Source organism: Ruminococcus sp. YRD2003 (assembly GCA_900109435.1).
Classification (GTDB): Bacteria; Bacillota; Clostridia; order Oscillospirales; family Ruminococcaceae; genus Ruminococcus; species Ruminococcus flavefaciens_G.
The window spans coordinates 173,015-230,685 of the sequence record FNZT01000003.1 but is presented as its reverse complement, the minus strand read 5'-3'; the positions used below and the strand labels follow the sequence as shown (position 1 = coordinate 230,685).

Annotated in this window: 54 protein-coding genes, 2 tRNA genes and 1 pseudogene (2 of these 57 running past the window's edge); 42 read left to right on the top strand and 15 right to left on the bottom strand. The window is 47.2% G+C overall.

Annotated features, from left to right (window positions below; all coding sequences use genetic code 11):
* Positions 1-992 carry the 3' portion of an ATP-binding protein gene (locus tag BMX22_RS01095; RefSeq protein ID WP_074740085.1) on the top strand. Its footprint begins 1,009 nt before the window's first position, so only the last 992 of its 2,001 coding nucleotides appear in the window; its start codon lies off the left edge, out of view; it ends in the stop codon at positions 990-992.
* A gap of 394 nt (positions 993-1,386) precedes the next feature.
* Here BMX22_RS01095 and BMX22_RS01090 read toward each other — a convergent pair whose 3' ends face one another.
* A complete protein-coding gene (locus BMX22_RS01090; protein WP_177172947.1) occupies positions 1,387-2,673 on the bottom strand; it encodes a recombinase family protein in 1,287 nt (428 codons plus the stop codon).
* A 226-nt stretch (positions 2,674-2,899) separates the two neighbouring features.
* Between BMX22_RS01090 and BMX22_RS01085 the strand changes: the two genes are divergently transcribed.
* The 8 genes and pseudogenes from BMX22_RS01085 (at position 2,900) to BMX22_RS01055 (ending at position 9,454) form a co-directional block, all read left to right on the top strand.
* On the top strand, positions 2,900-3,364 hold the full coding sequence (locus tag BMX22_RS01085) for a DUF3990 domain-containing protein (protein WP_074740083.1): 465 nt from the start codon (positions 2,900-2,902) through the stop codon (positions 3,362-3,364).
* A complete protein-coding gene (locus BMX22_RS01080; RefSeq protein WP_074740082.1) occupies positions 3,361-3,822 on the top strand; it encodes a hypothetical protein in 462 nt (153 codons plus the stop codon). Before BMX22_RS01085 ends, BMX22_RS01080 begins: the two co-directional genes overlap by 4 nt.
* 21 nt (positions 3,823-3,843) lie before the next feature.
* Positions 3,844-4,014, top strand: a complete 171-nt coding sequence (locus BMX22_RS16310) for a hypothetical protein (protein ID WP_177172946.1) — start codon at positions 3,844-3,846, stop codon at positions 4,012-4,014.
* Positions 4,015-4,063: 49 nt separating this feature from the next.
* Positions 4,064-4,816, top strand: coding sequence for a hypothetical protein (locus tag BMX22_RS01075; RefSeq protein ID WP_074740081.1), 753 nt, complete (start codon positions 4,064-4,066; stop codon positions 4,814-4,816).
* Positions 4,817-5,066: 250 nt separating this feature from the next.
* Positions 5,067-5,588 (top strand): annotated as a pseudogene (locus BMX22_RS01070) (nitroreductase family protein); the annotation flags it as partial.
* Between the two features lie 102 nt (positions 5,589-5,690).
* Entirely contained in the window at positions 5,691-6,152 is a 462-nt protein-coding gene (locus BMX22_RS01065) for a hypothetical protein (RefSeq protein ID WP_074740080.1), read from the top strand.
* A gap of 81 nt (positions 6,153-6,233) precedes the next feature.
* On the top strand, positions 6,234-6,863 hold the full coding sequence (locus tag BMX22_RS01060) for a hypothetical protein (RefSeq protein ID WP_074740079.1): 630 nt from the start codon (positions 6,234-6,236) through the stop codon (positions 6,861-6,863).
* A gap of 14 nt (positions 6,864-6,877) precedes the next feature.
* Entirely contained in the window at positions 6,878-9,454 is a 2,577-nt protein-coding gene (locus tag BMX22_RS01055) for a DEAD/DEAH box helicase family protein (protein WP_074740078.1), read from the top strand.
* Positions 9,455-9,906: 452 nt separating this feature from the next.
* Here BMX22_RS01055 and BMX22_RS01050 read toward each other — a convergent pair whose 3' ends face one another.
* Complete coding sequence (locus BMX22_RS01050) at positions 9,907-11,202, bottom strand: GGDEF domain-containing protein (RefSeq protein ID WP_074740077.1); 1,296 nt, start codon at positions 11,200-11,202, stop codon at positions 9,907-9,909.
* A 223-nt stretch (positions 11,203-11,425) separates the two neighbouring features.
* On the opposite strand from BMX22_RS01050, the gene BMX22_RS01045 reads away from it, so the two are divergent.
* Together BMX22_RS01045 and BMX22_RS01040 are read left to right on the top strand one after the other, a co-directional pair.
* Entirely contained in the window at positions 11,426-11,917 is a 492-nt protein-coding gene (locus tag BMX22_RS01045) for an RNA polymerase sigma factor (protein ID WP_074740076.1), read from the top strand.
* Positions 11,914-13,971, top strand: coding sequence for a hypothetical protein (locus BMX22_RS01040; protein WP_074740075.1), 2,058 nt, complete (start codon positions 11,914-11,916; stop codon positions 13,969-13,971). The genes BMX22_RS01045 and BMX22_RS01040 overlap by 4 nt, the downstream gene beginning before the upstream one ends.
* An 85-nt stretch (positions 13,972-14,056) precedes the next feature.
* Here the strand turns inward: BMX22_RS01040 and BMX22_RS01035 are convergent, their stop codons facing one another.
* Positions 14,057-15,436 (bottom strand): MATE family efflux transporter, encoded by a 1,380-nt coding sequence (locus BMX22_RS01035; RefSeq protein ID WP_074740074.1) that lies wholly within the window; start codon positions 15,434-15,436, stop codon positions 14,057-14,059.
* Between the two features lie 163 nt (positions 15,437-15,599).
* On the opposite strand from BMX22_RS01035, the gene BMX22_RS01030 reads away from it, so the two are divergent.
* Both BMX22_RS01030 and pulA read left to right on the top strand, forming a co-directional pair.
* Positions 15,600-16,349 carry a helix-turn-helix transcriptional regulator gene (locus tag BMX22_RS01030; protein ID WP_074740073.1) on the top strand — a complete coding sequence of 250 codons (750 nt, stop codon included), beginning with the start codon at positions 15,600-15,602 and terminating at the stop codon, positions 16,347-16,349.
* Between the two features lie 39 nt (positions 16,350-16,388).
* A complete protein-coding gene (pulA, locus tag BMX22_RS01025) occupies positions 16,389-18,272 on the top strand; it encodes a type I pullulanase (protein ID WP_074740072.1) in 1,884 nt (627 codons plus the stop codon).
* Positions 18,273-18,361: 89 nt separating this feature from the next.
* Here the strand turns inward: pulA and BMX22_RS01020 are convergent.
* Together BMX22_RS01020 and BMX22_RS01015 are read right to left on the bottom strand one after the other, a co-directional pair.
* Positions 18,362-18,451, bottom strand: a tRNA-Ser gene (locus BMX22_RS01020).
* A gap of 135 nt (positions 18,452-18,586) precedes the next feature.
* Positions 18,587-18,675 (bottom strand) — tRNA-Ser (locus BMX22_RS01015).
* A 270-nt stretch (positions 18,676-18,945) separates the two neighbouring features.
* On the opposite strand from BMX22_RS01015, the gene pyrH reads away from it, so the two are divergent.
* The 27 genes from pyrH (at position 18,946) to BMX22_RS00880 (ending at position 41,940) form a co-directional block, all read left to right on the top strand.
* Positions 18,946-19,656, top strand: a complete 711-nt coding sequence (gene pyrH / locus BMX22_RS01010; RefSeq protein ID WP_074740071.1) for a UMP kinase — start codon at positions 18,946-18,948, stop codon at positions 19,654-19,656.
* Positions 19,657-19,696: 40 nt separating this feature from the next.
* Entirely contained in the window at positions 19,697-20,251 is a 555-nt protein-coding gene (gene frr / locus BMX22_RS01005; RefSeq protein WP_074740070.1) for a ribosome recycling factor, read from the top strand.
* 8 nt (positions 20,252-20,259) lie between these two features.
* Complete coding sequence (gene uppS / locus BMX22_RS01000; protein ID WP_074740069.1) at positions 20,260-21,003, top strand: polyprenyl diphosphate synthase; 744 nt, start codon at positions 20,260-20,262, stop codon at positions 21,001-21,003.
* The gene (locus BMX22_RS00995; protein WP_074740068.1) at positions 21,003-21,842 is read left to right on the top strand and encodes a phosphatidate cytidylyltransferase; all 840 of its coding nucleotides are present in this window, start codon (positions 21,003-21,005) and stop codon (positions 21,840-21,842) included. Before uppS ends, BMX22_RS00995 begins: the two co-directional genes overlap by 1 nt.
* 119 nt (positions 21,843-21,961) lie before the next feature.
* Positions 21,962-23,104 carry a 1-deoxy-D-xylulose-5-phosphate reductoisomerase gene (locus BMX22_RS00990; RefSeq protein ID WP_074740067.1) on the top strand — a complete coding sequence of 381 codons (1,143 nt, stop codon included), beginning with the start codon at positions 21,962-21,964 and terminating at the stop codon, positions 23,102-23,104.
* Between the two features lie 23 nt (positions 23,105-23,127).
* The gene (locus BMX22_RS00985) at positions 23,128-24,183 is read left to right on the top strand and encodes a M50 family metallopeptidase (RefSeq protein WP_074740066.1); all 1,056 of its coding nucleotides are present in this window, start codon (positions 23,128-23,130) and stop codon (positions 24,181-24,183) included.
* Entirely contained in the window at positions 24,180-24,650 is a 471-nt protein-coding gene (locus BMX22_RS00980; protein WP_074740065.1) for a hypothetical protein, read from the top strand. Before BMX22_RS00985 ends, BMX22_RS00980 begins: the two co-directional genes overlap by 4 nt.
* 4 nt (positions 24,651-24,654) lie before the next feature.
* Positions 24,655-25,692 (top strand): flavodoxin-dependent (E)-4-hydroxy-3-methylbut-2-enyl-diphosphate synthase, encoded by a 1,038-nt coding sequence (gene ispG, locus BMX22_RS00975; protein ID WP_074740064.1) that lies wholly within the window; start codon positions 24,655-24,657, stop codon positions 25,690-25,692.
* Between the two features lie 55 nt (positions 25,693-25,747).
* Positions 25,748-30,082, top strand: coding sequence for a PolC-type DNA polymerase III (locus BMX22_RS00970; protein WP_074740063.1), 4,335 nt, complete (start codon positions 25,748-25,750; stop codon positions 30,080-30,082).
* Positions 30,083-30,169: 87 nt separating this feature from the next.
* Positions 30,170-31,363: an ATP phosphoribosyltransferase regulatory subunit gene (hisZ, locus tag BMX22_RS00965; protein WP_074740062.1), complete on the top strand. Its 1,194-nt coding sequence runs from the start codon at positions 30,170-30,172 to the stop codon at positions 31,361-31,363.
* On the top strand, positions 31,363-31,992 hold the full coding sequence (hisG, locus tag BMX22_RS00960) for an ATP phosphoribosyltransferase (protein ID WP_031561443.1): 630 nt from the start codon (positions 31,363-31,365) through the stop codon (positions 31,990-31,992). Before hisZ ends, hisG begins: the two co-directional genes overlap by 1 nt.
* A 15-nt stretch (positions 31,993-32,007) precedes the next feature.
* A complete protein-coding gene (gene hisD, locus BMX22_RS00955) occupies positions 32,008-33,291 on the top strand; it encodes a histidinol dehydrogenase (RefSeq protein WP_074740061.1) in 1,284 nt (427 codons plus the stop codon).
* A gap of 114 nt (positions 33,292-33,405) precedes the next feature.
* Positions 33,406-34,467: a pyridoxal phosphate-dependent aminotransferase gene (locus BMX22_RS00950; RefSeq protein ID WP_074740060.1), complete on the top strand. Its 1,062-nt coding sequence runs from the start codon at positions 33,406-33,408 to the stop codon at positions 34,465-34,467.
* Complete coding sequence (hisB, locus tag BMX22_RS00945) at positions 34,460-35,053, top strand: imidazoleglycerol-phosphate dehydratase HisB (RefSeq protein ID WP_074740059.1); 594 nt, start codon at positions 34,460-34,462, stop codon at positions 35,051-35,053. Before BMX22_RS00950 ends, hisB begins: the two co-directional genes overlap by 8 nt.
* Entirely contained in the window at positions 35,053-35,655 is a 603-nt protein-coding gene (hisH, locus tag BMX22_RS00940; RefSeq protein WP_074740058.1) for an imidazole glycerol phosphate synthase subunit HisH, read from the top strand. Before hisB ends, hisH begins: the two co-directional genes overlap by 1 nt.
* Positions 35,652-36,359 carry a tyrosine-protein phosphatase gene (locus tag BMX22_RS00935; RefSeq protein ID WP_074740057.1) on the top strand — a complete coding sequence of 236 codons (708 nt, stop codon included), beginning with the start codon at positions 35,652-35,654 and terminating at the stop codon, positions 36,357-36,359. Before hisH ends, BMX22_RS00935 begins: the two co-directional genes overlap by 4 nt.
* Positions 36,352-37,143: a hypothetical protein gene (locus BMX22_RS00930; RefSeq protein ID WP_074740056.1), complete on the top strand. Its 792-nt coding sequence runs from the start codon at positions 36,352-36,354 to the stop codon at positions 37,141-37,143. Before BMX22_RS00935 ends, BMX22_RS00930 begins: the two co-directional genes overlap by 8 nt.
* On the top strand, positions 37,143-37,679 hold the full coding sequence (locus BMX22_RS00925; RefSeq protein ID WP_074740055.1) for a flavodoxin domain-containing protein: 537 nt from the start codon (positions 37,143-37,145) through the stop codon (positions 37,677-37,679). The genes BMX22_RS00930 and BMX22_RS00925 overlap by 1 nt, the downstream gene beginning before the upstream one ends.
* A complete protein-coding gene (gene hisA / locus BMX22_RS00920) occupies positions 37,676-38,401 on the top strand; it encodes a 1-(5-phosphoribosyl)-5-[(5-phosphoribosylamino)methylideneamino]imidazole-4-carboxamide isomerase (protein ID WP_074740054.1) in 726 nt (241 codons plus the stop codon). Before BMX22_RS00925 ends, hisA begins: the two co-directional genes overlap by 4 nt.
* The gene (locus tag BMX22_RS00915) at positions 38,388-38,909 is read left to right on the top strand and encodes a GNAT family N-acetyltransferase (protein WP_074740053.1); all 522 of its coding nucleotides are present in this window, start codon (positions 38,388-38,390) and stop codon (positions 38,907-38,909) included. Before hisA ends, BMX22_RS00915 begins: the two co-directional genes overlap by 14 nt.
* Positions 38,909-39,664, top strand: coding sequence for an imidazole glycerol phosphate synthase subunit HisF (gene hisF, locus BMX22_RS00910; RefSeq protein WP_074740052.1), 756 nt, complete (start codon positions 38,909-38,911; stop codon positions 39,662-39,664). Before BMX22_RS00915 ends, hisF begins: the two co-directional genes overlap by 1 nt.
* A 3-nt stretch (positions 39,665-39,667) precedes the next feature.
* The gene (locus BMX22_RS00905) at positions 39,668-40,069 is read left to right on the top strand and encodes a cytidine deaminase family protein (RefSeq protein ID WP_074740051.1); all 402 of its coding nucleotides are present in this window, start codon (positions 39,668-39,670) and stop codon (positions 40,067-40,069) included.
* The gene (locus tag BMX22_RS00900) at positions 40,062-40,463 is read left to right on the top strand and encodes a GNAT family N-acetyltransferase (protein WP_074740050.1); all 402 of its coding nucleotides are present in this window, start codon (positions 40,062-40,064) and stop codon (positions 40,461-40,463) included. Before BMX22_RS00905 ends, BMX22_RS00900 begins: the two co-directional genes overlap by 8 nt.
* A 60-nt stretch (positions 40,464-40,523) precedes the next feature.
* Positions 40,524-40,868, top strand: a complete 345-nt coding sequence (gene hisI / locus BMX22_RS00895) for a phosphoribosyl-AMP cyclohydrolase (protein ID WP_074740049.1) — start codon at positions 40,524-40,526, stop codon at positions 40,866-40,868.
* A 3-nt stretch (positions 40,869-40,871) separates the two neighbouring features.
* Complete coding sequence (gene hisE, locus BMX22_RS00890) at positions 40,872-41,210, top strand: phosphoribosyl-ATP diphosphatase (protein WP_031561425.1); 339 nt, start codon at positions 40,872-40,874, stop codon at positions 41,208-41,210.
* Between the two features lie 38 nt (positions 41,211-41,248).
* Entirely contained in the window at positions 41,249-41,530 is a 282-nt protein-coding gene (locus BMX22_RS00885) for a hypothetical protein (RefSeq protein ID WP_074740048.1), read from the top strand.
* 26 nt (positions 41,531-41,556) lie between these two features.
* Positions 41,557-41,940, top strand: coding sequence for a hypothetical protein (locus tag BMX22_RS00880; protein ID WP_177172945.1), 384 nt, complete (start codon positions 41,557-41,559; stop codon positions 41,938-41,940).
* A gap of 30 nt (positions 41,941-41,970) precedes the next feature.
* On the opposite strand, the gene BMX22_RS00875 is transcribed toward BMX22_RS00880, so the two are convergent.
* From BMX22_RS00875 to BMX22_RS00850, 6 genes are all read right to left on the bottom strand, one after another.
* Entirely contained in the window at positions 41,971-43,044 is a 1,074-nt protein-coding gene (locus tag BMX22_RS00875; protein WP_074740046.1) for a radical SAM/SPASM domain-containing protein, read from the bottom strand.
* The gene (locus BMX22_RS00870; RefSeq protein ID WP_074740045.1) at positions 43,044-43,715 is read right to left on the bottom strand and encodes a dockerin type I repeat-containing protein; all 672 of its coding nucleotides are present in this window, start codon (positions 43,713-43,715) and stop codon (positions 43,044-43,046) included. The genes BMX22_RS00875 and BMX22_RS00870 overlap by 1 nt, the downstream gene beginning before the upstream one ends.
* Positions 43,716-43,735: 20 nt before the next feature.
* Positions 43,736-44,098, bottom strand: coding sequence for a hypothetical protein (locus tag BMX22_RS00865; protein ID WP_074740044.1), 363 nt, complete (start codon positions 44,096-44,098; stop codon positions 43,736-43,738).
* 67 nt (positions 44,099-44,165) lie between these two features.
* Positions 44,166-46,994 carry an excinuclease ABC subunit UvrA gene (gene uvrA / locus BMX22_RS00860; RefSeq protein ID WP_074740043.1) on the bottom strand — a complete coding sequence of 943 codons (2,829 nt, stop codon included), beginning with the start codon at positions 46,992-46,994 and terminating at the stop codon, positions 44,166-44,168.
* Positions 46,995-47,013: 19 nt separating this feature from the next.
* Positions 47,014-48,975, bottom strand: a complete 1,962-nt coding sequence (gene uvrB / locus BMX22_RS00855) for an excinuclease ABC subunit UvrB (protein WP_074740042.1) — start codon at positions 48,973-48,975, stop codon at positions 47,014-47,016.
* 114 nt (positions 48,976-49,089) lie between these two features.
* A complete protein-coding gene (locus BMX22_RS00850) occupies positions 49,090-49,905 on the bottom strand; it encodes a TrmH family RNA methyltransferase (protein WP_074740041.1) in 816 nt (271 codons plus the stop codon).
* Between the two features lie 129 nt (positions 49,906-50,034).
* Here BMX22_RS00850 and BMX22_RS00845 point away from each other — a divergent pair, with 129 nt between their 5' ends.
* Positions 50,035-53,040: an ABC transporter ATP-binding protein/permease gene (locus BMX22_RS00845; RefSeq protein ID WP_074740040.1), complete on the top strand. Its 3,006-nt coding sequence runs from the start codon at positions 50,035-50,037 to the stop codon at positions 53,038-53,040.
* An 88-nt stretch (positions 53,041-53,128) separates the two neighbouring features.
* Here BMX22_RS00845 and grcA3 read toward each other — a convergent pair whose 3' ends face one another.
* From grcA3 to BMX22_RS00825, 4 genes are read right to left on the bottom strand one after another with little or no spacing between them, the layout of a single operon-like run.
* A complete protein-coding gene (grcA3, locus tag BMX22_RS00840; RefSeq protein WP_074740039.1) occupies positions 53,129-53,368 on the bottom strand; it encodes an autonomous glycyl radical cofactor GrcA3 in 240 nt (79 codons plus the stop codon).
* 12 nt (positions 53,369-53,380) lie between these two features.
* Positions 53,381-53,593 carry a hypothetical protein gene (locus tag BMX22_RS00835; RefSeq protein WP_074740038.1) on the bottom strand — a complete coding sequence of 71 codons (213 nt, stop codon included), beginning with the start codon at positions 53,591-53,593 and terminating at the stop codon, positions 53,381-53,383.
* Positions 53,586-55,709, bottom strand: coding sequence for a formate C-acetyltransferase (pflB, locus tag BMX22_RS00830; protein ID WP_074740037.1), 2,124 nt, complete (start codon positions 55,707-55,709; stop codon positions 53,586-53,588). Before pflB ends, BMX22_RS00835 begins: the two co-directional genes overlap by 8 nt.
* Positions 55,710-55,713: 4 nt before the next feature.
* Positions 55,714-56,976 (bottom strand): AI-2E family transporter, encoded by a 1,263-nt coding sequence (locus BMX22_RS00825; protein ID WP_074740036.1) that lies wholly within the window; start codon positions 56,974-56,976, stop codon positions 55,714-55,716.
* A gap of 320 nt (positions 56,977-57,296) precedes the next feature.
* Between BMX22_RS00825 and BMX22_RS00820 the strand changes: the two genes are divergently transcribed.
* A protein-coding gene (locus tag BMX22_RS00820) for a GGDEF domain-containing protein (protein WP_074740035.1) crosses the window boundary here: on the top strand, positions 57,297-57,671 show its 5' portion. It continues 1,416 nt past the right edge of the window; only the first 375 of its 1,791 coding nucleotides appear in the window; its start codon is at positions 57,297-57,299; its stop codon lies off the right edge, out of view.

Sequence of the window (57,671 nt, the reverse complement as noted above, 5' to 3'; positions counted from 1 at the left end):
CGTATCCCTGTTTTAATGAATCGAATATTATAGATTCATACAAAAGAGAACAGCTGGACGCAATTGTTGAAGCTTTGTATATAGCTGAACCCAAATTATTTGCATCATTAAACACATCACAGAAGAAAGTGTTCATTAGACTATTAAATACAATAATGAGTAGTGATGATAAAGAGAGTCTATTTAAAATCGTGGATGAAGTTGTTGAATTAGAAGATGATGAACGAAAGAGTTTTGCTGATTTGCTAAGCCATACCACTTTGACAAATATTATCTCTACAATAAAGATTATTGAAGATAGGACTGCGTCGGTGCAAGCATTAAAAGAAATAGTATTTAATAAAACTTGGAATGCATATGAAGTTCAACATATTCAAAGAGTAATGGAACGACATTTTTGGTTGATTGGTGAGCAGTATCATTTGTTAACATCTGCTGAACCTGATTTTAATGAAGCACTAAGAAGGCTTCTTGAATTTAAAAAAGAAAATATACAAGATGCAAGGATTGATCATGAAGATGCAAATAAAGAAATGGATATCTTTTTAGTAAAGCAGGATAAATCATTAGGGTATTTCAAAAATATTGTTGTAGAGTTAAAACGTCCTTCTGTAAGACTAGGCGAAAAAGAACTATCTCAGGTAAAGAAGTATATGAGAGTTATTCAATCGGACGATAGATTTAATTCAGCAAATTCACAGTGGGTATATTATCTAATTGGTAACAAGTTTGATACAACAAATTATATCGAAGGTGAAATAAAAAATAACATTAATCATGGTGAAAATGGATTAGTTTACAATGTAGGTAATCATAAAATATTTGTAAAAAAATGGAGCGAAGTATTTGAAGAATGGGAAACTCGTAGCCAATTTCTTTTGGATAAGCTGAAATTTTCTAAATCGGTCTGGATGAAAGAACATAAGTCAGCAGATGATGCTGTAAATAGTATTATCGATAATTCAGCAAGTATAGCTCCGTATAAAATGTAATTTAATGTAATGAAATAAGGTGATAATAGCCCTACACGGGCAGTGGCACTGACGTGCAGTCTGATTGCATCGAGCAATGCCAGCATACACTCGCTGTCGCTCGTCTGCTGTCAGCCCTCTTGCGAGGGCAATCTTTTATCATTTCTATATCTATTATCTATATTATTAGTAATAATTATTATATAAAATATAAAAATAATATAAATATAATAGTTACGGAAATATATCCTTAAAATAATAAAACTTTAAATAGCAACCCTTATGGCTGATAAAAGGATTTTTCAGAAAATCTCCTAAAAATAGCCATAAGGGTTGCCTTGCATTTACCGAGTGAAATGGTGATGCGGAAAAAGAAAGCAGCTTGAAAAATATGTCAAATTTAATAGTGGTGACGTTATATTTTGTCCTTGAAGCATCTTTGTGAAGGAGTCTTGAAAAATCTGCGTTCACGTCTGAATGACTTGACCTTGCCGTTGACATACAGCTTGACTATCACCTTTTCGGGAAAGACCACTATCCTATTGATAAACCTTTGAAGAAGTGTTCTGAATTCAAGTGAATCCCTGCCGAGGCTAAAAAAGCTTGCTTGAAGCGACGGTTCAGCATAAGTGATACATTTTTTCTCTACAAGAGCTACGATGTACTGTTCAAGGCTGTTTTTCTCAATTGCTTTTGGGTTATCGCAGTCTGCTTTTTTTGTTCCGCAGGTATAAGTATGATAAGACGGAAGAGGCGGTCTTAAACGTATAGAACCATGCATCATTTTGCCGCAAACGCCGCATACAACTACTTTACTGAGCAGATAAACGCAGTTACAATGTTTTGAGTGGTGCATATGAGCGATACGCTTTTCCTGAGCAGCCTCCCATGTTTCACGGCTGATAATAGCTGGCATACCGCCTTCGATGCGGATTATTTCTTCGGGAGATTTGTTCCTGTGACTGTTGCGTTTGTTGTCATATCCTTTAGCCTCTGAACGGTTGAAAACATACACGCCTGTATACTTTTCGTTCCTTAATATCTCGATGAAAGAGTTCCTTGTAAATGGCTTGCCTATCTTAGTGAGAAAACCGTCAGCATTCAGTGCATCGGCTATCTGTTGATAAGTATAGTCGCAGAGGTACATACTGAATATCAGCATTACTGCCTTAGCCTCGTTCTCATTTATAACGTAGCGCTGAGACTCATCAATATCATATCCGAGTCCGGGACAGCCTCCGTTGAATAAACACTTATAGGCGTTCTCCTTCATTCCTTTCATACTCTCTCTTGCTAAATTGGCTGAATAGAATTCGTTTATAGATTCGAGAAGTCCTTCCAGCAGTATAGACTCAGGACTGTTGTCAAGCCTCTCCAGTACACTGCAAAGCTTTACTCCGTTCTTGCGGAGTTTCTGCTTGTACAGGCTGGAATCATAGCGGTTTCTTGCAAATCTGTCGAGCTTATGCACCAGTACAACGTCAAACTCCCTTTTGTTGGAGTCTGCTATCATCTGCTGAAACTGCGGACGCTTGTCTGTGGTCGCACTATAAGCCTCGTCAACATACTTTGCGATTATTTTCCAGCCATTCTCTGCACAGAATTTCTTCATCGCCCTGAGCTGTGCTGAGATAGACTCTTCTCTCTGCATACTTGTTGAGTACCTTGCATAACAGGCTACTCTTAGCGGTTTGTTATCCATTAATTGCATTCCTTTCGCATTTTTGGACCGGTCATCATTATTTTATCAGCACGGTATAAGGAATGCAATTCTTTTGGAATAAGATTTGCGAAACTAACAAACTTGATATTTTCGGCTATTATAAAACCTACGAAAAGTTCATAGATAATTCTTTTACAAATATATTGCGTTTCAGAGCCTGATATGGTATAATACCATTAAGCAATATGAAGCGAGGTGTCATAGTATGGGAAAGATGCTTGTATATCACGGCAGTTACACTGAAATACAAAAGCCGGAAATAATAGAAGGCAAATATACAAAGGATTTTGGCACAGGATTTTACTGCACTGTAATAAAGGAGCAGGCTGAAAGATGGGCAAAGAGATACAGCACTCCAACAGTGAATGTGTACTCATTGCTGATAGATGAAAAACTCGATATACTTGAATTCAAATCTATGACGGACGAATGGCTTGACTTTATAATAGACTGCCGTAACGGTAAACCTCATAATCACGATATAGTAATAGGAGCTATGGCAAACGATCAGATTTACAACTTCATAGCTGATTATATCGATGGTATCATTACAAGAGAGCAGTTCTGGGTACTGGCTAAGTTCAAATATCCGACACATCAGATAAACTTCTGCTCCGAAGAAGCTCTCAAATGCCTTACCTTCTGCAGATCGGAGGCAGTAGGAATATGAACGGAAGAGAAGATAAAAAGAACAATGATCTTTTTTACACTTGCAGTCTGATAGAATACATTGCACGGAAAACAAAGAACAGTCCCACAGTGATAGTAAACGCTCTCGGAAAAGATAAAATCTCCAACATATACAGCATTGCGGATATATACCACAGCGATAATATCGACAGAGTTTCAGATGACTTCATAAGTGAATGCGGAATACAGACAGGCAGCTTTGATAACGTAGCTGAGTGCAGATATGCAGTTCCTACACATTGGGATATCGGAAAGGTGTATAAGCGCCTGATACTAAAAATATCTGAGACTGAAAATACTGATGTTATAACAGTTCTGATAAAAGTTTTCAATTCAGGTATAGTTTCGCTCATTGAGGACTACAACAGCAGCTTCTACTATGATTCACCCGATGCGATATATCAGACCTTTTTGAATGACTGTAAACCATTGCAATGATAATACGGGAGATATTATATAATGCGGATTTATGAGCCAACACCTAATGACGGTGATTACTCAGAATTACTTTATTTTGACAAGTACGGCAAAGTGGTCGAAAGCGAGGAAAATGCTGTAAGCGGAGTTATCCGCGAATGCAGATCAGACGGTACGCTGATATGTGAGACTTGGATCGTTCCGAAACAATAATGAACTTGAATTGTGCATTTATAATTCAAATCTGAAATCGGGTGAATGTATGCAGGATAGATATGCAGGTGATATTGGTGATTATGGAAAACTCGGGCTTCTTCGCAAACTATCTGAGAAATATATCATAGGCATAAACTGGTATAACCCCGGGGAGCTTGATTTTGAACGTGATAAAAATGGTAAATTCAAGCAAGAAGATGGTAGATATCGTGATTTTACCACTTTTAAGGACTACGCTCCCGATATAGCAACTGCACTTGAATCGTTGAAAGATAAACATTCTATAAAAATGCTTGAAAAAAAGAAATTGATCAGGAATGCAGTTTACTATAATAGAATTATTCCAAGAGGAAATGACAAACGTTCAATTTGGCACACGACTGCAATGAAAAAGCTTGAAAAATGTGATGTTGTTTTTCTCGATCCTGACAATGGACTTCTCTGCAATTCTGTTAAAATGGGTTCGGTCAAAAGCGTAAAATATTCCTATTACTGTGAGGTCAAGGACTATTTAAAAAATGGTAAAACAGTGATTATCTATAATCACCGAAGCAGAAAAAAAGAAGATGTTTACTTTAATGAGATAATAGAAAAACTGTGTGAAGAATCCTGTGCAGACCGTAATCTGATTCAAATAGTAACGTTCAGAAGATTCTCGGTCAGAGATTACTTTATTGTAAGTAAGGATAAGAATACTCATAACACTATCCAAAACTTAATTGAGTCATTAATAAAGAACACCTCAAAAGGTAATAAATCATTTTGTACTTTAGCCAATATCGAATCAGGAGCAGATTGAAAAAATCAGACAGAGCAGCCTACAAGTTACCCCAAGTTCGTAGATTACTGGATGTACTGAAAAATGATATTTTGTCTGTGGCAGAAATCATGGAGTGTTTCCAACTTCACTTTGTTTGCATATATAAATCACAGGAGTTTTCAATATGGAATTTTACGATGCGATAAATAACAGAAGAACGGTCCGTGAGTTTGAGAATGAAGTTATCCCCGAAGACATCATCGAAAGAATAATATGAGCTGCCTTAAAAGCACCTACTAACGATCATATGAGAGACTGGCATTATATCGTTGTAAGTGATAAGAGTACAGTTGCAAGATTGCTTGATATAATTCCAAAAGGAATATCTGATGAAGATATGGATGCACTCATAAAAGAATGGAATCTGACAGACAGTCTACAGCAGGAGTGTTACCGTAATGCTGTTCCGAAGCAGTACCGGATGCTGTTTGACGCATCAGCAATAATAATACCGCTGCTCAAGCAAAAAACAGATATATTTCATCCCGATAATATATCGCATCTCAACGGCTTTGCTTCTATCTGGTGCAGTATAGAGAATATATTCCTTGCAGCAACAGCTGAGGGATACGGCTGTAATTTAAGAGTTCCGCTCGGTAACGAGGCAGAATACGCAAGAGATGTACTTGGTTTTCCGAGTGATTACTTTATGCCTTGTTTCATCGGGATTGGAAGACCTGAAAAGGATATTAAACCAGTCAAGCAGAAGGATATAGATATCAAAGAACGGATTCACTGGGATAAATTCTGATTCACTTGACAGAAAGGCAAAGTAATATGAAGATATTTATAATCAGGCAAGGTGATCCTGATTATACGATAAAATGCTACAACGTTTAAGGAGGATTGTATTATGGTAACTGCAGAAGAAATGAAAAAAGTAATTGAAAACGCCGAAAAAAAGCAAAATAAAGTCTCTTATAGCGTAACACCGGAAGAAATGCAACGTTTCAAAGTTAACGATATGCTTCCTAAACTCATATCTTCAAAAAAGATGGAAAATGACAAAAGACATGGAGTTTTAGCGACACCTGGATATGGGTTAATAGAAGAAATGTGTCTCATAAGTGAAACAAGTCTTAAGAAGACTATAAACGGTTCGATAAGAGTTACTCGTACATTCCTTTATAAATTCGCTATTGGATTGCATATGTCACTTGAAGAAGCAAATAAACTCTTTGAGCTTTGCGGCGGACCATTAAGGAAGACAGATGTTGCTGATTACATATGTATCAATTATCTTGAAACCAATGATGATATCCATAAATTCTGTGAACAATACGAGAAATACACTGGGAAAAAACTTAGCAGGTAATAAGGTGAAAGAAACTACCTTGAATGCTTTATCTCTCTGTGATATTATATGATTAAAGAAAAAACACAGGAGGTAATCATTATGAAACCTATTATATTTGCAAGAATAGCCGATATGAAATTCTACAAAGGTATCACCGATACCGACAAACCAGTCAACGGCGGATCATATGTCAAAGATACCAATTATGCACATGAGTGTTATAACTTTGATCCGGTTATACTGGAAGATAATAAGGAATACTGCCTTGGATTTACCCAGCTTCTTGGCGGTAAGGATCCCCAACTTCACATCGAGCGTATCGTTGGATGTAAAAGCATGAAAGAAGCACTCTCTGTTGATAACGTTATTGTAGTTTTCTGTTCTAAACCAATGAATAATAAGACTATGAGAGTTGTCGGATTTTATAAAAATGCAACGGTATACCGCTATTATAGGGAATGTTCATTTCCAGGTGAAGGTGATGAGGAATATATTCAGGCATACTCATTTCTCGCCGAAAAGAGAGATTGTGTACTGCTTCCCTATCAGGAGCGTTTCTGCAATGGAAACTGGTTCGTACCAACAAGCGGTAAAATGGGATATTCTTTCGGATATGGTCATTCAAATATATGGTTTGTCGGAAGTGATACATATGACATGGACGAGATCAACTATGTCAACAAAATGATCGAAAGCATAGAGAACTATAACGGTGAGAATATGATCTGAAAGGGAGTGCTGAAATGGGATTCACATGGATAAACTTTGGTCAAAAATTCCTGACTGAGATACTGAACGCATCTGAACTTGATAAAGATCAGCGAGAGTTAGTGGATTATGCTATAAAAAACGAAGATGATGATACTCTCATAAGCGTAATGTGTTCAGTGTACTCTGAACCAAACATTTCACTCATTCAGAAACACCGAAAAATAATTGAAAACTCGCTTCTGAATTCCTTTAAAGATGAAGTAGAAAAGATATACAAAGCATTATACATAACAGGTCGTTCTTATAATGCAAAATGGCTGGCGCTAATGAAAAAAACTACTTCATCGAGCCTTATTGACGCATATATTCGAGCTATGTATAATATCAGCAATATCGAAGTACAGCTCAACGAATACAGTAAATTCAAAACAACAGTATCTCTTCGTATGTCGGAAACATATGCAGAAGAAGTACCTTTATATGATTTTCAGGAAGAAGCAGTAAATAAGTTGACTAAACACTATATCACGGAAGATAAGGATTCCGGTATACTTGTTATGCCAACAGGAAGCGGAAAAAGCCGTACTGCTACATACTTCCTTATCAAAGAAATGATATCCAGAGGCTATCAGATACTATGGATAGCTCACCGCCATATGCTTATAGATCAGGCAGCTGACTGCTTTTATCAGTTTGCCGGACTGAGTAAATTCTATAAGCCGGACATCAAAGATTATAGGATAAGTTGTATTTCCGGTGAGCATATTAGCATCAGGCAAGTAGATAAGGTTGAAGTAATAGTTGCAAGTATACAGTCTATCTGTCGCAGCCTTGATCATTTACGCAGAATCCTCAAACGTGGTAAGGTAATGGTCGTTATTGATGAATGTCACCATACGGAGGCTAAATCATATCGTAACACACTAAAATTCATTAAAGAATGCAGAAGCAAAGTTAAATTGCTGGGATTAACAGCAACTCCTATTCGCTCCAATGATAAAGAAACTGCTCATCTGCTCAAGATATTTGATAACACCAAGATCTATGAGGTTGCAATGTCAGACCTCATAGCTAAGAAGATACTTGCTGATCCACAGTATGAACGTATCGAAACTTCCGAAAATTTTGAACCTGATATATCTTATGATGAAGCAAAGTTTATAAATAAATATGGTGAATTACCCGATACCCTCGTTCATAAGATAGCTGTATCAAAAGAAAGAAATGCCATCATTCTTAAACAATATCTTGAAAACATTGAAAAATACGGTAAAACCTTGATTTTTGCATTAAATGTGGTTCATTGTCGCTTTTTGTATGAAGAACTTTCAAAGAAGAAAGTGCGTTGCGGACTTGTATATTCCGGAAAGGAAGATAATTCTAAAGTTATCAATGACTTCAAAGATAACAAGCTTGATGTACTTGTAAATGTCAATATACTTACAGAAGGTACAGACGTTCCTGATATCCAGACTGTATTTCTAACTCGTCCTACTACAAGCGAAGGTTTTCTTATGCAAATGATAGGACGAGGTATGAGAGGTCCAATCGCTAAAGGCACAGAAACTGTCAACATTGTAGATTTTCATGACCAATGGGAAGTGTTTAACAAATGGTTGGATCCTCAGTGGCTTATACAAGAAGAACTTGAAGAGCCTGACGAAAAAATATATGAAAAGAAGAAGCGTGAAATTGTATCATATGAATGGAAAGTCTGCAAAGCTTTATATCGTGCATTAAGGATAAATGCTGCCGAATCGAACTGCACTGTTACAGTTCCTTCAGGATGGTATACGTTGATGGATGAGTATGGCGAGTTAACCAGAATGCTTATATTCGAGGATCAGGTTCCCGGCTTAAAAGCAATGATGAAGGATAAAAAACAGTGGCTGAACAATCTTGACTTTACCGCTCAGAATGCAATTGACTGCTACTTTTCCGGATTCTGTTATAAACCGGATATCCATGAACTCGACTTACTTATAGATAATATAAGGACACTTGAAGAACCTCCAACATTTCGACCGTTAAGGGACAGAGTATTCGCTGATCCAAATTATGTAATTGAGCGTGCCAAGAAAGAAAACAGAGATGTTTACGGACTTGCGATTGATATGTTTTATGAACATGAAATAATTCGTGATGTCTATGAAGACTGTGTAGTTTTTCTTCAAGAAATTTGTAATGTTCAAAAATATGGAAGCAGCAGTGTGTTGCGAACAAAAGTTGAAGAACTACCTGTTGAAATGATTCCTTTTGATAAGAATGCATTTTATGATATAAAAGAGCTGTTTGAAGAAGTTAAAAATGAATGTTTTCAAGGAGAGTTTGACGGTATTTCATCGATAAGTTGGACAGACAAGCCTTATAAAACATACTATGGAGTTCACTACACAGAAGATCATTCAATAAAAATCAATTCGATTCTTAACAGCAAGGATGTTCCGAGAGAAGTGGTCAAATTCGTAATATACCATGAAATGCTGCATCGAGACAATCCAAAACATAATGCTGACTTCAGAAGACTTGAGCATGAATATCCTAATTATGAGGAATGTGAACATTTCCTGTATGGAAAAATGCTCGAATTCGATATTAATGAAATGTAATATCGTTTAATAGTATAAATCAAGGAAAAGAATCTGTGATGTTGAAGTGTCGTTTGACAGAATTGAAAGGCAAAAAAATTGGTGACATTACTCTGCTCTCTCTTAAAAAGAGCTTCTGAGGTTTATAAACGTTACAGCTTTTCTGGAATCCTAACGCTCCGAAAACGCCGATTCTGCGAGGTGTCGCACTTCGGAAATTTTAAAAACAAGCAGAATTAGAGGGGCGTGCATCGCCTCCACCATACCGGAAACTTCTTCCGGCAAGTTAGCGCTCCGCTTTTTAGCGGGGCGTTTGTTTTTTGACGCAACATCTGCGTCCTATCCCTAAAATAACACCGCACAAAGTACGTCTGACGGCTTTGTGCGGTGTTATGTTAATGAAAAAAGCGGCTGCCGAGCCGCAATCCTGTGGGGCTGAAATGCCCCCTCGCGGAGAGCTTTTCTCTATACTGTTATTTGATACAGACACGGTTCCTGCCGTTTGTTTTTGCTGAATACATTGCCTTATCAGCGCGGTCAAACCATGTCTCGAAAGTGTCGTCTGCGTTGAGTAAGGAGGCACCGATACTGCACGTGACCAAACCGACAGCAGGGAATTCTTCCTTTTCTACGCTTGTTCTGAGCTCGTTTGTAATAGAATTTAGCTTATCTATATCCGTATCATATACGACTATTGCAAATTCCTCGCCGCCCCATCTGCCGTAGACAGCGTTTTTGCCGCTCATGACCGATTTGATTATCTCTGTTAATCTGACAAGAGTCGAGTCGCCAATTGCGTGACCGTAAGTATCATTCACTTCTTTGAAATGGTCGATGTCGAGAACAAGAAGTGCAGCCGAACAACCGCTGTTTCTGTAATTGTCGACTGCATTGCAAAGCTCGGTCTCGATACGTCCGTGATTGAAGATATGAGTGAGCGAATCGTGCATAGAAAGCTCTTCGTAGTGCTTCAGTGTAGCTTTCATGCTGACAGTCGTATCATGGATATTCTGGACCATGTATACAAAACGGTAATCGTTCTTGTTGGTTGTTTCCATGCGACTGAATATAAGCTTTACCCATATGTATACTCCGTCAAGGTTCTGCATCTGGCAGTCAAAGGATTCTATTTGTCCGGGGAGAAAATGCGAACGAAGGTATGCAGGGTCGGAGCGTTCCATAAAGAGGGGCTGGTCGTTCTTCCAGATCATATTGACTATCATCTGCCGCCAAGCGGTATAGCTGATCTGTGAATTCATCGTCTCTTCGGAGACTTCTGTCAAGGACAGGCTGCTCGTTGTGTCGCGTACAAGGTCAAAGCACATCGAGAACAGGTAAATATTCTGTATCGTACTTACCTTCTGCTGTGTCTCGGCTTCATCTATGGACTCGCTTTCGTCAAGCTCGTTGAGCATGATGAGGTAATATTCCGAACCCTCAACAGGGAAAACAGTCATTTGTACTATATGAGTGACACCTTCGAGAAACAGCTTCAGGCGCTGGCTGTATTTTCCTGTAAATGTACCGAAATCAGGGATAAAGACCTGATATTCCTCGGCTATCTTCTTATCCGAGTTATTGAAGTGGAACCACAGTTTCTGGACAATATCCTTATATGTACCGCTCTCGGCGATTAAATCTTTAAAAATGCCCTTGCGGCTGATAGCTCTGTAGCGGTCGCCGTTCTGGTCGGCAAGGAGAATCGCGTCGACCGCGCCTCCGATATAATCGAGGATCTGCTGAAGAGTGACATTTTCAAAATTTATCATTTTACACCATCCTTATTTATGATAGCATTAAGATATCAACACATATAGATATTATATCACTGTTATATCTTAAATGCAAGCTCTAAATGTCGAAATGCTCCGTTTTATATTGCAATTTGTGTTATGATATGATATAATATTTAAAGTTATATTTTTAAAATAAAAATATGATGCACGGAAATGCCCCGCTCAGTTGTGTTATTAGTGAAAGGAGGCGGATATTATGGTACGGAACGATAATACAGCGCTGTATGCTTTCCAAAAATTCGGCGATACAGTATTGCGAGCTGCTTTTGCCTGCTGCGGCAGTTACTCAGAGGCAGAGGATATCACTCAGGATACTTTTTTGCTGCTGCACGCAAAACCTCAAAGCTTCACCGACGACGAGCACCTTAAAGCGTGGCTGCTCAGAGTAGCTGTCAATAAGTGTAAAAATCTCAGACGAAGCTTCAGATTCAGCCGCACAGACTCGCTTGAGACGCAGGACTATTCGTCGGCAAGCTATGAAATGAATACTGAGGATAACTCTGTGCTTTCGGAGATAAGGTCACTTCCCGAGAAGTATGCCTTGGTCATATACCTGTACTACTATGAGGGCTATAATACCCGCGAAATAGCTGAAATACAGGGCAAGAGCGAGAACACGGTATGCTCTCTGCTGAGAAGAGGCAGAGAAAAACTGAAAATGGAACTTGAAAAGGAGGGCGCGATATGAAAAAAGATGATTACAAAAGAGCTCTTGACGGTATCCGCTGTTCCGATAAGTTCAGGGAGAAAATGGAAAAGCAGCTCTCTGCCTCCGAAAGCCTCATCCCCGACGGCTATGAGGACAGCGTCAGCTCGGTGGAGATAGCTCCGAAACGGTACCTGCTAAAGTCTGCGGCACTGGCTGCGGCAGCGGTATTGCTGATAGGCGGAGCAGGTATGGGAGCATATCGGTATCTCCGCAATATGGACGAGGAGCTGCCTCCCGATATAGTTGCGACCGAACCCGAAAGAGAGTCCTTTTCTACACCTTTTGGTGATGTATCGAAAATCATGCTCAATATCAACGGCGAAAACGGTTTTTCTCTGATGGATGCACCAGGATCAATGGTGGAGGATATTGCAAAGGTACTCAATGACAACGAGTTTGTATATTTGGAGACCGAAAAAGGTGATGGTCAATCCGAAGAAGTAACTCCGCTACAGATCAATTGTTACGGAGACAGTCAGTTCGCACTCTGGGTGTACCCTAATGGTATCGAATTCTACGAAGTCGGGACAAATAATAAGGAGCTGCGGTGGTATTCCTGCGACGATATCCATATCAAGATCCAGGGCGCGATCGCTAAAAATATCATCTATGCCGACCTTTCGGTGAATGATATTGAATATGATACGGATGAGACGAACGGTATGCAGGCTCTCGGCAATGACAAGAAGCAAGAAGTCCGCAGGATATTTGATAAATATGCCGACAGAATATCGCTTGACTATTTGTCAGATGGGTATCCGCTTCTCAGCAGCAGTATCATTGAAATCTCCGAGATCGAAGGCATGGGGTATAGCGAGCAGGTATTCGGCAACTACGCCTCGATGCTCATAGACAGTCGCTTTGTTGTCAAGATCAACAACGATGCTTCTTTCGAGGTTTATCATATCAGCATGGGTGGAGTGGGTAATGTATGCGTGTTCAATGCTCCCGCAGAGCTATGCACCGAGATACACGACTGCCTGATCAGCGGTGACACTACGGAGGAAACGACCGAAGCAACTTCCGACAAAACAATCAAGGAGAATACTTCCGAAGCATTTGCAAAGTCACTCTATGAGCAGATCCACGCAATGAACGACGATGTTGAGGCAGAATACCAGCCGACTGAGGATATCAAAGCCAGAAGCATCTCATTCCCGCTCGGCGGCGACTCGCGAGATGCCATTCTCAGCCTGATCAAGGATATGGAGTGGGAAAAAGCCAAGGACTACGACCCTGTGATTCCTTTCTACAATTCCTATCACCTTAATAATGATATCGAGTTCGGTATCGACGGCGTTGTTTACGACCAGATGTCGGGAATGGTCTGCCGAACAAAGGATATGGGAACGTATTTACAGATGATCGACATCTTTGAGACAAGCTTGAAGTCCGATAATTTCACTCTTGCTATGTATATGCTGACCTCTCCCGAGGAGGAGTACGATAACCTCACTGCTGAATACGAATCATACTTCCACGATGAAAACGAGGACATAAACAGACCCGCTCCGAGAGGCAAGGGGCACATACACCTCAGCAATTCACTCGATGCCGAGAACATCACTCTCGATGAATTCGATAATGGCTCGTTATTCGCGGGATGTAAAATTGATTATGCCCGTCGAAACGATATGACGGTTGTCGAGGTATCGGGAGCCCGCAATGAAGTATTGGGCGGAAATTATGGGTTCTTTAACCTTAATACCATTGCAGATGCTGTATTCTTTGAGCTCAATACGGTCAACGTCCACGAAAAGTCAGGTACTATGACGGTCGTGGACGGTGTCAGCCACTTTGAATTCAAGGTAGACTATAACGGCGATTTTGGTTGTGATATAACACTTGATGTCGATTCCCGCGGAACACCGCTCTTTTTTGAAAAGAAACCGTTCGGAACAGACGCTGAGGCAGCATTAGATGAAAGATTCCGTTTAAGCAACGTTGTTTATGACAGCGACAGCTTCACGATGCCCGAACTTTCCGCAAAGCAATCGGAAAATATAAAAAAATATGATCCTTTTAACGAATAACTCGGTCTGTCAAATAAATGCAGAAAAGCCGTCCTGTGCTCAGGGCGGCTTTTCCGTCAGGTATGTAAGGAGTAAGAACAAAGCATTAGTTAGCGGTCACTGCGACCTGTGCTCCCTGCGGGACATTACTGACCCTCTGCTCACTGAGCTTTCGCGAGAGCATATATATGAATGCAGAGGCGTTCATTATCAGCGCGCCTGTCCATGCAAGGACTTCTGCGTACGCTGTGGCTTTAAAGCCGAGTCCGCCGATAAAGAGCGCGATAACAGCGATACGGAGCACCATTTCGAGTATTCCCGAACACATCGGGATAAACGGGGAGCCCATACCCTGTACGCCGTTGCGGAAAACGAACAGGAAGTCGACTGCAAAGAGCATTACTCCCGTAACGGGCAGGAACTGAGCTGCAATGCTTATCTGCTCATCACCACTGAGCATAAGACCTGCGAGCTGACGCGGGAAAAATACCATAGCAGCGCCGAATATAACATAAGCTATGAACGAAATAGTGAGACAGACTTTTGTGCCTTCCTTGATACGTCCGTATTCCTTTGCTCCGAAATTCTGACTCGTGAAAGCCGACATCGAGAATCCCGCGGTAACGGCAGGTGACATAAAGATGTTGATAAACTTGCTGCACGCGGAGTATGCGGAGGTGTAAGCCAGTCCGAGACCGTTTACAAAGCCCTGTACCACCATGCAGCCAACAGCTGTGATAGAATTCATCAGTGCCATCGGAACGCCGTTTTTCAGCAGGTCGAGGTAAAGGCTGCCGTCAAAGGCAAAATCAGCCTTGGAAAGCTTTATCTCGTCGATCTTGCTGAGTTTTATGAAACATATCGCCGCTGATACAATCTGTGCGGCAACTGTCGCTATAGCAGCCCCTTCAACACCTGTTTTCAGGACAAATATAAAGAATGAATCAAGAGCGATGTTCATTACCGTTGAAACGATTATAGCCTTGAATGGAGTCTTGCTGTCGCCGAGAGCACGCAATATGCCCGCACAAAGATTATAAGCGATAGCTGTGACCAGTCCGCCGAATACGATGTAACCGTAAGTAAGGCTGTCGTGCATTATCAGGTCGGAAGTCCTGAGCAGACGGAGTGCAAATCTCAGAAAAACTATACTGAAAAAGGTGAGTATCACCGCGATAGCAGCTGCAAGCTTTACGGCATGAGCTGTGGTGCGGCGCATTTTATCGTAGTCTTTCGCTCCGAAAGCCTGCGCGATAAGTACGCAGAATCCGTTGGAAAGTCCCATGGAGAAACCGACTATCAGAAAAAACAGCGAGCCCATGTTTCCTACAGCGCCAAGGGCGTCGTCGCTGATGCCCTTGCCGACTATGGCTGTATCAGCAAGCGAATAGACCTGCTGGAACATATTTGTGAAAAGCATGGGAAAGAAAAATGCAAGAACCAGTTTGCTTACCTTGCCCTGAGTGAGGTCGGATGTTTTCGCCATAATTCTACCTCCTTGTCACGTCAATGCTGTTTGTGCTTTCTGAGTCTATTATATAATATATATAGGAGGATTTATATCAGAAGTATTGCATTTTTTATAAAAATGTGGTACAATATCCATTGCGTGAGCTTTTAGCTCCTAAATCTGAAAGAGGGTGAACCGAATGAATACCAACCGTGACCTCAACTACAGGCTCTTCATTCAAAAGGAAAATGACTTCACTCGTACTGATATTCACAGCGAATTTGAGAAATACTATGCCATAAGAGACGGCGACATTTCACGGGTAAAAGAAAACTATGCCAAAGCCCGTCTTGATTTCAACAAGGGCAAGGGACAGCTCTCGGACGACCCGCTCCGCAATAATATTTACCATCTTGTGGTCTGTGCGGCTATAGTTGCGCGAATATGCGTGGACGGAGGGCTCGAGCACAATGTTGCCTATACCCTCAGCGACATTTATATCCGAAAAGCTGATAAGTGTACCGACCCCGACGAGGTGCTCGACCTTCTCGGCGATATGCAGGTCGACTTTGCACAGCGTATGCGCGAGACCCAGAAAACTGGCGCTGTCTCGGTACACGTGAGGCGTACGATAGACTATATCTACGACCACCTTCACGAGCCCCTTACGCTCGAAATGCTCGCAGAGAGAGAGAGCCTGCATCCAAGCTCCATGTCACGGCTTTTCGCCAAGGAGACGGGGGTAACTCTGAAGGACTATATTATCCGCGCAAAGATCAAGACCGCGGGGAATATGCTCAAATACTCTTCTTTTCCGCTTTCGGATATATCTCTGTCTTTGGGTTTCTCGTCTCAAAGCGCTTTTACATCCACTTTCCGAAAGATCACGGGGATGACTCCAGGACAGTACCGCAGTATGTATTACTCGGATAATATATCAGAGCTATGAGCTCAATTTATGAACAGAACTTTTTTGAGGTGAACTTCTTTGACAATTCGAAACTTTGACGAAATCGATGAAAAATATTACTACGGCGGCAAACTTGGCGCCATCTATTCCCGTCATCAGACAGAATTCAGGGTATGGTCCCCGTGTGCGGACAAGGTCAAGGTCAGACTGTATCCCGACGGTGAGGACAGCTCACCGATAGCTGTCGTAAATATGAAATGCAAAGGCGGTGTTTGGTCTGCCGTTGTCTGCGACGACCTCGACGGCGTTTATTACACCTATGAGATACACATAGACGGCGAGGAGTTTGAAACTATCGACATCTACGCTGTTACTGCGGGGGTAAACGGAAAGAGGGGAATGGTCCTCGACCTCTCTGACGCGGAGCCCGACGGCTGGCAGCTCGATGAGCCTGTAACGCTCGAAAAATACACCGACGCTATTATCTATGAGCTCCATGTGCGTGATTTCTCCATTGACAGAAGCGGACATTTCCGCAATAAGGGGAGATTCCTCGCCTTCACCGAGACAGGCATCACTAACGATATGGGCGACGAGATAGGTCTTGACTACATCGCCTCACTCGGCGTTACTCATATTCATCTGCTGCCCGTTTTTGACTTCGCGACTGTGGACGAGAGCAGCAGTCTGCCGCAGTTCAACTGGGGCTATGACCCGCTCAATTACAACGTTCTCGAGGGCTCGTACAGCTCCGATCCTTTCGACGGTGAGGTGAGGGTCCGTGAATTCCGCCAGCTCGTGATGGCGTGCCACAGGAAGGGCATCGGTGTGATCATGGATGTGGTCTACAACCACACCTATAATACTGAGAATTCGGCGTTCAGCAAGACTTTTCCGTATTATTACTACAGACTCTGGGAGGGAAATTACTCAAACGGCTCGGGCTGCGGAAATGAATTTGCCTCCGAGCGCAAAATGGCTCGGAAATACATCATAGATAGCCTTTGCTTCCTCGCGGAGACGTACAAGCTCGACGGCTTTCGGTTCGACCTTATGGGGCTGCTTGATATCGAAACTCTTAACCGCGCGGCAGAAAAGCTTCGGCGAATAAATCCCGATATCATCCTTTACGGTGAGGGCTGGACGGGCGGAGGTTCACCGCTCGATGACTCACTGAGAGCAATGAAGCACAATATCCGCAAGCTGCCTGAGTTTGCTGTTTTTTCCGACGAGTTCCGCGATACTGTCAAGGGCAGCGTTTTCAATGACGAAGCAACAGGATATGTCAACGGCGGCAGCTCGTATGATAAGGCTCAGCTGATAAAGGCGTCACTCTGCGGCTGGGTGGGACATCAACAGGTAATGAACGGCTCTATCGCTGATTCTGCGTGTCAGATAGTGAATTATGTCGAGGCTCACGACAATCTGACGTTCTTCGATAAACTGATCCTTTCCATGAAAGGAGCCTCGGACTGGGACCTCATCGCCGCAGACAAGCTCGGAGCAGCGCTGGTGTTCTTCTCGCAGGGCATCCCGTTCATACAGGCAGGGCAGGAATTCCTCCGAAGCAAACCGCTCCCCGGCGGAGGCTTTGATCACAACAGCTATAATTCTCCCGACAGCGTCAACAGCATAAAATGGAACAGACTTACAAATTATCGTGAGCCGCAGCAGTATTACGCGGGACTGATCGCGATACGCCGTAAATTTGCGGAATTCAGACTTCGCTACGGCGCTGAGATACGCGCCCTGATCAGCTTCCGAGACCTCGAGAACGGTGCGTTCATCGCATATATCGGACGATTTATGCTCGTAGTAAATCCTCACGGTCACGAGCTGAAAGTTCAGGCAACAGGCGATGTCTACGCGGACAAGAGTTCAGCTTCCGCAACTCCGCTGTATCATGTTGAAGGAGAGGCTGTGTGCGGCAGAAGAAGCGTACTGCTCGTAAAAATAAAATAAAAAATCAAAAGCTCCCATATCGGGAGCTTTTTTGTATATAAGAGGTTTGTTTTGAAAACAAAACGCGGTACGTTAATACCGTACCGCGCTGGCGCGGATTGAGAGATTTGAACTCTCGCGCCGGTTTCCCGACCTACTCCCTTAGCAGGGGAGCCCCTTCACCACTTGGGTAAATCCGCATTACCGACATACTATCGGCGACTATATGTCAGTTAGACTTTCGTATTGCTGAAATACGCGAAAGAAAACTAACAATTTGTAAAGAGCAAGCGAGCTTGCGAGCGAATCCGCGAACCGCGAACACCCGCTCGGTGTGGCGGAGAGGGTGGGATTCGAACCCACGTGACCGTTAAGTCAAACGGTTTTCAAGACCGCCTCGTTATGACCGCTTCGATACCTCTCCATTTTTTGCTGTTCTTGATTAGTCAGCTTAATTATTATATCATATCGGCGCGCTCTTGTCAAGGATAGTTCTCGTGAAGAATGCAACAAGAAATTGTCAACAATTTTGTTTGATTTGACGAAGTGCTTTCACAAGCGCCTCTTTGCAGACGAAGCAATTAGTAAAATATGTAAAATTATGCTGTTTGAATGTTTTTCTGTCATTTTTCACTTTACAGAAACGCCTTTTTAGTGTAAAATAGATATAGTAATTTTTTGTGAGGTGGACAGTATGGAACCCAAATATAAAAGAATATTATTGAAAGTCAGCGGCGAGGCTCTCGCAGGCGACAAGAAAACAGGTCTCAATTACGATGTCATCACCGACATCTGCAAGAGCATCAAGAAAGTCGTTGACGCAGGCGTTCAGGTCGCTGTTGTTGTCGGCGGCGGAAACTTCTGGAGAGGCCGCTCAAGCGGTGCTATGGACAGAACAAGAGCCGACCACATCGGTATGCTCGCTACTGCTATGAACGCTCTCGCACTTGCCGATGTGCTTGAATCACTCGGCTGTGATACCCGCGTACAGACCGCTATAAATATGTCACAGGTCGCTGAACCGTATATCCGCAACAGAGCTGTCCGTCACCTCGACAAGGGCAGGGTAGTCATTTTCGGCTGCGGTACAGGCAACCCATTCTTCTCGACAGATACTGCTGCTTCGCTCCGTGCTGCTGAGATAAATGCCGATATCTTCCTCAAAGCTACTCTTGTTGACGGCGTTTATGATAAGGACCCCCACAAGTTCGACGATGCGAAGAAGTACAGTACGCTCACGTTCTCAAAGGTTATCGGCGAAGAACTCGGCGTTATGGACAGCACTGCTGCCGCTATGTGCCGCGACAATAAGATGAAAATGCTCGTATTCGACCTCAGCCGTCCCGATAATATCTATGACGCTGTTATGGGCAAGGACGTTGGTACTGTCGTTTACGAGGACTGATAAAAAATAATTATTATAGTATAGAAAGGAATGTATCACAATGAAAGAAACTATCGACCACGCTAAGGAAAAAATGAACAAAAGCCTTAACTCCCTCGACAAGGAATTTGCCGCTATCCGTGCAGGACGTGCCAATCCCGCTGTTCTCGACAAGATAAACGTTGATTACTGGGGCACACCTACTCCCATCAATCAGATGGCTGCTATCTCCGTGTCCGAGGGTCGTATCCTCGTTATTTCTCCTTGGGAGAAGAATCAGCTCAAGCCCATTGAGAAGGCGATACAGGCTTCCGATATCGGCATCAATCCCACCAACGACGGAAGTGTTATCCGTCTTGCATTCCCGCAGCTTACCGAGGATCGCCGTAAGGAACTCTGCAAGGGCGTAAAGAAGCTCGGCGAGGACTGCAAGGTCGCTATCCGTTCTATCAGACGCGATACCATGGATAAACTCAAGAAGATGCAGAAGAATTCCGAAATAACCGAGGACGACCTCAAGGACTGCGAAAAGAAGGTCCAGGACCTGACCGATAAGTTCTGCGGCGAGGCTGACAAGGCTGTATCCGAAAAAGAAAAAGAGATAATGACTGTCTGAGGTGTAACATGGCTATATTCGGTAAAAAGAAAGAGGAGCTCCTCACTGAGCTCCCCGAGGTGCTCCCGCAGCACGTCGGCATAATCATGGACGGTAACGGCAGATGGGCAAAAAAGCGCGGACTGCCCCGTCCTATGGGACATATCGAGGGTGCTAAGACCTTCAAGAAGATAATCCGTCACTGTAAGGACATCGGTCTGAAGCACCTGTCATTCTACGCGTTCTCCACCGAGAACTGGAACCGCCCCGAGGACGAGGTAGCGGGTCTTATGAAGCTGTTCTACGATTATCTCTCTGACATACACTGGCTCCATGAGGAAAAGACAAGACTCATATTCATGGGCGATAAAGCGCGTTTCTCGGAAAAGCTCCGCAACAAGATGATAGAGGTCGAAGAGGCTTGCAAGGACTATGATGAAATGATCGTGTTTCTTGCTGTCAACTACGGCGGACGCGACGATATTGCAAACAGCTGCCGCAAAATCGCCGAGAGAGTAAAGAACGGCGAGCTCCAGCCCGAGGATATTACAGAGCAGACTGTCGCAGATGGTCTCTACACAGCCGGATTCCCCGATGTTGACCTCGTTATCCGTCCGAGCGGAGAGCTTCGTCTCTCTAACTTCCTTATCTGGCAGTGCGCTTATGCGGAGTACTATTTCACGGATATCCTCTGGCCTGATTTCACGGGCAAGGATCTTAACGATGCTATCATCGACTATGCAAACAGAAACCGCAGATTTGGTGGCGTTTGATGCTTACAAGGATAATTTCGGGTGCAGTCGGCGCGGCTTTACTGGCTGTTATCCTGTATTTCCATGATACGATACTGCTGCCGATAGCCGTTGCGGCTATGGTCGCGGTCATGCTGTTCGAGCTGATACGCGCTGTCAAGCTCGAAAAATGCCTGCCCGTGCTTATTCCTGCCGAGCTCTGCGGAATAGCTTTGCCGCTTCTTTACGGCACTTTATCGCATGACGGCACGACAGAGCTTTTTCATATCATTACATTCACAGTCACGCTCGCTGCTGCGTTCATCATCTTCATTACGTGGCTCGCCAAGCACAAGTATATCCGCTATGAACAGGTGTTTTTCGTGCTTGCGTGCATGGTACTCGTTCCGCAGGCCATGACTACTATGATACGTATCGAGCGTACCGACAGCAAGAACGGTTTGTTCCTGCTGATAATGGCTCTGTGCGGTGCGTGGATAGCCGATACGGGGGCTTACTTCACGGGCGTTGCTATCGGCAAGCACAAGCTCTGTCCCGAGATTAGCCCCAAAAAGACCATAGAAGGCTTCATCGGTGGGATACTTACTACTGCCATTACATATGCAGCTGCTTTTTCCATCTACTATGGATTCACTCCGAAGAGAGCAGTTATCTCACTCGTAATGGGAGCTTTCTGCGCGGTCGTAGGAGCTATCGGCGACCTCTCCGCCTCTATGGTCAAGCGCCAGATAGGCTTTAAGGACTACGGAAAGATAATGCCGGGTCACGGCGGACTCATGGACCGCTTTGACAGCGTTCTTTTCGTGCTTCCTACCTTCTATGTATTCATCGCTTTCTTTGGTATACATATGTATTTATAATGCTCAGAGGTGACTAAACGTGCAAGCGGATAGTCCCTTTTGTGCTTATGCGGAATCTCGTTTTTGCGGCAATATGCCGTGCGACGTGAATTTTCGTTACTTAAAGGAGATATAATATAATGAACAAAAATGTTTCTATTCTCGGTTCGACTGGCTCAATAGGAACGCAGTCTCTTGAGGTCTGCGAGAAGCAGGGCTTCAATATCGTTGCTCTCGCCGCTCACAGCAGTGTTAAGCTGCTGAGCGAACAGGTGAGAAAGTTCAAGCCTGAGTATGTCTGCATTTATAACGAGGAGAAATATACTGAGCTCAAAGAAAATCTCGCAGATACTGATGTTGAGATCCTTTGCGGGATGGAGGGGCTTTGCAGGATAGCCGCTCTTGAGGAGAATGACATCGTGCTCAACTCTGTTGTCGGCATGGTGGGACTGCTTCCTACTCTTACCGCTATCGAAGCAGGCAAGGATATCGCTCTTGCCAACAAGGAAACTCTCGTGGCGGGAGGAAAGCTCGTTATGTCCGCGGCTGCTGAGAAAGGCGTGAAGATATATCCCGTAGACAGCGAACACTCAGCGATATTCCAGTGCTTGCAGGGTAATAAGCGCTCTCAGCTGTCAAAGATAATCCTCACTGCTTCGGGCGGACCTTTCTACGGCTACACCTACGAGCAGCTCGGAAATGTCACCAAGGCTGACGCGCTGAAGCACCCCAACTGGGATATGGGCAACAAGATCACGATAGATTCCGCGACCCTCATGAACAAGGGGCTCGAATTTATCGAAGCAAAGTGGCTGTTTGACCTTGCACCCGACCAGATAGAGATAGTTGTTCACCGTCAGAGCGTTATTCATTCGGCTGTAGAGTACAATGACTGCGCTGTTATCGCTCAGCTCGGAGTTCCCGATATGAAGATCCCGATCCAGTACGCACTGACATATCCCGACAGATTCGAGTGCCCAACAAAACCGCTCTCGCTCACAGACTACGGTACGCTTACCTTCGCGAAGCCCGACAGCAAGACTTTCAAGTGTCTCGGTGCGGCAATTGATGCGATCACCCGCGGCGGAGCTTATCCCTGCCTTGTTAATTCCGCAAACGAAGAGGCTGTACGCGCATTTCTCAATGACGAGATAAGCTTCATACAAATAGGTGAGATAGTATCCTCGGTGCTTGAAAAATTCGGATACTCCGAGATAAATTGCTACGAGGATGTAATGGATGCCGACAAACGCGCCAGAGATTATGTCAGAAGCCTTATCTGAGTCAACAGAAAGAAAGGATATAAATGGGTATAGTTTTTGCACTTATCATATTCGGTCTCATTGTTACGATACATGAATTCGGTCATTTCATCTGCGCTAAGCTCAGCGGGATAAAGGTTCTTGAATTCTCGGTCGGAATGGGACCAAAGCTCTTGCAGAAGCGCTTCGGTGAGACTGCCTATTCGCTGAGACTTCTGCCGCTCGGAGGTTTCTGCGCTATGGAGGGCGAGGATTCGAGCGAAGATAATCCGCGCTCATTCCGCAATGCCAAACTTTGGAAGCGCATGATCGTCCTTGTTGCGGGAGCGGGAATGAATTTCCTGCTCGGACTTATAATGTGTACAATTATGGTCAGTATGTTCGAGGTCATACCGTCTACGCGCATCAGCGGCTTCAGCGGCAAGATAAACGACGACGGGAGCAAGACATATTACGCGCAGAGCTATCATTCGGGATTGCGCCACGGCGACAAGATCGTAAAGATCGACGGCACCTCCATATACAGTTACCTCGATATTGACTATATGTTCTCGACCTTCAAGACCGAAACGCACGATGTTGTAGTCAAGCGCGACGGTAAGCGCGTAAAGCTCGAGAATGTAACATTTCACGACGACGCCTCGGGCGAGATGATGGACTTCGGTCTTGTGTACAAGGATAAAGGTCTTTTCAGCGTTATGCAGTGCTCGGGAGAGACGGCACTGTCTATGGGGCATATCGTTGGTATGTCGCTCAAACAGATGATAACAGGCAAACTCAGCAAGGACCAGATATCAGGACCTGTAGGCGTTGTCTCTTCCATAAACGAGACTACAGAACAGGCTGAATCTACCGAAGACCTCGTCTTTATGCTCGTCTATATGACAGCGCTTATCACTATAAATGTCGGTATTTTTAATCTTCTGCCCGTACCCGGACTTGACGGAGGCAGGCTGCTGTTCTGCTTTATCGAGCTTATACGCCGCAAGCCCGTCAAGCCGGAACATGAAGGCTATGTACACCTTGCGGGAATGGTCCTGCTGTTCGGTGTGCTGATATTCGCCACATTCAACGACATTATGCGTATCATACAAAAATGAACAAAAAAGTCAGGTTCAGATCCGAAAAGGAAGACTTTGGAGCTGCCGCCGTTATCTGGGGCTTATTCCTCTTCACAGGCGCGGTCAGCATATATTTAACTGCTAAAAAACATGATATCGGTGTGATCGAATGTCTGCGGAAGCTGGTATCTGAGGAGGGCATTCAGGGAAAGGTTTTGCTTCCCGCTCTGTTTGCGATACCCTTCATTATGACGATGCGCTGTTTGCTGAGCAAGGTGAAAAGACGCATATTTCTCGAACGCGGTTTGCCTGTCGAAGCTGATATAGTCGATGTGATCAGAAAGCCGAAACGCGCTGACAGACTGATCGTCAGACTGCCTGACGGTCAGAAGATAAAAAGTGACGGTTTCTATATGAGTATCGACACATTTTACTTCAACAAATGTACCGTTTACGAGCTGAACGGTAAATACATCGTAAGTGAGATATACAATAAAAGGAGTTAGTATCATGAGAAATGTCAGACCTGTAAGGGTCGGGGACTGCGTCCTCGACGGAAAGCATATTTACATACAGTCCATGCTGAACGCTCGCTCGGACGATATCGAGGGGAGTGTGAAGCAGGCGGTAGAGCTCGAAAAGGCAGGCTGTGAGATAATCCGCGCAGCTATCCCGAATATGGAGGCTGTAAAGCTTATCCCCGCTATCAAGGAAGCGGTGAAGATACCGCTCGTCGCGGATATCCATTTCGACTACAAGCTTGCGATAGAGGCTGCTGCTGCCGGAGTTGACAAAATACGCATCAATCCCGGAAATATCGGCGATATGGACAGGGTAAAAGCTGTCGTGGACGCGTGCAGACTTCACAATCTCCCTATCCGTATAGGCGTTAATTCGGGGTCGCTCGAGAAGGATATCCTCGCGAAGTATGGTTCTCCTACGCCTGAGGCTCTCGTCGAGAGCGCTATGGGTCACGCGGCTCTTCTCGAAAGATTTGATTTCAACGATATCGTTATCTCTATAAAATCCTCTGACGTGAACCGTATGATAGCTTCGTACAGACTTGCTGCCGAGAAGTGTGATTATCCGCTGCACCTCGGTGTTACCGAAGCGGGGACCGAGCGCATGGGACTTATCAAGTCCGCAGTCGGCATAGGTTCGCTCCTCTGTGACGGTATAGGCGAGACTATAAGAGTTTCGCTCACTGATGAGCCCGTCAAGGAGATAGAGGCGGCGAAGGATATCCTCAGATGCATCGGCAAGCGCGGCGGCGTGAGATTTGTTTCATGTCCTACCTGCGGACGTACCCGTATCGACCTCATCGGTACCGCAAAAAAGGTGGAGGCTGCGCTTAAAGATACAGACAAGGACATTACTGTTGCAGTTATGGGCTGTATCGTCAACGGTCCGGGAGAGGCTCGCGAAGCCGATATCGGTATCGCAGGCGGTGACGGCTGTGCTATCATTTTCAAAAAGGACGGCACTCAGCGCAAGATACGCGAGGACGAGATTGTTTCCGAACTTCTTGCCGAGGTAGAAAAATTATGATCTCAACAAGGGCGGACTCTGTCTGCCCTTAAAGTCTTGATACGGAGTTTTATTCATGAACATTGTTTTATCCGAGTTTTTAAAGGAATACTGCACCGAGCTCCCCGAATCTGTGGGGGCAGGCGAGATTTATAAGATGACGTATACTCAGGATATGCGTCATTTCAGCTTCTTTGCGAGATTCTCCGCATATGTACAGTCGGCTGATATATTTGCTTTCGAGAGCGCTCTTGCCGCTGCGATAAAGGTAGAATCCGTTCGCCTTCATCCGCGTTACGAAGAGACGCTGTTCGACCTGTCACAGTTCACCGATATCCTCGTACTTCTAAAGCGCGAAGTATCTGTCGTGAACGGCTTCCTTGACGACGCTGAGATACGGCGCTCCGACAACAAAATATCCATAGGCTTGCAGCACAGCGGCAGGAAGATACTTGAACGTTTTCATTTCTCCGCAAAACTCAGCCAGCTCATATACAATATGTACGGTATCCGCTTTGAGATAGAACTGCTCGGCGGAGAGGCTATAACCTCCGAAGAATTCGACCATATCACGGCAGAGGTCGAGGCAACTCTTCCTGATTACAGCGACCAGTTTGCTCCCGAGAAATCGGAAGCCGAAAAGAGGCAGGAACTTATTCAGGCTGCTGTTCCGACACGCTCCGTAGATACGGATTCTCTCGATATGGACTATGACCCCGAATCTGCCGAGTTGCTCAAGGGACGTCCCATACGTGAGAAGCCGATATCAATTGCAGAAGCGGTCAAGCTACTTTCCGAAAAGGTCGTTATTGTCGGAGATGTTTTTGCTTCCGAAGCTAAAGAACTGAAAAGCGGCAAGACGGTCGTGACCTTCAATATCACCGATTACAGCGGTTCACTGCTCGTCAAGGTGTTCGTCAAGGAAAACGACGAGGACGAGCTCAAACTCTACACCGGTATCAAAAACGGAACCTCTCTTCTTATTGCAGGCAAGATAGACTATGACCAGTTCGCAAAGGATATCTGCATATCGCCTTACTCCATTATCAAGGTCAAGCGTACTCCGAAAATCGACACCTATCCCGAGAAGCGCGTTGAGCTGCACTGCCATACGAATATGTCTGCTATGGATGCGGTAACAGACCCTGTTACGCTTATTAACCGAGCAGCCTCGTGGGGACACCAGGCAATGGCGATAACCGACCACGGCAACGTTCAGGCTTTTCCCGACTGTATGTACAATATGCCCAAGAACTTCAAAGTCATCTACGGTATGGAGGCATACGTTGTCAACGACATAGAACGTGATATGGTCGTCTACGGCGACGACGACCGCAAGCTCGATGACGAAATAATAGTTTTCGACGTTGAGACTACGGGTCTCAGCTTCCGTCACGACAGGCTCACGGAAATTGGCGCTGTTAAACTTAAAAATCTACAGGTTATAGACAGTTTCAATACTAAAGTCAACCCCGGATTCCATATCCCTGAAAAGATAACCGAACTGACAGGTATCAGCGACGCGGATGTTGCCGACGCTCCTGACGAAAGCAAGGCTCTGCGGCAATTTATGGAGTTCTGCGGAGACAGACCTGTGCTCGTCGCACACAACGCCCGCTTCGATACGAATATGATAAATCAGGTCTGCGCGCGCAACGATATCAGCTTCCCTTATACGTGGGTCGATACTCTCGTTATGTGTCAGTCTATGCTTCCCGAAATGGGACGCCACAAGCTAAACCACGTCGCGAAACAGCTCAAGCTCGGTAATTTCGAGCATCACCGCGCTTCTGATGACGCACTCATGCTTGCTAAAATATTCATAGAGCTAACAGGAAGGCTGAAGAATGAGCGCTCATTCGCTACGATACAACAGCTGAATATCCTTGTTGATGAGATAGAGAAGAAAAAACTAAAATCCTATCATCAGATAATACTCGTTCGCAATCAGGAAGGACTGAAGAACCTTTACAGGCTCGTTTCGATAAGCAACCTCGAGTATTTCTACAAAAAACCGCTCATACCGAAGTCAGTCCTTATCAAGCACCGCGAAGGTCTTATCTTCGGAAGTGCCTGCGAAGCGGGTGAACTCTTCCGCGCTATGGTCGACCTGCGTTCCCGTGAATTTATCGACAACCTCGCCCGCTTCTATGATTACCTTGAAATACAGCCTATCTGCAATAATGAGTTCATGGTGCGCGAGGGAAATGTACGCGATGACGATGAGCTCCGCGAGTTCAATGCCGATATCGTCAAAATCGGCGACAGGCTGAGTATCCCCGTTTGTGCGACCTGCGACGTTCACTTCATCGACCCTAAGGATGCTATTTTCCGCAAGATAATCCTGACTACCATGGGATTCAAGGACGCTGAGAATCAGGCGGCTCTGTATTTCAGAACTACCGATGAAATGCTCAGGGAGTTCGCTTATCTCGGCGAGGAAAAAGCAAAGGAAATAGTCATAACCAATACAAATGCCATTGCGGATATGGTGGAAGTTGTCCGCCCGATACCAAAGGGTACGTTTACTCCGACTATCGAAGGGGCTGAGGAAGAGCTGATACGTATCACTCACGATAAGGCGCACGAAATATACGGCGACCCGCTTCCCGAGCTCGTTGATAAGCGTCTTGACCGCGAGCTGAGTTCCATTATCAAGCACGGTTTCTCCGTTCTTTATATTATCGCGCAAAAGCTCGTATGGAACTCAGTAGAACATGGTTATCTTGTAGGCTCGCGTGGTTCGGTAGGCTCGTCGTTCGTAGCTTCGATGGCTGGTATTTCCGAAGTAAACCCGCTCCCGCCGCATTACGTCTGCCCCAATCCCGACTGCAAGTACAGCGAGTTCCTGCTTGACGGTGTATATGGCTCGGGCTTCGACCTCCCGCCAAAAAAATGCCCGAAATGCGGCGCTGAACTTAACCGCGACGGTCACGATATCCCATTTGAGACCTTCCTTGGTTTCGACGGCGATAAAGCGCCTGATATCGATCTCAATTTCTCCGATGAGTACCAGTTCTGGGCTCACCGCTACACGGAAGAGCTGTTCGGTAAATCAAACGTTTTCAAGGCGGGAACTATTTCTGTCGTAGCGGACAAGACCGCTTTCGGCTACGTAAAAAAATACTGCGAGGACAACGGCATAACCCTCAACAACTCCGAGATGAACCGCCTCGCTATCGGCTGTACCGGCATAAAGCGTACTACAGGTCAGCATCCAGGCGGAATGGTCGTTGTGCCCTCTGACTATGAGGTGTACGACTTCACACCCGTTCAGCACCCCGCAGATACCGCTGATTCGGAGATTATCACGACCCATTTCACATTTAACTCACTGCACGATACTATACTTAAACTTGATGAGCTCGGTCACGTTGTGCCTACACTGTACAAGCATCTTGAGGACCTGACAGGAATAAAAATAAAGGATGTACCTACTTCCGACCCTGATGTTATACGTATGTGTACGGACTGCTCGGTGCTCGGAGTAACACCTGAAGAGATATTCTGCAAGACGGGAAGCCTCGGTATACCCGAAATGGGTACGGGCTTCACGATACAGATGCTTCTGGACGCAAAGCCCACGAAATTCAGCGATTTCCTACAGATATCGGGACTTTCGCACGGAACCGACGTCTGGCTCGGAAATGCAAAGGACCTCATTGATAACAAGGTCTGCACGATATCCGAGGTTATAGGTACGCGTGACAGCATCATGACATATCTGCTGTATAAAGGCGTAGAGCCCAAAATGGCGTTCCAGATAATGGAGTGGACACGTAAGGGCAAGGCTCCGAAGCAGTTCACACCCGAGATAATCGAGATGCTCAGGAGCCACAACGTCCCCGAGTGGTACATTGAAAGCTGTTTGAAGATAAAGTATATGTTCCCGAAAGCTCACGCCGCAGCATACGTTATCGCGGCGATAAAGCTCGGGTGGTTCAAGCTTCATATGCCGCTGGAGTATTACGCAACGTACTTCTCCGTCCGCGGTGAGGACTTCAATGCAGAGCTTGCTGTTCAGGGCAAGGAGGTCGTCCGCGCGAAAATGCGGGAGCTCCGCGAGCTTGGAAATGACCGCTCGAAAAAGGAGACCGACCTCTACGATATCCTTCTCATCACGAACGAGATGCTCTCGCGCGGATATGAGTTCCTGCCGATAGACCTTTTCAAATCTGATGCCAAGGACTTCCTTATCGAGGACGGCAAGCTCCGAATTCCTTTCTCGGCGATGTCGGGAGTCGGTGAAAACGCTGCAAAGGGACTTCGTGAGGCAGCTCTGAAGGGCGGCTTCATATCCATAGAGGAGTTTCAGGATATGAGCGGTGCGTCAAAAACGACAATAGATATGTTGAAAAGCATAGGAGCTTTCGGCGACTTGCCAGAATCATCACAGATGAGCTTCTTTTAACTTGACTTTTCTATGGTAATATGTTACTATATTACCATAGTAACACATTAGCAAACTAAAGTAATTCTTTCGGAGGTCAGTTACATTATGAAAAATTACGATCTTATCACTCCCGAGGGCACGAAGGACCTGCTCTTTGGCGAGTGCATCATACGCAGGAAAATCGAGGATACTTTAAAGAGGATATTCACAAGCAGGGGATACAGCGAAATGATAACCCCAGGTCTTGAATTCTTTGATGTATTCAACCTTAACTCGCGCTATTTTCCTCAGGAGAACCTCTACAAGCTTACAGACAGCAAGGGAAGGCTCCTTGTTATGCGTCCCGACTCGACCATGCCTATCGCAAGAGTTGTGGCTACACGTCTTCGTGAAGCTGTTCTTCCGCTCAAGCTCTGCTACAATCAGACTGTGTACCGCACAGAGCCCGCCCTCAAAGGCAGGAGCGACGAAATCGTGCAGGCGGGTATCGAGCTCATAGGCTCACAGCTAAAAATGGCAGACCTTGAGGTCATCTCAACTGCGATAGATTCTCTGAAAGCATTCGGTATGGAATTCTCGCTTGAAATAGGTCATATCGGCGTCTTCAAGGAGCTCGTGGGAAAGCTCGAGGTCAGCGATTCCGACAAGGAGCGTATACGCAAGCTTATCGAGAGCAAGAACTTCCCCGCACTCAACGATCTGCTCGATTCGTTCGGCACCACTCCCGTGACTGCGGCATTGAAGAAGCTTCCCGCACTTTTTGGAGGAGTTGAGGTATTCGATAAGGCTGAAGAGCTTATCCCCGACGAGAACGTAAAGCATATCCTTGACGAATTCCGCGAGATCTATACCGATTTGACCGAGCTGTGCGGCTCGGACACGAATATAACCGTTGACCTCGGTCTTGTCAACAAGACCGACTATTACACGGGAGTTATCATCAAGGGCTACTTACAGGGACACGGCGAGGAAGTCCTCTCGGGCGGACGCTATGACAAGCTCATTTCAGAGTTCGGCTACGATATCCCTGCTGTAGGATTCGCTGTCAATGTGAACGCGATACAGAAGGTGATCGAGAAGAACGGAGTTTATCCTGCAATGCCTAAGACCGACGCCATCGTCTATGCAGAAAAAGGCTGCGAAGTTGCCGCTGTAAAGGCAGCAAACGAACTCCGCGAACAGGGACTTATCGTCGAGAACGCTCTGTTTGACGATATAGAGACAGTCCGCGAATACGCTAAGGAAAAGAAGATAGCAAAGGTCGTAGTCATCAACGGCTCGAGCAGGGAGGATGCATAATGGATAAGCCTATCAGAATAGCTCTCACAAAGGGCAGACTTGAAAAGGATACAGTCGGACTTCTCGAAAAACTCGGCTTTGACTGCTCCGCTGTACGCGATAAGGGCAGAAAGCTGATACTTCCCGTACCCGATGCAAATCTCGAAGTCGTACTTGCTAAGGCGAATGACGTAATAACCTATGTTGAACACGGTGTATGTGACATGGGAGTTGTCGGCAAGGACACTATAATGGAGATGAAGGGCAAGTTCTTCGAGCTTGTAGACCTCGGCTTCGGCAGATGCAAATTTGCTCTTGCTACCAAGAAAGGATACGATTTCTACCGCGGCTTCGGCGTAAAGACCATAGCTACCAAGTATCCGAATGTTTCCCGCAGTTTCTTCGAGAAGAAGGGCATGGACGTTGATATAGTGAAGATAGAGGGCTCGGTAGAGCTCGCGCCTCTGCTTGAACTCGCAGACGGTATTGTCGATATCGTCGAGACAGGCACGACACTGAAAGAGAACGGGCTCGAGGTCATCGAGGACGTTGCGCCCATCTCTGCAAGACTGATAGTAAACACAGTCAGCCTTAAAATGCGTCAGGCTGAGATAGAGTCACTTATCGAGAAGATACAGGCAAATCTGTAAACAGGAGAGGATAATATGAAAAAGATATTCGCAAACGGTACAGACGAAAAGCTCTTCCTTGAGGAGCTCGGAAAGCGTGCGGGCGAGACCAATAAGAAGGTCACCGAGACTGTTTCCGCTATTATTGAAGATGTTCGTGCTAACGGCGATACTGCCGTAAAAAACTATACACTAAAATTCGACGGCAACCTCTCGCAGTATTATGAAGTACCTCGTGAGGTCATCAACGACGCTCTCACCGAGGCTGACCAGGAGTTTGTGGACGCTCTCCTCAACGCTCAGGAGAACATCGCCGATTTCCACAACCGTCAGGTCGAGCAGGGCTTTATCAATGCAAAAGCTGACGGCTGTATAATGGGACAGAAGGTTCGCGGACTTACACGAGTAGGTTTGTACGTTCCAGGCGGTACGGCTGCATATCCCTCAAGCGTGCTTATGAACGCTATCCCTGCTAAGATAGCAGGCGTAAAGGAAATTATAATGGTGACTCCGCCCAAGAAGGACGGTACTCCTAACAAGGATATACTCGTCGCTGCCGCTATATGCGGAGTAGACCGCGTGTTCCTCTCGGGCGGTGCTCAGGCTATCGCAGCTCTCGCATACGGCACAGAGGAGATTCCGAAGTGCGACAAGATAGTAGGTCCCGGTAATATCTACGTTGCTACAGCCAAGAAGCTGCTTTACGGCGTAGTCGATATCGACATGATAGCAGGTCCGAGCGAGATACTCGTTATCGCTGACGATACCGCGGACCCGAAGTTCGCAGCCGCAGACCTTATGTCTCAGGCAGAGCACGACGTCATCGCTTCCTCAATTATGGTAACTACGAGCGAGAAGCTCGCGGACGCTACCATTGCCGAGATAGAGCGCCAGAAGGAGTATCTCTCCCGAAAGGAAATAATCGAGAAGTCGCTTGACGGCTACGGTGCGATAATTATTGCTGACAGCCGCGAAAAGTGCGTGGAGCTTGCCAATGAGATAGCTCCCGAGCACCTTGAAGTCCTCATGGAGAATCCGTTCGAGCTTCTCGGCAGTATCGAGAATGCGGGCTCGGTATTCCTCGGAAACTACGCTTCCGAGCCTCTCGGAGATTATTACGCAGGTCCGAACCACGTGCTTCCCACAAGCGGCACTGCACGCTTCTTCTCGCCTCTCGGAGTTGCAAGCTTTACTAAGCGTATGAGCTACACCTACTACACCGAGGATGCTCTCCGCGCCGCTAAGGACGATATCGTCCTCATCGCCGAGCGCGAGGGACTTACAGCCCACGCGAATGCGATAAAAGTTAGATTTGAATGAGCCGTCTGGGCAGAGCTGAGCGGATATAAGCAACCCGCACAGCAGTGCGGTCATAATCAGCAGCGACCACAAAAAGGTACAATTTACGCAATTAGGTTAACAGGAAGTGATAATATGAATAAATCATGGGAGAGCGGCGTCCGCAGGGTAGTACCCTACGTTCCGGGTGAACAGCCCAAGAACACGAACGTCATCAAGCTCAATACAAACGAGAATCCGTATCCGCCCGCGCCCGAGGTCAGGGAGATACTCGACAATTTTGACGTCTCGCGCATGAGGCTGTACCCTACTCCCGATGCGGCAGTGCTCACTGACGCTATCGCTGAAAGATACGGCGTTGACCCCGCTCAGGTTTTCGTGGGAGTAGGCTCGGACGATGTAATATCAATGGCTTTTCTCACGTTCTTCAACTCGGATAAGCCAATCCTTTTCCCCGATATCACCTACTCATTCTATCCCGTATGGGCTGATGTCTACCGCATTCCTTACGTGAAGAAACCGCTGCGTCCCGACTTCACTATCGACCCCGAGGACTATAAGTGCGAGAACGGAGGTATAATCTTCCCGAATCCCAATGCTCCGACAGGCGTGTATGAGTCCGTGGAGATGATAGAGGATATCATCAGAGCAAATCCCGACTCCGTAGTGATGATAGATGAAGCTTACATCGACTTCGGCTGCGAGAGCTGTCTGCCTCTGACCGAGAAATACGATAATCTGCTCGTGATCCAGACCTTCTCGAAATCACGCTCCATGGCGGGTATGCGAATAGGCTTCGCTATCGGAAGCAAGAAGCTGATACAGTACATGAACGATGTTAAGTTCTCGATAAATTCATACACGATGAACACTGTCACACAGCTTTGCGGAGCGGCAGCTGTCCGCAACGAAATATACTTCCGCGAAACTGTACAGAAGATAATCGACACACGTGAATACTCAAAGACAAGACTTGCGGAACTCGGCTTCACATTCCCCGATTCAAAAAGCAATTTCATTTTCGCATCGCCTAAATGCAAGACCGCAGAGTATGTATTTACGGAACTCAAAAAGCGCAGCATATTCGTACGCTGGTGGGATCAGCCGATAATAAAGGATCATCTGCGCATTTCTATCGGTACGCGCGAGGAAATGGATGCATTATTCTCAGCATTGGAGGAGATACTTAATGGCTAAGCTGAAAAGAAGCGGCGAAATTGTCCGCAAGACGAAAGAAACCGACATCTTCGTAAATGTTGACATAGACGGCAAGGGTAAGGCTGATATAGACACGGGAGTCGGCTTTTTTGACCATATGCTGACCGCTCTCTCGGTACACAGCGGTATCAGCATGACTATCAAGGTCAAGGGCGACTTGCAGGTAGACTGTCACCACACGATAGAGGATACGGGGATCGCACTCGGTCAGGCTCTGGGACAGGCTCTCGGTGCCAAGTCGGGAATTGTCCGCTACGGTACTGCCTATATACCCATGGACGAGTCGCTCGCTATGGCGAGCCTCGACCTCAGCAACAGACCGTTCCTTGTGTTCAACTGCCCGTTCACGAATCAGTCGTGCGGCGAGTATGACCTGTGCATGACGGAGGAATTTTTCCGTGCGTTTGCCTTCAATTCAGGCATGACGCTGCACATCAACCTGCTTTACGGCTCTAATGACCACCACAAGTGTGAAGCTGTCTACAAGGCGGTCGCACACGCTCTCAAGACTGCCGTGACAGAGAACACAGACGGCTCGACGCTCTCCACGAAAGGGGTACTGTGATGATAGCCATAATCGACTACGGTGCAGGCAATATATTCAGCGTAAAAAATGCTCTTGACCACCTCGGACTGGAGAGCGCACTCGTAAAGGACAAGGAGTCTGTCATAGCAGCCGACGCCGTTATCCTCCCGGGAGTAGGCGCTTTTCCATCGGCTATGGAGATGCTCAACAAGTCGGGACTTGTCGATACTATCAAGGAAGAAGCCGCTAAGAAGCCCTTTCTCGGTATCTGCCTCGGTATGCAGCTCATTTTTGAAAAGGGTTATGAGTTTGAAGAGTGCGACGGCTTGGGTCTTATCGCAGGCTCTGTCATAAAAATGGACGAGCCCGACCTCATAATCCCGCACATGGGCTGGAATAAGCTCGAAAAGCTCAATGACTGCCCGCTGCTCGAAAATATCGGCGATAACGAGTACGTTTATTTCGTTCACTCGTACAAGGCTCAGTGCGAAGATAAGTATATTGCAGCATACAGCGAGTACGGCGGACGTGTCCCCGCTCTCGTATACGACGGCAATTACGTGTACGGAGCTCAGTTCCATCCCGAAAAATCAGGAGAAACAGGCTTGAAGATACTCCGCAGTTTTGCTGGTCTGATATGACATACAATAGCCTGCTTTCCTGCTCATTCAATACACGGGAGCTCGGAGGCTTCAAAACATCCGACGGAAAAGTGACACGGAAAGGCATGATATGGCGCAGTGATGTTCCCGCAGTTCCTTCCACCGAGGATGTCGAAAAATTACTTTCAAACCGTATCACTACAATAATAGATATGCGCACGGAAGCCGAGACAGAAAGAGTCCCCGATGGATTTGCCGATATTGCAGGATTTGACTATCATCACTTTCCGATAACCGAGGGTAGCGGTGTCCCCGAGAGCCTTGAAGCTGTCCCGCTGTCGTATATGGATATCGTGACTGCGGAGAATATTCCGAGCGTCTGGCGTGCTATGGCTGAGGCTGAAAACGGTGTGCTGTTTCACTGCACAGCAGGCAAAGACAGAACGGGTGTTGTGTCCGCTGTAATCCTGCTTATGTGCAGCGTTGACAGGGAGACTATCGTGCGTGATTATGTCATTAGCCGCGAATACAACCACATTCGCCTTTCAGCCTTTCTTGCAAGTCATCCCGAAGTCGACAGGAATATCGTTCTTGCAAATGAAAAAAGTATGGAACGCTTTATCGACCTGTTTACAGAGCGCTATGAAAACGTTGAGAACTATTTCTGTAGTATCGGGCTTTCAGCAGAATATGCTGAGATGATACGCAATAAGCTCCTCTCCTCAGAGGTTATATATGAATAGAAAACTAATAATTGTTGAGGGACCGCCATGCTCGGGAAAGAGCACAACTTCCCGATTTATAGCCGAAGAACTCGGTATGCGTTTCGTTGACGAGGGTACGGGAGATCACCCCGCGGACTACGAATTTCATGCCTTCCTCTCCCGCGAGGATATGACGAACTTCACCTACGCCGAGCAGCAGCAGATACTATCTGCTTGCACTGAAAAATCAGACGGATTTATCGTACATCTCGGAGAATTCAGCGGTGAATTGTTCGAGAAGCTCCTACAGCGCAAAGTATATGACTTCCTGCCGTGGGAGACAGAACGACCCGTAATGCTCGATAAATGGCACGAATTCGTGCAGAGTATCCATGACAGCAAGTACGTTTTCAACTGCGTGCTGCTGCAAAATCCGATGTGTGAGACGATGATGAGGTTCGGCTTTGACGAGGCTGCTTCCGAGACATACATACGCGAGCTCTGCGATATAATAAAGCCGCTTTCGCCGTTTGTAGTGTACCTGAAAAACAGTGACATTTATAACAGCGTAAAGAAAGCATCCGTGGAACGCGGAGACGATTGGCTCAATGCTGTCATCGACTATCACTGTAACGGCGCATTCGGCAAGAGCTGCGGACTTAGCGGATTTGATGGTTATATCTCCGCGCTCGAAGAGCGGCAGCGCAGGGAGCTGGATATACTGAGCAGACTCGACATCGACAATGCAGTTATCGACGACCCGCAGAAGGACCTGACATCAGCTTATTCGGAAATAATTTCAAAAATAAACGAGGTTAAATAATGAGTGGAATAATTCTTTGCCGTTCCAAGTACGGCGCTTCCGCAAAATATGCGGAATGGATATCACAGGAGACAGGCTTCAAGGTGGTCGATACCAAAAACGCAAAAATCAATGAGGTCGAAAAGTACGACACCATCATCATCGGAGGAGGCCTGTATTATTCGTCCATCGCCGGTATCTCATTCCTGAAAAAGAACTACGATGCGCTGAAAAACAAGCATATCATTGTTTTTTGCTGCGGAGCATCTCCGAGCGATGACGAAATGCTTGAAATCATAAAAAACAAGAATCTGGGCGGAGAGCTCGCAAAGATCCCGTGCTTCTATTTTCAGGGGATGTGGGACATCGAAAACATGAATTTTACCGATAAGACAATGTGCAAGATGTTCGTAAGATCACTCGAAAAAAAGGACCCGTCTGAGCTGAGATCATGGGCGAAGCTCGTTGTTGAAGCGAAGGGTCGGAAGTGCGACTGGACGAAAAAAGATTACCTCGAGCCGCTGTTTGCAGAGCTCGGAAATGGAGAAAAGTCATGATTATTTTCCCTGCAATAGACATTAAGGACGGCAACTGCGTGCGTCTTTTCAAAGGCGATTTCAATACCGTTGAAAAGGTGGCTTCCGACTACCTTGAAACTGCAAGAAGCTTCGAGGCGGCAGGTGCTGAGTGGATACACATGGTAGACCTCGACGGAGCTAAAGAGGGCAGACCTGTCAACACGAAGATATATACAGACGTTGCCGAGAAAACTAATTTAAAAGTCGAGCTCGGCGGCGGCATACGCAGTCTCGAAACGATAAAAGAGTACCTCGATATGGGCATCACGAGAGTGATACTCGGTTCGGTTGCACTTAAAAACCCGAAGCTTGTCTGTGATGCTGTTGAGAAGTTCGGCAGCGAAAAAGTGGTCGTTGGGATAGACGCCATGAATGAAATGGTAGCGACCGAGGGCTGGCTGGAAAGCTCGGATGTCCACTACATCGATCTTGCAAACAAGATGATCGAGGCAGGTGTCAGGTACTTCATTTTCACCGATATTTCCAAAGACGGCACGCTCTCGGGCGTGAATCGCGAGCAGCTCAAAAAGCTGGCTGATGCTACCGAGGGCAGAGCTAATATCGTTGCGAGCGGCGGAGTCCACACTATGGACGACATTATCGCCTGCAAGGAAATGGGACTTTACGGTACTATCTGCGGAAAGTCCATATACAAGGGAACTCTGGATCTTAAAGAGGCAATAGAATATGCCGGAAAATGAACTCAGACTGCGCCCGTTTATCCTCTGCCGTGATTTTGAAATAATAAGCAAATGGATAACTCAGCCGCGTGAACACGCTATGTGGTGTGCAGGAAGGACAAAGTTCCCGATAGAACGTGAGGACTTCGTCAGAATGCTTGAAGATATAGCAGAAAACTGCGGCGACACTCCCTTTGTGGCAACGGATATCAACGGTGTACCTGTCGGATTCTTCTGTTATTCCGTTAATACAGGATCAAATGAGGGAATGTTAAAGTTCGTAATGGTCGATCCTTCAATGCGCGGCAGGGGACTTGGCAGAATAATGCTCAGACTTGCGGTTCGATATGCGTTTGAGTTCACAGGTGCTGAAAGAGTAAATTTGTGTGTCCTTTCGGTCAATACAGGTGCAAAACGCTGCTATGAGAGCGTGGGATTCAAGGAGTACGGTAGGGACGAGGGTGCATTCAGATACGATAACGAAGTATGGGACAGATGTCATATGACCATAGAGAAAGGTGGTATATAATGCTTGCAAAAAGAATAATCCCGTGCCTTGACGTTCGCAACGGCAAGGTAGTTAAGGGCGTTAATTTTGAAGGAGTCCGCGACGTAGGCGACCCCGTCGAGTGCGCCGAAGAATACAATAAGCAAGGTGCGGACGAGATAGTTTTCTACGATATAACCGCATCTTTCGAGGGCAGGGGAGTCTTCCTCGACGTTGTCCGCGAAACTGCGAAGAAGGTTTTTGTGCCCCTAACAGTCGGAGGCGGTATCAAGACTGTTGACGACATCCGCGAGGCTCTTCGCGCGGGAGCCGACAAGGTCTCGGTGAACTCTCAGGCTGTGAAGAATCCTCAGCTCGTAAAGGACGGCGCCGATATCTTCGGAAGCCAGTGCATATGCGTCGGTATAGACGCCAAGAAGATCGCCGACAACAAGTGGACAGTTTACATAAACGGCGGCAGAGTAGATATGGGGCTCGACCTCATCGACTGGGTACACACCATTGAAAAGCTCGGAGCGGGGGAGATATGCCTCAACTCCATCGACGCAGACGGCACAAAGGAGGGCTTCGATATCCCCATGCTGAGAGCCGTATGCGACAACTGCTCCATTCCCGTTATCGCGAGCGGCGGCGCAGGCAAGATAAACGATTTCTATGAAGTTTTCGAGAAAACAGGAGCTACCGCTGCTCTTGCGGCTTCGCTCTTTCACTTCAAGGAGCTCACCGTAGGCGAGGTCAAGGACTACTGCCGCGGCAAGGGCGTTATCGTGAGGTAAGCTATGGACAAGATATGGGAAGAAATGTATACGGCGGCTAAGGCAGTGCTCAACGCGAGACAGATATCGGAATTTGTCTCGGCGGGAGAGGTATCTGCGGCAGTGCTGAGCAAATCAGGCAGGATATACACGGGCGTCTGTATCGACACCTGCTCTACCCTCGGCATATGCGCCGAGAGAAATGCTATCTTCAACATGATAACAAACGGTGAGCACGAAATAGCGAGGGTGCTGTGTATCGCACCTATCGAGGGCAAGGGAGCTCCCTGCGGAGCCTGCCGCGAGTTGATGGTACAGCTCATGCCCACGAGCTACAAGGATATCGAGATTATGCTCGACTACCGCACGGGCAAAACTATAACTCTCGGGGAGATAACCCCCGAATGGTGGATAGACTATGATTGAGTACAGAGACACACATGATTTCACGGAGCATGAGCTCAAGCGCCTCTTTCTTTCGGTCGAGTGGTCGAGCGGTCACTTCCCCGAGAAGCTGAAGGTCGCGATGCAGAACTTCCGCACGGTCTACAGCGCGTGGGACAGCGAAAAGCTAATCGGCATGATATGCGCAATGGACGACGGAATAATGAATGCCTACGTCCACTATCTGCTGGTTGACCCCGATTACCACGGTCAGACAGTCGGACGCACGCTCGTCGACATGATGAAGAAGCACTACAGGGACTACCTCCGCGTGGCAGTCATCGCCTACAATGAAGAGCTGCACTTTTACGAAAACTGCGGCTTCAAGAAAGCGGACGATGCCTCGCCGATGTTCATCACCTCGCTGTGGACGTGAGTGAAATGTCCGCGCAGAAAAATCTGACTATATGATTGAGCGGTGCTCAAAGGAGTAAAAATGATAAAAATAGACATCAACGACCTCGATAAGTTTTTCGTCAAAGGCGAGCTTATCCCCGCGATATGCTACGAGGTCAACACAAAAACTGTTCTCATGCTCGCATATATGAACAAAGAGAGTCTCAGAAAGACTCTCGAAACAGGTTATACGTGGTTCTGGAGCAGGTCAAGACAGGAATACTGGAACAAGGGCGCGACGAGCGGTCACGTTCAGAAGGTCGTATCCATTTATGGAGACTGCGACAACGACACGCTGCTTGTCAACGTCGAGCAGACGGGAGTTGCCTGCCACACGGGAAGCTATAGCTGCTTCTTCAATGAAATTTACAATACGGAGGAATGAAAAATGACAGTTTACGAGGAAATATTTGAAGTTATCAAGGAGAGAAAAAAGCAGTTCGAGAACGGTACTGCTGCCGAGAATTCCTACACCTGCTACCTCTTCGACAAGGGCGTGGACAAGATATGCAAGAAGGTCGGCGAGGAAGCTACCGAGACCGTTATAGCTGCCAAGAACGGCGACAATAACGAGCTCATGAACGAAATTAACGACCTGCTCTATCACGTAATGGTGCTTTGTGCGAATCAGGGACTCGAGTGGTCCGACGTTGAAAAGGTGCTCGACGAGCGCAACGAAAAAATAGGCAATCTCAAGAAGTTCCACACGGTCGATAAGAATACCTGATATGGCTAAACAATAATTTGTTTTCTGCTTAGTCTGCTATGCATATCGGGACTTTCGTAAACAACGACGGTATCATCGACGCGAGCGACGCTTCAACTGTTCTTGCCTACTATTCCTACATCTCTACGAATACATTCAAGCGGCTTGCTGACTATATTATTGAGAGCTGCAATTCTTCGGCTTCGTACAACACTTACTACAGGAGCAAGACTTATCTGCTTTATGACCTTGACGAAGAAAAGCTCATTAACTATCACGATATTCATACGTGTATTTCGCCTGCAAGCTTTACGAAACTGCTTACTGCTTCTGCAAGATGATGAACCAATTCGCGGCGGAGCTCGGTATGACAGAAAGCAACTTCAACAATCCTGACGGCTACGACCAGAGCGGTCTGTATACGACTGCGGCTGATTTGCTAAAGCTCACTCGCTACTGTTTGACTGTGCCGACAATACGGGAGATCACTTCCACGGCGCAAAAGCGTGTTACGATAGCTTCGGGACAGACCTTCAACTGGAAAAGCACTAATTACCTGCTTGACACCTCGAGCAAATACTATCGCGCCGATGCGACGGGAGTAAAGACAGGTACGACAGCAGACGCGGGAACCTGTCTGATATCTTCTTTCAAGAAAAACGGCAAAACGTATGTTATTATTGTTTCGGGGTGTTCAAGCGACACTACGCGCTACGACCTCACGCTAAACATTATCAATACATACACATAAAAAAGGGAGGCTTTACGCCTCCTTTTTATGTTAGAACAGAATATCTTTGAAGCAAACCTGCGGCTCATGCTTATCGAAGTCCCAGCTATGATAGGAATCTCCGTGACAGCGGTCTTTCTCTGAGCACGCCGAGCACTTCTCGTTTTCGTCGCAGAGGTTCTTGCGGAAGATCTTGAAGCCGTTCTCCCACACGTCCTTGAAGCGGTCACGGAGGATATTTCCCTGTATGAACTCGGGACGTCGCTCGATGTCGAGACAGGCAGTGATATCGCCGTTAGCCATGATACTCGCGATGTATGTACCTGCGGTGCAAATGAAGTACCAGTCGCGCACTTCGCGCTCATACTCCATACCGAGATAATGGCTGCACCCATAGGTAACAGGCTCGCCCTTCATTCTCATATTTCGTATATACTCGAACATATAGCGGTAATCATCGGGAGTGAGCACAAGCTCGGGATGCTGTTTTGCACGTCCGACAGGCTCCATATTGATGATACGCCAAGAGTCGATGTCCATTTCGTTGAATATCTTGTATAGCTCGTCAAGCTGTCCGATATTCTGATGAGTCACGACCGTCGTCGCCTGAATGCCTTGGAAACCGCCCTCGCGGATAAGGCATTCAAGCCCGTTCATAGCCTTTTTCCAGCCTCCAGGAGTGCGGCGGAATGCGTCGTGAGTCTCCTCAACACCGTCAATGCTTATGGATATTGTATTCATACCGACACGCTTCAGCTCTTTAGCGACGTGCTCGTCGATAAGGGTGCCGTTGCTGGTCATTCCCCACTTGAAGCCGAGCTCATGTGCGTTCGCCATAATATCGAAGAAGTCGCTCCTAAGGAGAGGCTCTCCTCCTGTTATGCAGAGCATTTTCTTCTCAGTACCGAAGTCACCCTTTACCTCAGCGAGGAATTTCGCATACTGAGCAGCAGTGAGCTCCTCACTTGAAACGTCGCCGCAGCTGCTTCCGCAGTGGAGACAGCGCTCATTGCAGCGAACAGTCAGTTCGAGGAAGAGGTTGCGAAGCATGGGCTTGACCATAAGTCCTGCACGGTATGCCTCAAGGGTCTTCATATTGTCCTTTTTTATATTTATGTCAAGCATTACTTATCTTCCTTCCCGAACCACGAAGGAGGTCCGTAAACGGGATCCAAACGAGTCTCCGTTGTTTCGATCGGATCCTCGGGAGCTATGGCTGTCGTCGTCTCAAGTCCGAACCAAGAGGGAGGACCGTATACTGCAAAGAATTCGGTCTCGGTGGTAGTCGTGACGTCGGGCTCGTCGACAGCGGTAGTCTCGGGCGAACCTATGACTCTGTCCCTGCCGAGCAGATACCTGTTCATCAATACGAGGTCGGCAACAGAAAGCTTTCCATCCTCGTTTATGTCGGCTGCTCTGTCATAGTATTCGGAATAATTCGTCTTAGAGAAAAGCTTTCTCATACTTATGAGGTCAAAGGTATCGACCTTACCGTCAAAGTTCATATCGCCCGTCGGTATTGGCGGACCATAGGTAGGCTGAGGAACTATCTCGGTCACATCTGTAGTTGTCTCCTCCTGGACAGCAGTAGTCTCAGTTGTCCATGCGGGCATGGGACCGTAATCGGGCTGAGGCACCATTTCCTCGGCGGTAGTTGTCTCGAAGTATACGGGCGGACCGTAAACGTCCTGTATCTGCTCCTCGGCAGGGTCATATGCCGAAGCTCCCATAGGTACGATGTTGAGAGCTGCCGCAAAAGCAGCGGCAGTAAGAGCGGTCTTGTCGGTCTTTTTCATTGTGTCGGGCTCCTTTCGTATCAGTTTCCGAATGCGTTTGGCGGACCATACACAAGCTGCATATCGACGGGCTTAGTCGTGGTATCGGTGCTGTCCTCGGTCGTGACGGTGGTCGTCTCCTCGGGGAGCACATCTACCTCAGTTACAGCGGCAGACGTGTCCTCTTCCTCGACGGGCGGCGGACCGTAAACGTCCTGTATCTCCTCAGTTGAGGGGTCGTAGGCAGACGGCGCAGGCTCGGACGGATTTGTCGGAGTCTCATACGACTCGGGCGGACCGTAGACTATCTGCGGGTAGCACGAGGTCAGCGTGATGCCAGCTGTCATGGACATCGCAGCCGTCAGCATAGCGGCAGTCAATGCAGTTTTCTTGGTATGCTTCATATAATCATCCCATTTACAATTATACTTATTTTAATTATACCGCCTCTATCGGCAAAAGTCAACAGTTTTATTTCTCGGAAAGGTATTTTTTCAGATATTGTCCCGTATAGGATCTCTTGCACTTGGCAACTTCCTCGGGAGTGCCCTCGGCTACAATAGTACCGCCGCCGTCTCCGCCCTCGGGACCGAGGTCGATGATGTGGTCTGCGACTTTTATCACGTTGAGGTTGTGCTCAATAACAAGGACCGTATTCCCTTGGTCGGTGAGCTCCTGCAAAACGTCGATGAGCCTGTGGACATCGGCAGTATGCAGACCCGTGGTGGGCTCGTCGAGGATATAGATAGTGCGTCCCGTAGCGCGTTTGGATAGCTCCGTCGAGAGCTTAACGCGCTGAGCTTCACCGCCCGAAAGGGTGGTTGCCGACTGTCCGAGCCTGATATATCCGAGACCGACTTCCTGCAAAGTCCTGAGTTTGCGGGCTATCTTTGGAAGATGCTCAAAGAATTCAACTGCTTCGTCAACGGTCATTTCGAGGACGTCGTATATCGACTTGCCCTTGTAGTGAACTTCGAGAGTCTCGCGATTGTAGCGCTTGCCCTTGCAGACCTCGCACGGTACGTAGATATCGGGCAGGAAGTGCATCTCTATCTTGATTATACCGTCACCCTCGCAGGCTTCGCAGCGTCCGCCCTTGACGTTGAAGCTGAATCGCCCTGCAGTGTAACCGTGAGCCTTGGCATCGGAGGTCTGGGAGAAGAGGTCACGGATATCGTTGAAAACGCCTGTGTAGGTCGCGGGATTTGAGCGGGGAGTACGTCCTATCGGCGACTGGTCTATACAGATGACCTTGTCGAGTTCCTCGATGCCGTCCATTGAGGCAAAGCTTCCGGAACGTATCCTTGCTCGGTTGAGCTTTGCTGCGAGGTGTTTGTAAATGACCTCGTTCACGAGGCTGGATTTTCCGCTGCCCGATACCCCCGTCACGCATACCAGCTTGCCGAGGGGGATAGTTACATCTATGTTTTTGAGATTGTGTTCGGTCGCGCCATGAATCGTCAGGAACTTTCCGCTGCCTTCGCGGCGTTTCTTGGGAAGCGGTATTACCTTCCTGCCGCTGAGGTACTGCCCCGTTATCGAAGCCTTACATTTAAGAAGCTTGTCTACAGTTCCCGCAAACACGACATTTCCGCCGTTCACACCGGCTCCGGGACCGATGTCAACGATATAGTCGGCGGCGAGCATGGTGTCGTCGTCGTGTTCAACTACTATGAGCGTGTTGCCGAGGTCGCGAAGACGTTTCAGTGTCGCGATGAGCTTGTCATTGTCGCGCTGGTGAAGACCTATACTCGGCTCATCGAGAATGTACAGCACCCCAACGAGTGACGAGCCTATCTGCGTAGCAAGGCGTATACGCTGGCTCTCGCCGCCCGAGAGAGTCCCCGCTGCCCGCGAGAGTGTGAGGTATTCAAGTCCGACACTTTTAAGGAAGCCGAGGCGCTCTTTTATCTCCTTGATTATGCGCTCACCGATGAAGCCCTCATGTTCGGTGAGGGTGATGTTCTCAAAAAAGTCGAGACAGTTTCTGACGGAGAAGTCCGTCACTTCACTGATATTTTTTCCTCCGACAGTGACGGCAAGGTACTCGTCACGAAGCCTCTTTCCCTTGCAGACAGGACATTCGACCTCACTCATACACTCCTCGATATCGTTGCGGGAGTAGTCACTGCTCGTCTCGCGGTAGCGTCTTTCGAGGTTGTTGATAACGCCCTCAAACGGTGTTTCGTAAGTACCGCCGCCGAGCGACTTCGGACGTTTCAGCTTTAGCTTTTCATCACCTGTTCCGTAAAGGAAATATCCGAGCTGTTCTTCTGTCAGCTCCTTTACAGGCACATCGAGCGGCACATTGTACTTCTCGGAGATAGCACGGTAGTACATCAGCGATATCGACGCCTCGTCGAGACTGTTCCAGCCGCTTGCCTTGATAGCTCCGCCTTCAATAGTGAAGTCCTTGTTCGGAACGATAAGTTCGGGGTCAATGTGACGGAACACGCCCAATCCCGTACATTTCGGGCAGGCTCCGACAGGATTGTTGAACGAGAACATGACAGGTTCGAGCTCGCCGATGCTTATATTATGCTCAGGGCAGGCGTAATTCTGCGAGAAGAGCATCTCCTCGCCGTCTATCACATCTACGAGCGCAAGTCCCTCAGTAAGCTTGAAGACTGTCTCAAGGCTGTCGGTGATACGCGACTCGATACCCTCTTTTATAACGATACGGTCGACGACAATTTCGATATTATGCTTCTTGTTCTTGTCAAGCTTTATCTCCTCGGCAAGCTCATACATTATCCCGTCGACGCGCACGCGCACAAAGCCCGACTTCCTTGCGGAATCAAGTTCCTTTGTGTACTGTCCCTTGCGGTTGCGGACTATCGGCGCAAGAAGCTGGAGCTTCGTGCCTGCGGGCAGCTCCATTATCGTGTCGACTATCTGGTCTATGCTCTGCTGTGATATAACACGCCCGCATATCGGACAGTGCGGTATGCCTATCCTTGCGTAGAGCAAACGAAGATAGTCATATATCTCGGTTACGGTCCCCACAGTCGAACGCGGGTTCTTGGAGGTAGTCTTCTGGTCAATGGATATAGCAGGGGAAAGCCCCTCGATGCTGTCAACATCAGGCTTTTCCATTTGTCCGAGGAACATTCTCGCGTATGATGAAAGGCTCTCAACGTAGCGGCGCTGACCGTCGGCGTAAATTGTGTCAAAGGCGAGCGAGGACTTGCCCGAGCCCGAAAGTCCTGTCATTACGATGAGCTTGTCACGCGGGAGCTCAAGGTCTATGTTTTTCAGATTGTTGGCGCGTGCGCCTTTAATGATTATCTTGTCTATCATATTTACTCCTTAAAGCGGGTCATTCTCCCTGTAATTCTTTTATCTTATCGCGCAGGTACGCGGCGTGCTCGAATTCAAGCAGTTTCGCGGCGTTCTTCATCTCGGAGGTAAGCTTGTCTATGAGCTGCTGCTTCTCTCCGCCCGAGAGTTTCTTCTTATTGAGCTTCTTTTCGAGTTTGGGCTTCGAGGTTATCTCCAGTACGTCGCGGACATCCTTGATTATCGTTTTAGGAACTATGCCGTGTTCCTTGTTGAAGGCAGTCTGTATGGCGCGTCGGCGTTCGGTCTCGGTGATAGCACGCTCCATGGAGCCCGTTACCGTATCCGCGTACATTATGACCTGTCCCGAAGCGTTTCGCGCGGCTCGTCCGATAGTCTGTATAAGCGAAGTCTCACTTCGGAGGAAGCCTTCCTTGTCAGCATCGAGTATAGCTATGAGACTGACCTCGGGGATATCGAGCCCCTCACGCAGAAGGTTGATACCTACAAGGACGTCGAATACTCCGTTTCGCAGGTCTTTGATTATCTCCATGCGCTCAATTGTGTCGATGTCGTGGTGGAGGTATCGCACCTTCACACCGAGCCCCTCATAGTAGGAGGTCAGGTCCTCAGCCATTTTCTTGGTCAGCGTCGTGACGAGGACGCGCTCGTGCTTCTCCACGCGCTCGTTTATCTCGGAGAGCAGGTCGTCGACCTGTCCCTGAGTGGGCTTGACGATTATCTCGGGGTCGACGAGCCCCGTCGGACGTATGAGCTGCTCGACAATGATATCGGTCTTTTCGCGCTCTATCTGTCCAGGAGTCGCACTGACATATATCGCCTGATGTATGTGAGCGTTGAACTCATCGAAGTTGAGCGGACGGTTATCCATAGCGCTCGGCAGGCGGAAGCCGTAATCGACGAGGGTGGTCTTTCTTGCGCGGTCTCCTGCATACATCGCGCGTACCTGTGGAAGCGTCACGTGGCTCTCATCCACGATGAGGAGGAAGTCCTCGGGGAAGTGGTCCATGAGGGTGAGGGGAGTACTTCCCGCAGGACGTCCCGCAAGTACACGCGAGTAGTTCTCTACGCCCGAACAGTAGCCGACCTCGCGTATCATCTCCATATCGTAGTGAGTGCGCTGTTCTATGCGCTGAGCTTCGATGAGTTTATTGTTCTTCTGGAAGTAGTCGATACGCTCGGCAAGCTCTCGGTCTATCTCCTTGAGGGCATTTTCGAGCTTGTCATCGCCTACGACGTAGTGCGATGCAGGGAAAATAGCCACATGGCTGACAACTGCTTTGACTTCGCCGGTGACAACGTTTATCTCGGAGATGCGGTCGACCTCGTCGCCGAAGTACTCCACACGGACAGCCGTATCGCTCGACCTCGCGGGGAATATCTCGACAACGTCTCCGCGTACTCTGAACCTGTTACGCTCAAAGGCGATGTCGTTGCGCTCGTAGCGTATGCGGACGAGCTCGGAAATAAGCTGGTCGCGAGGTTTTTCGGCTCCCTGACGTATAGAGACGCACATAGAGCGGTATTCGTCAGGGCTTCCGAGAGAGTAAATGCACGATACGCTCGCTACGATGATGACGTCTCTGCGCTCTGCAAGGGCAGTGGTAGCGGAGTGCCGCAGCTTGTCTATCTCGTCGTTTATTGAGGAATCCTTTTCGATGTAACTGTCGGTAGACGGGACATAAGCCTCTGGCTGATAGTAGTCGTAGTAGGAAACGAAGTATTCAACGGCATTTTCGGGGAAGAACTCGCGAAACTCCGAGCAAAGCTGTGCAGCAAGTATCTTGTTGTGAGCGAGCACAAGAGTAGGCTTGTTCACACGGGCTATTACATTAGCCATTGTAAATGTCTTGCCTGAGCCTGTTACTCCGAGTAGTATCTGTTCCTTTTTGCCTGCTTCTATACCTTTGGCGAGCTTATCTATAGCCTGCGGCTGGTCGCCCGCAGGTGCGTAATCCGAGTGGAGAACGAAATGGTCCATAGCTAACCTCCTTGATACGATTATGTCTGTCTATTATTATAACACATTTGCTCCCAAATAGCAAGAACAAAATTTCTTTTGTGTAAAAACGCTCGTGAGAAACGTCGATGCGGCCTACATTCGTCTCTTTCCGAGCTGCCAAAACGCCACAGCAGAAGCTGCTGCAACGTTCAGCGAATCTACTTCATTTGACATCGGTATGCAGACCTTATAGTCCGAAGCGGTTATAGTTTCATGTGAGAGTCCGTCACCTTCCGCTCCAAGCACGACTGCGAGTTTTTCCTCCGAGTTTAGCTGCTCATCGTCGATATCCACGCTGTCAGAGACAAGAGCCATCGCCGCCGTCTTATAGCCAAGCGAATGAAGGAGCTCCATGTCCGTCAGCGGAGAGTCCATATACGTCCACGGCACCTGAAAGACAGTCCCCATGCTCACGCGCGAAGAGCGCCGATACAACGGGTCTGAGCAAGTATTTGTGAGTATTACCGCCTCTATCCCGAGTGCAGCTGCCGAGCGGAAAATAGCTCCCACGTTGGTAGGGTTCACTACATTTTCCAGTACAGCTATCCTTTTGGCATTGCTGCACAGTTCCTCGGGAGCGGGCAGCCGACGTCTTCTCATTGCACAAACAACACCGCGTATTAGCTTAAAGCCTGTCAGCTCCGTGATGATATCACTGTCAGCTGTATATACAGGCACATTCGCTGCCGCTGTGACTTCAGCCGCTTCTCCATCGATGTCGCGGCGTTCACAGAGCATCGACAGCGGCTCATATCCGGCTCGGAGCGCCCGCTCTATTACCTTCGGGCTCTCTGTGAGGAATATACCTGCTTCAGGTTCGTACCAGTGCAGCAGCTGCGGCTCTCTTTGCGGACGATACATCGCAAGTTCGGGTGCCTCTATGTTATCAAATTCTATAATTTCTGGCATAATATCACCTTTTTTAAGTAGCATTGCTACAATTATAACACAAACGATTTTTAATGTAAACACTTAGTTGAGGAAGATTTGAGAAATGCGGAATATAATGACAGAGTAAACTAATACAGGAGGGATATTATGCTCGAATTAAAAGGCATAAAGAAGGATTACCTTGCGGGCGAGAACACCGTTCACGCATTGAAGGGTATCGACCTTAAATTCAGACAGTCGGAATTTGTTGCCATCCTCGGTCCGTCGGGCTGCGGAAAGACAACGATGCTCAACATCATCGGCGGTCTTGACAAGTACACGGAGGGCGACCTCGTCATCAACGGACGCTCCACCAAGGAGTACAAGGACCGTGACTGGGACTCCTACCGCAACCACTCCATAGGCTTCGTTTTCCAGAGCTACAACCTCATTCCTCATCAGACCGTGCTCCGCAATGTAGAGCTCGCGCTGACGCTCTCGGGCGTATCCAAGAATGAACGAGTTGAACGTGCAAAGAAGGCTCTCGAGAAGGTCGGGCTCGGGAACCAGTTCAACAAGCGTCCGTCTGAGATGTCGGGCGGACAGATGCAGCGTGTAGCTATCGCACGTGCTATCGTCAATGACCCCGATATCATCCTCGCAGATGAGCCTACGGGAGCTCTCGACACCGTAACGAGTGAGCAGGTAATGGATATCCTCAAGGATATATCCAAGGACAGACTCGTTATCATGGTCACACATAACCCCGAGCTCGCAGAGAGATACTCCACCCGTATCGTGCGTATGCTCGACGGCGTTATCAAGGAGGACTCCGCTCCGCTGACCGAGAAGGAGATACAGATGGAGGAAGTCCGTGACAAGACCCTGCAGGACGAGGAAGCGGGCGTAAAAAAGAAGAAGCCCTCTATGTCATTCATGACCTCGCTCGGACTTTCGATGAAGAACCTCTTCACCAAGAAGGGGCGCACTATGCTGACATCCTTCGCAGGAAGTATCGGCATCATCGGTATCGCCCTTATATACGCAGTATCACAGGGCTTCCAGAACTACATCGACGACATACAGGAGGAGACGCTTTCCTCATATCCTCTCGCTATCGAGCACACAAACACCGACCTCTCGGCAATAATGGAGACATTCATGAAGCTCGGCAGCGGTGATATCGACCACGATAAGGACGCTGTATACAAGCGCTCGGCTGTCTATGAGATAGTCAACGCCTTCAACGATAAGGAGAATTCGGAAAACGACCTCAAATCGTTCAAGGCTTACATTGAAGAGCAGAAAGCGGATGAGGGCTCCAAGCTCAACAGCGCTCTTAACGGCGTTCAGTATGCATACGATTACGATATGCTCGTCTATACCAAAAACGTTGACGGCGATATCATCATCTCTGATGCCGAGCAGCTCATGACCGAGCTCATGGCAGAAGCTATGAACATTGATATGTCAGCGATGTCGAGCATGAACAGCGGCTCAATGATGGGCGAAATGATGGGCAGCAGTATGCAGATGAAGCTTTGGCAGGAAATGCTCTCGGGCGAAAACGGCAAAAAAGTCAGCCCTCTCCTTGAAAAGCAGTATGATGTCGTTTACGGTTCATGGCCGAACAGCTATGACGAGGTCGTGCTCGTACTCGATAAGAACAACGAGCTCAACGACGTTGTGCTTTATGCTCTCGGTCTTGAGACAAAAGAGGAGATAGACAAGATCATGACTGCTGCTATGGACGGTACTACAAAGGTCGAGTTCAATCAGCAGCAGTGGAGCTACGAGGATATATGCAACAGAACTTACCGCGTAGTCCTCAACTCCGACTGCTTCAAGTACGACAAGGCTACCAATACTTACTCCGACCTCCGAGATACCGAGGCAGGTATGACCTATCTCTATGACAACGGTATCGACATCAAGGTCAGCGGTATCATCCGCCCGAGCGAAGACTCAAAGACTGCCATGCTCACGGGCGCTATAGGATACACGAGCGACCTGACCCGCTATATCATCGAAAACTCACACGACGCCGACGTTATCAAGGCTCAGCTCGATGCTCCCGAAAAAGATGTTATCTCGGGACTTCCTTTCAAGCCCGCAGCCGGAACTCTCACCGACGAGGAGAAGCAGGAGCTCTTCCGCACTTATGTCGACGGAAAGGGCGACGCCGATAAAACCGCACTCTATGTTCAGATCATGAGCACTCCCAAGCAAGATGAGCTAGCACAGATGACTGCCGAGGCTATGAAGGACGTCAAGCGTGAGGATATGGAGACAGCGCTCGTACAGATGCTCACTCAGCAGATGGGAGTCGCCGAAAACGATATTCGAGGTTATCTCTCGCAGATGAGTGACGACGACCTCACCGCCGCTTATACTCAGGGCGTTCAGGAGCAGATAAAGGCTCAGTACGCTCAGCAGGTAATGGAGCAGCTCGGTACTATGGAACCCGATCAGATGCTTGCGGCTCTCGACCAGATGATGAAGGATATGAAGGCTTCCGATGCAGCTTACTTTTATGATGAGATAGTTGAGTTCTCAAATGCAACATACGAAGATAACCTCCGCAAAATGGGCTATATCGACCTCGACGACCCGTCAATGATAAGTCTGTATTCCAAGTCGTTTGAGAAAAAAGACGTCATAGAGGACGTTATCAAGGACTACAACGAGGGCAAAGACGAACTTGACGCCATCAAATACACCGACTACATCGGTCTTATGATGAGCAGCATCACCACTATAATCAATGCCATCACTTACGTGCTCATCGCTTTCGTCAGCATCTCGCTCATCGTTTCCTCAATAATGATAGGAGTTATCACGCTGATCTCTGTTCAGGAACGCACCAAGGAGATAGGTATACTCCGTGCGATAGGTGCTTCCAAGCGAAACGTAAGCAATATGTTCAATGCAGAAACTATGCTCATAGGCTTTACATCGGGACTTCTCGGAGTCATTGTTTCATGGCTCGCAACATTCCCGATAAATGCTATAATCAAAGGTCTGACAGGCATTACGAACCTCAAGTCTGTTCTGCCTTTGCCCGCAGCAGTTATACTCATAATGATAAGTGTAATGCTCACACTTATCTCGGGTATCATTCCCTCGAGAAGCGCAGCTAAGAAAGACCCTGTTGTTGCTCTCAGAACAGAATAATAATGATTCAGCGGCGTAACTTCTCGCCGCTGAAAAAAAGAGGTATCACTGTGAAAGTGATACCTCTTTTTTATCGTATATAAAGCAATTACAGTTTGCTGTGGAAGGTACGTGAAATAACGTCGTCCTGCTGTTCCTTTGTGAGTTTGACGAAATTGACAGCGTATCCCGATACTCTGACTGTGAGCTGAGGGTACTTCTCGGGATGTGCCTGTGCATCAAGCAGAGTTTCACGTGTGAAAACATTTACATTAAGATGATGTCCGCCCTTCTTGACATAGCCGTCGAGAAGTTCAATAAGGTTATCTACCTGTTTATCATTAGCCATAATTATCCTCCTTTATTCGTCGTTATCTATAGCTTCCTCTGTAGGCTGACAGCACGCGCCCTTTACACCGCATATGTCTGTGCTTTTTACAGTGTCGACTTTCAGCCCGTCACCTTCAGCGGAAGTAACATTTATATGACCGCTTCCCTGCGAAAACAGAGCGTCTATCAGTTTTGCAAGCTCCTCAGGGCTTCTGTCCGCGGGGGTAAGAATATCCTCATTCATCGTCAGCCTCCGCAGCAAGCCTGTCAAGGTCGATATCGCCTGCAAACACCTGCATATCCTTTCCGAGAGCATCGGGTATTATCGAGAATGTATTAGAGATACCGTCCTGAGCGTTGCGGAAGGGGAGCTTTGCAACGGAAGCGAGCGATGCAACGGCTCCGTGAGTATCTCTGCCGTGCATGGGATTAGCTCCCGGAGCAAGCGGCACTCCCTGTTTGCGTCCGTCAGGAGTATTGCCTGTCTTCTTGCCGTATACGACATTCGACGTGATGGTAAGTATAGACATCGTAGGAACGCCGTCACGGTAAGTGTGGTGCTTTCTTATGCAGTCCATAAAGTAGCGGACAACGGTACAAGCGATCTGGTCGACACGGTCGTCGTTATTTCCGTATTTCGGGAAATCTCCTTCTATCTCGTAGTCAACAATGACATTCTTTGCAACGTCAACAACATTGCCTGCTTTGTCCTTAATTTCAATATCCTTACGGATAGGCTTGACTTTAGCGTACTTGATTGCGGAAAGCGAATCGGCAACAACTGAAAGTCCTGCGATACCCGTCGCAAAATAGCGCTTGACGTCACGGTCGTGCAAAGCCATTTGAAGTCTCTCATAGCTGTACTTGTCATGCATATAGTGTATGACATTGAGAGTGTTCACGTAAAGTCCCGCGAGCCACTCCATCATATCCTTGTACTTGCTCCATACGTCATCGTAGTCGAGATATTCAGTATCTACAGGGCGGAACTTAGGTCCAACCTGCAAGCCGAGACGTTCGTCTATACCACCGTTTATCGCATAAAGAAGGCATTTTGCAAGGTTGGCTCTTGCACCGAAGAACTGCATCTCCTTGCCGACTACCATCGAAGAAACACAGCAGGCGATAGCGTAGTCATCACCGTGTATCTCACGCATCATATCATCATTCTCGTACTGGATAGACGAGGTCTGTATCGACATTTTCGCACAGTAGACCTTGAAATTGCGCGGGAGCTTCGTTGACCAAAGGACAGTCATATTCGGCTCGGGAGCAGTTCCGAGGTTCTCAAGGGTGTGCAGATAGCGGAAGCTGTTCTTTGTTACGAGGTGATGACCGTCGACCAGCAGACCGCCGATAGATTCGGTTATCCATGTCGGGTCGCCCGAGAAAAGCTCATTATACTCTGGAGTACGCGCAAACTTGACTATACGAAGCTTCATTATGAAATGGTCGATGAGCTCCTGAGCCTGTTCCTCGGTGATAAGACCGCGGTCGAGGTCACGCTGGATATAGATATCGAGGAAAGTGGAGGTGCGTCCGAGCGACATCGCAGCACCGTTCTGCTCTTTGACAGCGGCGAGATAACCGAAGTACAGCCACTGAACAGCCTCCTTCGCATTTGCGGCAGGCTTGGAGATATCGAATCCGTATATCTCACCGAGCTTCTTGAGGTCTTCAAGAGCGCGGACCTGCTCGGCAAGTTCCTCGCGGAGACGAATATTCCTCGAGGTCATTCTTACGAGCGAAGTATCTATCTGATGCTTCTTGTCCTTTATGAGTATGTCCACACCATAGAGTGCAACACGCCTGTAATCGCCGATGATACGGCCTCTGCCGTAAGCATCGGGCAGACCTGTGAGTATAGCGGAATGGCGTGCGAGCCTCATCTCGGGAGTGTACGCATCGAAAACGCCCTGATTGTGGGTCTTGCGGTACTTTGTGAATATCTCAACGACCTCAGGGTCAACTTCATATCCATACTCCTTGCAAGCCTGCTGAGCCATACGGATACCGCCGAAAGGCTGGAGGGCACGCTTGAAAGGCTTGTCCGTCTGGAGACCGACTATCTGTTCGAGCTCCTTGTCGATATAGCCTGCACCGTGGGAGGTTATAGTTGAAATGATCTTTGTGTCCATGTCAAGAACTCCGCCTGCCTCACGCTCCTGACGCGAGAGCTCCATCACCTCAGCCCACAGCTTCTTAGTCGCTTCAGTAGGACCCGCAAGAAAGCTTTCATCACCGTCATACGGCGTATAGTTATGCTTTATGAAGTTTCTGACGTTGATAGAGGTATTGCACCATCTTTCTTCGTTGAAGCCCTCCCATTCCTTGGGGAATTCCTTCAGATACTCAAACATAGAATCAAGACTCCTTCTTATTTGTTGTCGATTTTTCTGAGCGGACGAGCTGTTTCTCTTTCTTTTTAGTTCTCTTTTCTTTATCCTTTGGCTTTTTCTCATTCTCCCGAGCAGGGGAGGCGATCCCAAGCCTCTTTTCTCTTGCTTCAAGCACGTCGAACGAAAGCTTATATACAGTAGCCGCGAGAGGTACTCCGACGAGCATACCAACGATGCCGAAAAGCCCGCCGCCGACAGTTACTGCCGCAAGCACCCATATTCCGGGCAGACCGATAGAGTCGCCTACTACCTTCGGGTAGATGATATTGCCCTCAAACTGCTGTAAGATGATGAGGAATATGAGGAAAATGACTGCCTGCATAGGGTTCTCGGTCATAATGATGAAAGCGCTGAACCCCGCACCGATGAAAGCACCGACAATGGGGATAAGAGCTGTTACGCCAACAAGGGTACCGCTCATTGCGGCATACGGAAGTTTCAGCACCGTCATGCCGATGAAGCACAGCGAACCGAGGATTATAGCCTCGATGAACTGTCCGACGAAGAAATTGCGGAAACACTCGTGCCCTGTCTTGCAGACGTGATTGATTATCCTGTTGAACTTCTCGGAGAAGTAAGCTGCCTGAATACGGTTTATATCGGACAGTATCTTATCCTTGCGGAGAAGAAGATATATCGCGAATATGAAGGCGATGATGTAGTTGGTGACATAACCTGCAACGGTGCTCACCAACCCTACTGCGGAGCTGATAATGCCTATAACGCCATGCTGAACGAAATAGGAAACGTTCTCGGTAACAGAGGTCCAGTCAAGCTCCTTGACATCGAACTCATTGAAAATCTCGTTGGCCTGGTGCTGAAGCTCGGGGTATTCACTGAGCTTTTTCAGGATAAAGACCTTGCAGTCGTTGTAGAGCGGCGGAACTTTGGTAGTGATGAGCTTGACCGCGTTGATTATCTCTGGGATGATAATATTGAGCACAAGTGCAAGTATAGCGGCAGCACTCAGGAGCGACAGTACAAGGCAGACTGGTCTGCGAGTGACCTTTACAAATTTCTTCTCGCTTTTCGGGAAGTATTTGGTCTCATACCACCGCATAATAATGTTGATGATGTAAGCGATGACAGCTCCGAGAGCAAGAGGGTAGAGCGATTTTGCTCCCAATGAGAGTATTTTTCCGAAAAACGAAAAATTCTTGATTATAAAACAAGAAATGATAGCGATGACAGCGATGATGATATAGCGCTTTAGGTATTTTCTATCCATTTTAACGAAACGGCAGAAGCCGTGCCTCCTGATGATTCTATAAGAATATTATACAACAGTTATCGGTTTATGTCACGCTTATAATTGTTAATTTTTTGTGAACGACTTTTACAAATTTTACTTGACCGTTCCGACTTGTCGTGATATAATATAATGTGTCCTCAATATCCGCCATCATGCGCTTATTGCTCCGAACCCTGTTCGGAGAGCGCATATCCTTTATGTTTTTTGAAAATTGCGCGTCACATTATTAATGTCAAGTTCCTTTTGCCATAAAAGGGAAAACATACATTAACCTATATCAGAGTGAGGTGATATGCTTGAACAGCAATTTTAGTTCAAATTCCCGCGTTCTGTACTCTATAGGACGTGTTACCGTAGATAAGAGCCTCCACACCCAGAGCGGCAGCGAGGCGTTTTTCAGCTATTTCGGCAATAACGTTACTTATTCGATAAAACGAACCATAGATGAAGAAGACTTTCCGCGCCTTGAGGAGTGCATCTCCAAGGCTGAAGCAGGCACGATACAACGCACGGTCATCCGCATGAAGGGTGTGAACGGGATGCTCCGCTGGGTGCTCGCCTCCGTAAAGCTCATTGACAGCACAGGAGAAGAACCGCTTTACACGATAGAGCTCTGTGACGTATTCTCTCTTGAGGGCATAGCTCGAAAGCACGAGAAAGCCCTCAGCGAA

Excerpts from the sequence above, each read along its gene's own strand:
- BMX22_RS01090 (WP_177172947.1), bottom strand. The coding sequence starts at position 2,673 with ATGGATAACAAACCGCTAAGAGTAGCCTGTTATGCAAGGTACTCAACA.
- BMX22_RS01085 (WP_074740083.1), top strand. The coding sequence starts at position 2,900 with ATGGGAAAGATGCTTGTATATCACGGCAGTTACACTGAAATACAAAAG.
- BMX22_RS01080 (WP_074740082.1), top strand. The coding sequence starts at position 3,361 with ATGAACGGAAGAGAAGATAAAAAGAACAATGATCTTTTTTACACTTGC.
- BMX22_RS16310 (WP_177172946.1), top strand. The coding sequence starts at position 3,844 with ATGCGGATTTATGAGCCAACACCTAATGACGGTGATTACTCAGAATTA.
- BMX22_RS01075 (WP_074740081.1), top strand. The coding sequence starts at position 4,064 with ATGCAGGATAGATATGCAGGTGATATTGGTGATTATGGAAAACTCGGG.
- BMX22_RS01065 (WP_074740080.1), top strand. The coding sequence starts at position 5,691 with ATGGTAACTGCAGAAGAAATGAAAAAAGTAATTGAAAACGCCGAAAAA.
- BMX22_RS01060 (WP_074740079.1), top strand. The coding sequence starts at position 6,234 with ATGAAACCTATTATATTTGCAAGAATAGCCGATATGAAATTCTACAAA.
- BMX22_RS01055 (WP_074740078.1), top strand. The coding sequence starts at position 6,878 with ATGGGATTCACATGGATAAACTTTGGTCAAAAATTCCTGACTGAGATA.
- BMX22_RS01050 (WP_074740077.1), bottom strand. The coding sequence starts at position 11,202 with ATGATAAATTTTGAAAATGTCACTCTTCAGCAGATCCTCGATTATATC.
- BMX22_RS01045 (WP_074740076.1), top strand. The coding sequence starts at position 11,426 with ATGGTACGGAACGATAATACAGCGCTGTATGCTTTCCAAAAATTCGGC.
- BMX22_RS01040 (WP_074740075.1), top strand. The coding sequence starts at position 11,914 with ATGAAAAAAGATGATTACAAAAGAGCTCTTGACGGTATCCGCTGTTCC.
- BMX22_RS01035 (WP_074740074.1), bottom strand. The coding sequence starts at position 15,436 with ATGGCGAAAACATCCGACCTCACTCAGGGCAAGGTAAGCAAACTGGTT.
- BMX22_RS01030 (WP_074740073.1), top strand. The coding sequence starts at position 15,600 with ATGAATACCAACCGTGACCTCAACTACAGGCTCTTCATTCAAAAGGAA.
- pyrH (WP_074740071.1), top strand. The coding sequence starts at position 18,946 with ATGGAACCCAAATATAAAAGAATATTATTGAAAGTCAGCGGCGAGGCT.
- frr (WP_074740070.1), top strand. The coding sequence starts at position 19,697 with ATGAAAGAAACTATCGACCACGCTAAGGAAAAAATGAACAAAAGCCTT.
- uppS (WP_074740069.1), top strand. The coding sequence starts at position 20,260 with ATGGCTATATTCGGTAAAAAGAAAGAGGAGCTCCTCACTGAGCTCCCC.
- BMX22_RS00995 (WP_074740068.1), top strand. The coding sequence starts at position 21,003 with ATGCTTACAAGGATAATTTCGGGTGCAGTCGGCGCGGCTTTACTGGCT.
- BMX22_RS00990 (WP_074740067.1), top strand. The coding sequence starts at position 21,962 with ATGAACAAAAATGTTTCTATTCTCGGTTCGACTGGCTCAATAGGAACG.
- BMX22_RS00985 (WP_074740066.1), top strand. The coding sequence starts at position 23,128 with ATGGGTATAGTTTTTGCACTTATCATATTCGGTCTCATTGTTACGATA.
- BMX22_RS00980 (WP_074740065.1), top strand. The coding sequence starts at position 24,180 with ATGAACAAAAAAGTCAGGTTCAGATCCGAAAAGGAAGACTTTGGAGCT.
- ispG (WP_074740064.1), top strand. The coding sequence starts at position 24,655 with ATGAGAAATGTCAGACCTGTAAGGGTCGGGGACTGCGTCCTCGACGGA.
- BMX22_RS00970 (WP_074740063.1), top strand. The coding sequence starts at position 25,748 with ATGAACATTGTTTTATCCGAGTTTTTAAAGGAATACTGCACCGAGCTC.
- hisZ (WP_074740062.1), top strand. The coding sequence starts at position 30,170 with ATGAAAAATTACGATCTTATCACTCCCGAGGGCACGAAGGACCTGCTC.
- hisG (WP_031561443.1), top strand. The coding sequence starts at position 31,363 with ATGGATAAGCCTATCAGAATAGCTCTCACAAAGGGCAGACTTGAAAAG.
- hisD (WP_074740061.1), top strand. The coding sequence starts at position 32,008 with ATGAAAAAGATATTCGCAAACGGTACAGACGAAAAGCTCTTCCTTGAG.
- BMX22_RS00950 (WP_074740060.1), top strand. The coding sequence starts at position 33,406 with ATGAATAAATCATGGGAGAGCGGCGTCCGCAGGGTAGTACCCTACGTT.
- hisB (WP_074740059.1), top strand. The coding sequence starts at position 34,460 with ATGGCTAAGCTGAAAAGAAGCGGCGAAATTGTCCGCAAGACGAAAGAA.
- hisH (WP_074740058.1), top strand. The coding sequence starts at position 35,053 with ATGATAGCCATAATCGACTACGGTGCAGGCAATATATTCAGCGTAAAA.
- BMX22_RS00935 (WP_074740057.1), top strand. The coding sequence starts at position 35,652 with ATGACATACAATAGCCTGCTTTCCTGCTCATTCAATACACGGGAGCTC.
- BMX22_RS00930 (WP_074740056.1), top strand. The coding sequence starts at position 36,352 with ATGAATAGAAAACTAATAATTGTTGAGGGACCGCCATGCTCGGGAAAG.
- BMX22_RS00925 (WP_074740055.1), top strand. The coding sequence starts at position 37,143 with ATGAGTGGAATAATTCTTTGCCGTTCCAAGTACGGCGCTTCCGCAAAA.
- hisA (WP_074740054.1), top strand. The coding sequence starts at position 37,676 with ATGATTATTTTCCCTGCAATAGACATTAAGGACGGCAACTGCGTGCGT.
- BMX22_RS00915 (WP_074740053.1), top strand. The coding sequence starts at position 38,388 with ATGCCGGAAAATGAACTCAGACTGCGCCCGTTTATCCTCTGCCGTGAT.
- hisF (WP_074740052.1), top strand. The coding sequence starts at position 38,909 with ATGCTTGCAAAAAGAATAATCCCGTGCCTTGACGTTCGCAACGGCAAG.
- BMX22_RS00905 (WP_074740051.1), top strand. The coding sequence starts at position 39,668 with ATGGACAAGATATGGGAAGAAATGTATACGGCGGCTAAGGCAGTGCTC.
- BMX22_RS00900 (WP_074740050.1), top strand. The coding sequence starts at position 40,062 with ATGATTGAGTACAGAGACACACATGATTTCACGGAGCATGAGCTCAAG.
- hisI (WP_074740049.1), top strand. The coding sequence starts at position 40,524 with ATGATAAAAATAGACATCAACGACCTCGATAAGTTTTTCGTCAAAGGC.
- hisE (WP_031561425.1), top strand. The coding sequence starts at position 40,872 with ATGACAGTTTACGAGGAAATATTTGAAGTTATCAAGGAGAGAAAAAAG.
- BMX22_RS00885 (WP_074740048.1), top strand. The coding sequence starts at position 41,249 with ATGCATATCGGGACTTTCGTAAACAACGACGGTATCATCGACGCGAGC.
- BMX22_RS00880 (WP_177172945.1), top strand. The coding sequence starts at position 41,557 with ATGACAGAAAGCAACTTCAACAATCCTGACGGCTACGACCAGAGCGGT.
- BMX22_RS00875 (WP_074740046.1), bottom strand. The coding sequence starts at position 43,044 with ATGCTTGACATAAATATAAAAAAGGACAATATGAAGACCCTTGAGGCA.
- BMX22_RS00870 (WP_074740045.1), bottom strand. The coding sequence starts at position 43,715 with ATGAAAAAGACCGACAAGACCGCTCTTACTGCCGCTGCTTTTGCGGCA.
- BMX22_RS00865 (WP_074740044.1), bottom strand. The coding sequence starts at position 44,098 with ATGAAGCATACCAAGAAAACTGCATTGACTGCCGCTATGCTGACGGCT.
- uvrA (WP_074740043.1), bottom strand. The coding sequence starts at position 46,994 with ATGATAGACAAGATAATCATTAAAGGCGCACGCGCCAACAATCTGAAA.
- uvrB (WP_074740042.1), bottom strand. The coding sequence starts at position 48,975 with ATGGACCATTTCGTTCTCCACTCGGATTACGCACCTGCGGGCGACCAG.
- BMX22_RS00850 (WP_074740041.1), bottom strand. The coding sequence starts at position 49,905 with ATGCCAGAAATTATAGAATTTGATAACATAGAGGCACCCGAACTTGCG.
- BMX22_RS00845 (WP_074740040.1), top strand. The coding sequence starts at position 50,035 with ATGCTCGAATTAAAAGGCATAAAGAAGGATTACCTTGCGGGCGAGAAC.
- grcA3 (WP_074740039.1), bottom strand. The coding sequence starts at position 53,368 with ATGGCTAATGATAAACAGGTAGATAACCTTATTGAACTTCTCGACGGC.
- BMX22_RS00835 (WP_074740038.1), bottom strand. The coding sequence starts at position 53,593 with ATGAATGAGGATATTCTTACCCCCGCGGACAGAAGCCCTGAGGAGCTT.
- pflB (WP_074740037.1), bottom strand. The coding sequence starts at position 55,709 with ATGTTTGAGTATCTGAAGGAATTCCCCAAGGAATGGGAGGGCTTCAAC.
- BMX22_RS00825 (WP_074740036.1), bottom strand. The coding sequence starts at position 56,976 with ATGGATAGAAAATACCTAAAGCGCTATATCATCATCGCTGTCATCGCT.